Below are 57,671 nucleotides of genomic sequence, written 5' to 3' on the forward strand. Positions count from 1 at the left end.
GCGTTGTCGCTGGTTCTGAATAAGCTGACAGCCAATGACATTGCACTGGACGGGAAAGCCAGCGTAGTGCTTGCCGCAGTGCCTCAAGTGAACTTTGACTTACACAGCCCAAATATCGATTTGGATGCATTTTTGGGGCTAAACCAGAAAGCAGAAGCAGAAACCAGCCAAAGTACTGGTAGGGGAAGTGTGCCGACAGGAGAAGCACCAAAAGCCCCTGAGGTCGAGCCTGATTTAAGTGCACTGAAATTGGTGAATGCTAAAGGTAAGGTGGTGATTGACAAGTTCAAAGCCAACAATGCCAAACTGCAAAAAGTCACGACTCAATTTACTTTGAAAAATGGGGTCTTTGACCTTACTCGTTTTAGCGCAAACCTGTATCAGGGCAGTATCTCTACCAAAGCTAAGTTAGATGCTCGAAAAGCAACACCGACATACAGCGTCAATGGTTTGATCAAAGGTGTGAAAGTTCAGCCATTGTTGGTCGATGTTGCAGAAATCGACCTGCTGGAAGGTACGGGTAACATCGATTTGGCTCTGACGGGTAAAAGCCTAAAACCGACTGCACTTCAGGAAAACTTGAAAGGTACGGTTAAAATCAACTTTGCTGACGGTGCTGTATATGGAGTGAACTTACCTCACCTTATCCGCACTCACTACGCAAGGTTTAAAGGGCAGGATGTTTCGGCTGCAGATACGGTAGAGAAAACCGATTTCTCTGCAATGACAGCCACACTTAAACTGAATAGGGGTGTTGTAACTACAGACAATCTGAATATGCAGTCACCATTGCTTCGTATTACGGGTAAGGGTAATGCAAACTACATCAAACAAGATGTGGATATGGTTATCCGTACTTCGATTGTCGGCTCTTTGAAAGGTCAGGGTGGCGAAAGTATCGATGACCTGAAAGACGTGACCATTCCTGTTCAGGTTTCGGGTAAATGGACCGATCCTAAATACAAGCTAGTCTTTGATGATGTATTAAAGCAAAAAGCCAAGAAAGAGGCTGAGAAAGGTTTACAAAAACTGCTCGGTGATAAAGTGAAACCGGATCAGACTAAAGACATTGCAGATAAGTTGTTGAAAGGCTTGTTTAACTAAAAAATAGCCTCTAAACACGGTAGGCTAGCATACGGTTACTGAGTTTTTACATATTATTGCAGATACAAAAAGCGCGCTGTCTCGCAAGGCAGTGCGCTTTTTATTAAGGTGGTCTTTATATCCTTTATGTCGTGAATTGAGTCACAAGAAATATGAAATGAAATGTTTATTATCCCAATGTAATTGAGATAAGGATGTGTATTACATGGCAACAAAAATCATATTAGATACCGACCCAGGCATAGACGATTCCATGGCGTTACTGTATGCCGAAGCTCTTGAAGATATTGACCTTATTGGTATTACCACCATTTTTGGTAATGCGACAATCGAAAACAGCACACGCAATGCCATCTATCTTAAAGACAAATTCCAACTCACCTGTGATATTGCGCAGGGTACTGACAATCCTTTAGTCCGTGAACCCGTTGGAGCATCGTCTGCGGTACACGGAGAGAGTGGATTAGGTGATGTCGATGTATCGGGTGTTGAAGTGAATGGCATAAGCGACAAGCCTGCCCACCAGTACATCATTGATACTCTAAAGGCGCACCCAGGAGAGATTACGCTGGTGGCAGTGGGACCTCTTACCAATTTAGCGTTAGCGCTGGAGAAAGACGAAAGCATCACTTCTTTGGTGAAAGAGGTAATCATCATGGGGGGCGCGTTTGGTTTAAACAACCGTCGTGGAAATGTCACGCCTTATGCAGAAGCAAACGTTCATGATGACCCGCATGCCGCTCAGCAGGTGTTTTCTGCACCCTGGCCGATTTCGGTGATTGGTCTGGATGTGACTGAATCCAGCGTATTTGACGATCCGTACTTTGCGAATTTAAGGGAAAATGCTGGTTCTGTAGGTGATTTTATCTGGGACGTGAGTCGTTTCTACCTTAAATTTTACTCATCGATCATTGGGTACAACGGTTGCCATGTTCACGATCCTTCTGCCATTGCCTGTGTAGTCAAACCTGACCTGTTTGAATTTGAAGTCGGGGCAATTGAAGTAACGACTGAAGGAGAAAAGCAAGGCATGACGACTTTAGTGACAGGAGACGCTGCGATAGGAAAAGTGCAGCAGAAAGTGGCAGTCAGAGTGAATACAGAAGCTTTACTCAATGACTACAGAGACAACATTATCACTTACAGTAAGAGATTTTCGTAATCGCAGGATTTGTAAGAAGAGAAAAGGGCTGATTCTTCTATTCAGCCCTTTGAAGTTTAGTACTCAGAGATGAATGCGAGTAATTACCAGTCCACGCCTTTCAGTGCTTTTACACCGTTTTCAAATGCGTGTTTGACATTACGGACTTCAGAAACTGTATCGGCAAGCTCAGTCAGTTCACGGTGTGCGCCACGTCCAGTAATAACGACCGACTGCATGAACGGACGATTCTTGAGTGCTTCAAGAACTTCTTCTAACTCGATGTAGCCGTAGTTTACCATGTAGGTAATTTCGTCGAATAAGACAACGTCGATAGATTCATCTTGCAGCATGCGTTTGCATTCCTGCCAAATCTTCTGTGCAGCATCGGTGTCTTTTTGGCGATTCTGCGTTTCCCATGTGAATCCAGTGCCCATTACCTGGAACTCTACTCCAAGCTTTTCAAGCAGGTTACGCTCACCGTTGTCCCATGTTCCCTTGATAAACTGAGCCACTGAGCAGTTCAAGCCATGTCCGACTGCTCGGCAAATGGTACCAAAGCCCGATGTTGATTTTCCTTTACCGTTTCCGGTAATAACCAGCAATATTCCTTTTACATCTTGGGCGGCGGCAATGCGTTCATCAACTTGTTCTTTAACTCTTTGTTGACGTGCTTTGTATCTTTCATCTTTTCTTTCTTCTGCCGACATGGAGCATCCCTTTCTTACTGGTTCTGGTTGAAGCGACCTGAGTATAATAGCCTAACAAAGTCGGTGGAAAAACCATAAGGAAAACAGGTGAAAGCAAAGATTTCTAAAGTTCTGGTGGTGTGTCTAGGTAACATCTGCCGATCACCAACCGGAGAAGCGATTCTAAGAGCGAAAGCGAAGCAATCAGGGGTTGATGTACAGGTAGACTCCGCGGGTACAGCTGGATACCACATTGGTGAAAATCCAGACAGTCGTTCCATGCAAGCTGGAAAAAGAAGAGGCTATTCTTTTCAGGGGATCCGCTCAAGGAAAGTCGAACAAAGCGATTTTGAGGAATTCGACCTTATTCTCGCAGCGGATCATTCCAACTTATCGGATTTGGAAGACATCTGTCCTCAACAATACCGCCATAAGCTCAAGCTGTTCTTAAGCTATGGGCAGAGTGGCTATGATGAAATACCCGATCCTTACTACGGTGGTGAACAAGGGTTTGAACTTGTTATCGATTTGATTGAAGAAGCCAGTGACGTACTGTTGGAAGAGATTGCATCCTAGACCTATCAAGATGACGTCACTTTGATTTGCGGTCACTCTCATTTTACTTCTCGCTGGCACACAGCCTGAGGTGCTCGGGTTATGCTTGTGCATGAAATCACAACGACGGACTGGCAATGACAAGAATATTTAAGGCGGGCCTATTGGCGTGCTGCGCGGCGTTAAGTAGCGGAGCATACAGTGCTTCCCCAGATGAACTGGTTGACGCTGCTATGGAGCGTACAGAACATTTTGTTATCTACGACGGCAGCTACGTGAGTATTCCATATCCCAATGGGGATGTGGCTCCTAACAAAGGGGTGTGCACAGATGTCATTATTCGCAGCTATCGAACTTTAGATATCGATTTGCAAAAAAGGGTGCATGAAGATATCAAAGCCCATTTTGATCAGTACCCGTCTAAACGAATCTGGGGTTTAAGTCGTCCAGACAAAAACATAGACCATCGCCGTGTGCCTAATTTGCAGGCTTACTTTAAGCGTCATGGAGAGAGTTTAAGAGTGTCTCGGAAGGGCACCAATTACAAACCTGGCGACATTGTAACCTGGATGCTTCCCGGTAACTTGCCTCATATCGGCATTGTGGTTGATCAGCGTTCTGAAGATGGGGAGAGACCGTTAATCGTTCATAACATTGGCTTTGGTCCCAAGATGGATGACATGTTGTTTGATTATCAAATAACGGGTCACTACCGATACTTCCCTCAGAAATAAAAAAACCGACGCAATGACGTCGGTTTTTTTGTTCTGGGCTTGGATTAGCCAGCTAACACGTCTGTGGCAACTTTATAGCTTGGATCTTCTTTCACGTTGATCTCAACCAGGCTTCCTGCTTTGTCCAGTAGTGCTCTACAATCCTGACTCAAGTGACGAAGGTGCAGAGTTTTACCTGCTGCCGCATAACGCTCTGCCAGTGTTTCGATCGCTTCGATGGCGGAATGGTCTGCAACGCGAGAGTCAGCGAAGTCTACAATGACATCTTCGGGATCATTTTTAGCATCGAAAAGCTCAAGGAAATTCGCTGCTGAGCCAAAGAAGATAGGACCGTTGATGTGATATTCCTTTGAACCTTCTTCGTTGATTTTGCTTGTCGCGTAAATGTGTTTTGCGTGTTCCCATGCAAACATCAGCGCCGAAGCAATCACACCTACCGCAACCGCAACTGCGAGGTCAGTAAGAACCGTTACTACGGTCACCAACACAATGACAAAGAAGTCCTGTTTAGGAACACGGCGCGCAAGCTTGAACGTTGCCCATTCGAATGTACCAATAACCACCATGAACATTACACCAACCAGTGCTGCCAGCGGAATCATTTCGATAAGGTCAGATGCAAACAGGATGAAGAACAGAAGTGCCAGTGCAGCGACGATACCCGACAGACGACCACGACCGCCTGAGTTTACGTTGATCATAGACTGACCAATCATCGCACAGCCACCCATAGCACCAAACATAGAACAAGTAACGTTAGCCATGCCCTGACCGACACATTCACGGTTTGACTGACCACGAGTGTTCGTCATCTCATCCAGAACGGTCAGAGTCAGTAGTGATTCGATCAAGCCAATTGCTGCAAGAATAATGGCGTAAGGCAAGATAACCTGAAGTGTTTCCAGAGAAAGAGGCACGCTAGGCACGGAGAAGGTTGGCAGTGAGCCAGCCAGCGTTGCCGCTTCATCGCCAGACATAGTACGAAGGAAATCGACAACGGTGCGTGTTTCCAGATCCAAGCCAACAACCAAACCAGTCACCGTGACGATAGCGACCAGAGAAGAAGGCACTGCCGTGGTGAATTTTGGCAAGAAGTGGATGATAGCCATAGTAAGAGCAACAAGACCAAGCATGAGGAACATCTGGTCTGATGGCAGCCAGGTTAGCATTCCGTCGATGTCTGGTGCTTTGAACTGACCTAACTGTGCCAGAAAAATGACAATCGCCAAACCGTTTACAAAGCCAATCATTACCGGATGTGGCACCATGCGGATGAACTTACCTAACTTGAAGATACCCGCTGCGATCTGCAGGATACCCGCTAACAAGATAGCGGCAAATAAATACTGGATTCCGTGAGAAATAACCAGGCTGGTCATAACAACGGCCATTGCACCAGTTGCACCAGAGATCATGCCTGGACGACCGCCGAACACAGAGGTAATCAGACCAACAATGAATGCGGCGTAAAGACCGACCATAGGGTCGACACCAGCGACAAAAGCAAATGCAACCGCTTCTGGTACCAGTGCTAGCGCTACGGTCAAGCCAGAAAGCACGTCATTTTTTACGGAGTGCTTGGAAAATTGTGGAAATTCGAACATGTTAGCTCAGTCAATTAGCTTAAAAATACATACTTCCGACTATTGGGGCTGAGTAACAGGTTGTTTAAAAGAGCAGCTCAATAATCGACACTTGAGTCGGCGAATCCTACAGAAAAGCGTGATGAAGTTCAATATTGATACCAAACTAATCAATAGACTTCGTGAATAACACTCTCTATCGAGACACCTTATTTACTGGTTTAGGTGAACAGACACCAGAATCCTAGAATAGCCATTAAATATTGCAAAGAAAAAAACGGGTCGCGTTTGCGACCCGTTTTCGTTTCTGGTTCAGATTAGCTGAAATCAGGCTTTGCCATTTCAGCAGAAGCGCGGTTTTTCGCAGAAACGGCTCCGGCTCCAATTGGCTGGAAGCGTTCTGTACGGAAAGGCGCGGCAACGACCTGAATCTCGCGCATCTCAGTGCTACCCGGCGCACTTGCCATTGGCGCTGAAACGTGAGATTTCACCTGATGAGCGACTTTCACCTTAATCGGCTCTGCAGATTCTTCGGCTAAAGAAGCTTGTACTGGTTCTTTAACTTCAGTTACTGGCGCTGATTCAGTTTCCGCAACAGTATTCGTTTCCACAGGCGCATCTATCAGTGCTTCTGGCTCCGCTTTTGTTTCAACTGCTGGTGCTACAGTTTCAGTCGCTGATACTGCTTCTTGTTCAGGTTTATCTGCCGCTACAACAACATCATTCTGAACAGGAGCTGCTTCAACCACAGGTGCTTGAACAGCTGCTACTGGTTTTTCTTCAACTGCAACCTCTTCACGACGAATGATCACTTTGCCCATTGCCATTTCTGGGAATGCGTAACCACCATGTACTGGTGCTGCCAGTTCAACTTTCTTCCCAACCTTGTCGTCTTTACGACGTTTTGGCTTAGCAAGATCGTATCTAGGCATGACTTTACCCATCGCCATCTCAGGTGACGCTACACCACCTTTACGTAGACGGAACGGGTTCGGCTTGCGATCACGACCACGGCGACGACGCTGACCACTCGCACGTAAATGACGAGGTGAACGACGGTTACGACGTTGCTTGGTTTCCTCTTCTTCACCTGCTGTTTCCGGCTTCTTCGCTTCCACTTCAGCAGCCTGTTTTAGTTGCTGTTCGGTGTTAGCTTCTTCTGCCGCTTTCTGGTCTTTAACGCGAACTTGTTTCTTAAGGTTACGACGCTGACGACGTTCTTTAACCTGTTCCGCTTTCTTCTCTTTTCTCTCTGGTTTAGCGGTTGCTTGAGCATCAGCGGCTAGCTGCTGACCTTCTTTCGCTAGTTTAGAATTCTTGTTCTCGTCTTTGGTGCGTTTCTCATTACGAGGTTTGCGGTTTTGCTTACGAGAATCTGCAGCTTTCTTAGTATCGTTTTCAGATACCTCAGCTTCCTGATCTCGATCGCGGCGACGATTACGGTTTTTGTTATCACGAGAGTTACGACGGCGGTTTTCACGCTGGTCTTTGCGATCACGACGCTGGCGGTTGCCACGGCGATTATCCGTTCTTTCTTCTTTCTTCTCTTCTTGTTTCTGCTCTTCTTCATCAGAGCCAAACAGGAAGCTACCCAGAGCTTTGAAAATGCGACCAAACAATCCTGGTTGAGCATCTTCTTCTTTCTTCACTTCAGGCTTTTTAGCAGGTGCTGGTTTTGGTGCCGGAGCAGATTGCGCCGGTGCAGCAAACCCTTTCAGAGCAGGCTCTTCAATCTTCTTAGGCTTAAGAGAAGGCTCTTCAGATTCTTTCGCTTCTGCTTCTTTCATTGCTTCCAGTTTCTTTGGAACCAGGTAGGAAAGCAGATCTTGCTCTTCACCATCACGAACACGAATTACTTCGAAGTGCGGCGTTTCCATATCTGAGTTAGGAACAACCGTGATCTTCACTTCCTGGTGTTTCTCGATGTGGTTCACCGAGCGACGTTTTTCGTTCAGAAGGTAGGAAGCAATAGCAACAGGAACAACAGCCAGTACTTGGGATGTGTTGTCTTTTAGTGCTTCTTCTTCAATCAGACGAAGAACGGACAGAGCCAGTGATTCATTATCACGAACCACACCTGTACCAGAACAGCGAGGACAAATGTGATGGCTTGCTTCTGCCAGAGAAGGGCTCAAGCGCTGACGAGACATTTCCAGAAGACCAAAGCGAGAGATACGACCAATCTGAACGCGGGCACGGTCTAAACGAACGGCTTCACGCAGACGGTTCTCAACTTCACGCTGGTGGCGAACAGGCGTCATATCGATAAAGTCGATAACAACCAGACCACCCAGGTCGCGTAGACGAAGTTGACGGGCAATTTCATCAGCTGCTTCCAGGTTGGTGTTTAGCGCGGTCTCTTCGATGTCACCACCCTTAGTAGCACGCGCTGAGTTGATGTCGATAGACGTCAGTGCTTCTGTCGGGTCGATTACAATAGAACCACCAGACGGAAGGCGAACTTCACGCTGGAATGCTGATTCGATTTGGCTTTCGATTTGGTAGTGACTAAATAGCGGCACTTCACCGTCGTACTTCTTAACTCGATTAATGAAATCCGGGCGAACCAATTGGATGTGCTGTTTAGCACGCTCATAAATGGTGTTGCTATCAATCAGGATTTCACCAATGTCGCGACGCAAGTAGTCACGAATTGCACGTACGATGACGTTACTTTCCTGATGAATCAGGAAAGGGGCTGCATTGGCATCAGACGCTTCTTTAATTGCGCTCCAGTGATTAAGCAGAACATTTAAGTCCCACTCTAGCTCTTCAGCACTTTTGCCTACACCAGCTGTACGTACGATCAAGCCCATGCCCTGAGGCAATTCAAGAGTGCTTAACGCCGCTTTCAGTTGTGTACGCTCATCACCTTCGATACGGCGTGAAATACCGCCAGCACGAGGGTTGTTAGGCATAAGAACCAGGTAACTACCAGCAAGAGAAATGAAAGTAGTCAGCGCAGCGCCTTTGCTACCGCGTTCTTCTTTTTCTACTTGAACAATAACTTCTTGGCCTTCTTGTAGCACTTCTTTGATGCTAGGACGACCTTGGTAGGTATAACCTTCAGGAAAGTAATCTTTGGCAATTTCTTTAAGAGGGAGGAAACCGTGTCTCTCGGCACCGTAGTCTACAAATGCAGCTTCAAGGCTAGGTTCGATTCGAGTGATACGTCCTTTGTAGATATTCGCTTTTTTGGATTCGTGACCAGGACTCTCGATATCTAGATCAAAAAGTCGCTGTCCGTCGACCAAAGCGACACGCAACTCTTCTTTTTGAGTTGCGTTGATTAACATTCTTTTCATTGTAAAAAAATCTCGTTGTCTTTTTCTTTGTTTTCATTTTTCAGCTTGTCGTTTAGCACTTTGCTTGTGGTGTCTGATCCCATGGTTTTACGATGCAACCTCACGGCTGGAAGGGATGCTCTCGGACACTTCAGTTGCCACACCTAATTAAAAAGTGTGACCTGCCGAATTTGGCAGTCATAACTCAACACAAATAAAGAGAGTAGAACGACAAGTGACACTTCCATTTCTATGTCTGACGCCGACTGCTGCATAGAAGCTGAGAAGCGATCTACTCTTTATTGCTGATTGCTCATGGATTCTGCTACCAAGGAAACAGAGAATGGGTAAAGGTTGCGGTTTGAAAAGATCCAATAGCGGAAAAGTTGATCCCGGAATTGCCGGTAAAATGTAATTCACGCTTGTTTCTTGGAAAAGTTATCTGCGCAACTGACCTAACACAGCTCTGTTTATCGGTTTGAGTACAAAATGTAATCAATTCGACCATTGCAGCACTGAACTATAGCAGTGCAAAGAAAAGTGGGCAATCAGGATTCATAGAAAGCATCAAAAAAATGAGAGATGAATAGTTTAACTGTTCAGTAATTCACTGTTATTAATGGTTAAATTAGTAAAAATCAATGAATTGTATATTTATTCGCCCACCAGTTATTCACAACTTTTTTCACTGCACAATTTTCTAAGTTTTTGCTTTTTGCCCAAATGGTCGTTCGCTTCTCCGCTAGCACTCATTTTATCTAGCTTCAAAGATTGAAAATGTTAGAATGCGCGTCATGAACGAAATCAAAACTTCCGTACAGTTCGTCGATATCGACGACGACATGGCTGGGCAAAGAATTGATAACTTTTTGCGCAATCAGCTTAAAAATATCCCTAAAAGCATGATTTATCGCATTTTGCGTAAAGGCGAAGTGCGCGTGAATAAAAAAAGAATCAAAGCAGAATATAAGCTCCAGGCTGGTGATACTGTTCGAATTCCACCTGTTAAAACATCAGCAGAACCAGAAGCAGCCCCTGTGAGCACTAAGCTGAACAAAGTTGCGGAGCTAGAGCAGCACATCATTTTCGAAGATGATCATATGCTGATCCTGAATAAGCCGTCTGGTATTGCTGTGCATGGTGGCAGCGGTTTGAAATTTGGAGCGATTGAAGCTCTTCGGGCTTTGAGACCTGATGCTCGTTTTCTGGAGTTGGTTCACCGAATTGACCGCGATACATCGGGCATTCTACTGGTGGCGAAGAAGCGTTCGGCGCTGCGTCATCTGCAGGCTCAGTTTAGAGAGAAGACGGTTCAGAAGTATTACTTTGCGCTAGTGATGGGGCAGTGGAAAAGCAGTTGCCGAGTCGTGAATGCTCCGCTTCTGAAAAATGAAGTCAACAGCATTGTTCGGGTAAACCCGAAAGGCAAACCTTCGGAAACACGCTTCAAAGTGCTGGAAAAGTTTGAGCAAGCAACCCTGATTCAGGCAAGCCCGATTACGGGGCGAACCCACCAAATTCGAGTGCATACGCAATACACAGGGCATCCGATTGGCTGGGATGACAGGTATGGCGATCCTCGTTTCGATGCTTATACAGCAAAGGTAGGTTTAAACCGTCTGTTTTTGCATGCAGCAAACATTAAGTTTGAGCACCCTGGGAGTGGAGATAAGGTCGATATCTCTGCCCCGATGGGAGATAAGCTCGAAAAAGTGTTAACTGGGCTTCGAAAGCTCAAAAGCTAACTGTCCAATCGCACAGACATAAAACAGATATAAAGAAGACCGCATGAATCGCGGTCTTTTTTAGTTTGACGGCTAGATGACTTTAAAGCCTTGTTTCTCTAGCATTGAAATAAGCGTGATGAGCGGAAGACCAACTAATGTGTTTGGGTCTTTTCCTTCCAGGCGTTCAAACAGTGCAATTCCCAAACCTTCACTTTTAAAGCTGCCTGCACAATATAATGGCGCTTCCTTATCTACATAATTTTCTATCATTGATGCAGAAAGTTCGCGAAAGTGAACTTTAAAGGTATCTATCTCCACATCACACTGATCCGTTTGAGAATTATAAAGAGCAACTCCGGTGTAAAAAGTGATGGCTTTGCCGCTTTGTGAAGTCAGCTGCTTTATCGCATTTTCCCGGGAGTGAGGTTTACCGACGATCTTTCCGTCGATCACACAGATCTGATCCGAACCAATGACCAGAGCGTCCGATTCTACTGAACAAGAGCGTGCTTTCAGTTCGGCTAACCGTAGAACAAGATCTTCAGGCGATTCGTTCTCTAAAGGCGTTTCATCGCATTTGGGTGATGCGACTTCAAAGGGTACACAAAGCTTGTCTAAAATAGTGCGCCTGAAAGGGGAGGTGGATGCCAAAATCAAAGTGCGTGAAGTCATGGTTTTCGTCAGAATAATTACGGGTTTGTGGCAGAATAAACCAAGTTTTATTGCTTATCCTAATCGTAAGGAAAAAAACTCAAGTTTTTTACCTTTTTCTTTGACTCAAGAGGATTTGAACGATAATATTCGCGCCCTATGCAAAAGGTAAAAATACCGCGAACGGTTGACCCGGCGAAAGCGGCTCAGAAAAGATTAGATTACGATGGCATCATCCAAACTAGCCTTTTCAAACGCTTAACTGATACAGCCGAAGGCGTAAAACGTGACGCAGAAGTCTCATTGTCCTTTGGGCATGATGAACAGCGATTAGTCGTTATCTCTGGTAAAGCTAACGTCGAAATCGATTTAGAGTGTCAACGTTGTAATGAAGTTTTCGCACATGAGTGCGAAGTCCAATTTACTTATACTCCTTATTACAGTGAGAAAAGTGAAGAGGATGCACCGGAAGAGTACGATTTGGTAGATCTGAACGAGTACGGTGAAGTCGACCTCATACAACTGGTTGAAGACGAGTTCATCTTATCTTTGCCTCAAGTTCCAATGCACGATGAAGCGGATTGTAGCGTTAATTCAGACAATTTGGTGTTTGGCGAAATCCCCGAAGAAGTGGTGGAAGAGAAACCGAACCCATTTGATGTTTTAAAAGACTTAAAACGTTAATTTTTAAGTAATAACATAGGAGTAGGGTCAATGGCCGTACAAAAGAGCAAGAAATCACGTTCAATGCGTGGCATGCGTCGTTCACACGATGCGCTAACTTCTAGTGCACTATCTGTAGACGCAACTTCAGGTGAAACTCACCTACGTCACAACGTGACTGCTGACGGTTACTACCGTGGCAAAAAGGTTATCAACAAGTAAGGTTGACCTTTGCAAACTATTACCGTTGCACTTGATGCAATGGGCGGGGATTTCGGTCCCCGCGTAACAGTGCCTGCCGCCGTGCAGGCATTGTCGCATTTCCCAGAGCTAAAAGTGATCTTAATTGGTGATCGCGATCTGATCACATCTCAACTTTCCCGAATTGGGTATATCCCAAATTCACGCTTAAGTATCAAACACAGCGATCGTACCATCTCCAATACCGAGCGTCCGTCTCAGGCTTTGCGTAACAGTAATGGCAGTTCGATGAAACTGGCGATAGATTCTGTTGCCGATGAATCTGCGGATGCATGTGTAAGTGGCGGAAATACGGGAGCGTTGATGGCGTTGTCGCGTTTTCGCTTAAAACTGTTACCTGGAATAGAAAGGCCTGCGCTGGTCTCCGCATTACCCACAGCCAATGGCAACAAAACCTGGATGCTGGATTTGGGGGCGAATGTATCGTGCGATGCCGATACTTTATTCCAGTTTGCAGTTATGGGCAGTGCACTCGCTGAACAGCACTTGGCTCGTACACCCAAAGTCGCGATTTTGAACATCGGTGAAGAAGACATCAAAGGCAATGATCTGGTAAAACGCTGCTCCGAATTACTTTCAGAGACCGAAGCAGTGGACTACGTAGGTTACGTAGAAGGGGATCAGTTATTGCATGATTCAGCCGATGTGGTCGTATGCGATGGATTTGTCGGCAATGTTTGTCTCAAAACAACGGAAGGGGTTGCTCATCTTTTTATAGATAAGTTGAAAAGCCAGCTTGGAAGTTCGGGTATAAAAGCCTGGATTGCAAGAAAATTGTTCGGTGGGCTAATGGATGAGCTAAAAAAACTGAACCCCGACCAGTATAACGGCGCAAGTTTGTTAGGATTGCGCGGCATTGTCATTAAAAGTCATGGAAGTGCTGACGTATCTGCAGTCGTCAACGCGATTGGCGAAGCAGTACACGAGGTCAAACGACAGGTTCCCAGCCGGATTAGCGATCGTTTGGAAGCGGTTTTACTCGAGAGGCATTATTAGTCTTCATGTATAGCAAAATTTTAGGAACAGGCAGCTACCTGCCGTCTCAAGTGCGTACTAACGCCGATCTTGAAAAAATGGTAGATACAAGTGATGAGTGGATCGTAACTCGTACAGGCATTAAAGAGCGCCGTATCGCAGCAGAAAACGAAACGGTAGCGGACATGGCTTACCATGCTTCGGTAAATGCCATAGAAATGGCGGGTATTGATCGCAGAGACATCGACCTGATTATCGTTGCCACAACGAGCGGTAGTCATGCCTTCCCATCTGCAGCCTGCCAATTACAAGCTCAACTCGACATCAGCGGCTGCCCGGCATTCGACTTAGCGGCGGCTTGTTCGGGTTTCGTTTATGCTTTATCGGTTGCTGATCAACACATCAAAACAGGCATGTGTAAGAATGTTTTGGTTGTCGGTTCGGATACTCTATCCAAAACCTGTGACCCGACTGACCGCTCCACCATTATTTTGTTTGGTGACGGTGCGGGCGCCGTTGTGGTCGGTCAGAGCGAAGAACCTGGCATTCTATCGACCCACCTGCATTCCGATGGTCGTTTTGGTGATCTACTGAACTTACCTTTGGCAAGCCGTGAAGATGCAGAAGCGGATAAGTGGCTGCATATGGCAGGTAACGAAGTCTTTAAAGTGGCCGTTACTCAGCTTTCACGTCTGGTAAAAGACACGTTAGAAGCGAACCAAATGGAAAAAGCCGAATTGGATTGGCTGGTACCTCATCAGGCTAACCTAAGAATCATTTCGGCTACAGCGAAAAAACTGTCTATGCCTATGGAGCAAGTGGTGGTTACACTCGATCGCCATGGTAATACCTCTGCGGCAACCATCCCAACCGCCCTTGACGAAGCGGTACGAGATGGACGAATTCAACGTGGTCAGACGCTTCTTCTTGAAGCATTTGGCGGTGGCTTTACATGGGGATCGGCGCTCGTTCGATTCTAATCATTTCTGCCAGGCAGCCAGTTACGTGCTGTCTGGCATTTTCAATTTTATTGCATTGCTTTAAAGGAACTTTACGATGAGCAAGTTTGCTGTTGTATTCCCAGGTCAAGGCTCACAAGCTGTTGGCATGCTGGCTGAACTAGGCGAGCAACATGAAGTAGTAAAAAATACATTTGCAGAAGCTTCTGATGCTCTAGGCTACGATCTTTGGGCTCTGGTACAAAATGGTCCGGCTGAAGATCTGAATCAAACATTCCGCACTCAACCAGCATTACTGGCATCTTCTGTTGCCATCTGGCGTGTGTGGCAAGAGCAAGGCTTAGCAGCACCAGAAGTGCTAGCGGGTCACAGCTTGGGCGAATACTCTGCACTGGCTTGTGCGGGCGTTATCGATTTCAAAGAAGCCATTAAACTGGTTGAGCTACGCGGTCGCCTTATGCAAGAAGCGGTACCAGCAGGTACGGGTGCAATGTACGCTATCATCGGCTTAGCGGATGATGCGATTGCGAAAGCGTGTGAAGAGGCTGCTCAAGGTGAAGTTGTTTCACCTGTAAACTTTAACTCTCCTGGTCAGGTTGTTATTGCAGGTAACAAAGACGCAGTTGAACGTGCAGGTGCATTGTGTAAAGAAGCTGGCGCTAAGCGTGCCTTGCCGCTTCCTGTTTCCGTTCCTTCTCACTGTGCGCTAATGCAGCCAGCCGCTGATAAACTGGCTGAAGCATTGGAAGCGATCGAATTCAGCGCGCCAAGCATTCCTGTCATCAATAATGTTGACGTGGCGACTGAAACTGATCCTTCAAAAATTAAAGATGCACTGGTTCGTCAGCTTCACAGCCCGGTTCGCTGGACTGAAGGCGTTGAGAAGATGAGCGAGCAAGGCATTGAAAAATTATACGAATTGGGTCCAGGTAAAGTACTGACTGGTCTTACAAAACGAATCGTGAAAACGCTTAGCGGTGCAGCTGTAAATGACGCAGCAACGTTAGAAGCGGCTAAGTAGTTTTAAATTTAAGGAATAATCAACATGATGAATCTAGAAGGCAAAATTGCTCTGGTTACAGGTGCAAGCCGTGGTATTGGTCGTGCAATCGCTGAACTTTTGGTAGAACGTGGTGCCACAGTAATTGGTACTGCAACAAGCGAGAACGGTGCGGCAGCGATCAGTGAGTATCTTGGCGAGAACGGTAAAGGTCTTGCTCTGAACGTGACTGATGCGGAATCTATTGAATCTGTTCTTAAAACCATCAATGATGAGTTTGGTGCGCTGGACATCTTAGTAAACAACGCGGGTATCACACGTGATAACCTGCTGATGCGTATGAAAGATGATGAGTGGACAGACATCATGGATACTAACTTAACTTCGATCTTCCGCTTATCTAAAGCGGTACTTCGCGGTATGATGAAAAAACGTAACGGACGTATCATCAATGTTGGTTCGGTTGTTGGTACTATGGGCAACGCTGGTCAGACAAACTACGCGGCTGCTAAAGCGGGTGTAATCGGCTTTACTAAGTCGATGGCACGTGAAGTTGCGTCTCGTGGTGTGACAGTGAACACAGTTGCACCAGGTTTTATTGAAACTGATATGACAAAAGCGCTGAATGATGAGCAACGTGCTGCTACACTATCAGCGGTACCAGCCGGTCGTCTTGGTGACCCGCGTGAGATCGCATCTGCAGTGGCGTTTTTAGCATCACCAGAAGCGGCTTATATTACAGGTGAAACCCTGCATGTAAACGGCGGTATGTACATGGTTTAAGTCTTGCGTAATTGATTTATGCATGATTTAGGTCAAAAATGTACCGAATTTCGGGAAAAATCGCGCAAATTGTGGTTTGACCAGCAAGGACACCCTTGCAACTTTTAAAAGTTTGAATAAACTACGGAAAACATCGCATAAAGCGAAGTCTGTAAAGGAAAAGAAAAATGAGCAACATCGAAGAACGCGTAAAGAAAATCATTGTTGAACAGCTAGGTGTAGACGAAGCAGAAGTTAAGAATGAAGCTTCTTTCGTTGACGATCTAGGTGCTGATTCTCTGGACACTGTAGAGCTAGTTATGGCTCTAGAGGAAGAGTTCGACACTGAGATTCCAGACGAAGAAGCTGAGAAAATCACTACTGTTCAAGCTGCAATTGACTACGTGAACAGCGCTCAGTAATTTGCACTCCCAGGCGGTCATCCTTGACCGCCTGAGTTTTTATCGTCTATCTTCTATCCTTTCACTTTATCAATTTCAACTCCGGAGAGTTATATCGTGTCCAAGCGTCGTGTAGTTGTCACTGGCATGGGTATGTTGTCACCGGTAGGCAACACTGTAGAATCATCGTGGAAAGCCCTGCTAGCAGGTCAGAGTGGTATCGTCGATATCGATCACTTTGATACTTCCGAATTTTCAACTCGTTTTGCAGGTTTGGTCAAAGACTTCAACTGCGAAGAGTACATGTCTAAAAAAGACGCCCGTAAGATGGATTTGTTCATCCAGTATGGCATTGCTGCGGGTATTCAAGCGCTTGATGACTCAGGTCTGGCGGTTACCGAAGAAAATGGTCCCCGAGTAGGTGTTGCCATTGGTTCGGGTATCGGCGGTCTAGGCTTAATCGAAGCTGGTCACACTGCGCTATACGAAAAGGGTCCACGTAAAATCAGCCCATTCTTTGTACCTTCAACCATCGTTAACATGATTGCGGGTCACCTTTCTATTATGAAAGGTCTTCGTGGTCCTAACATTGCTATTTCAACCGCTTGTACAACAGGTTTGCACAATATCGGACATGCGGCACGTATGATTGCATACGGAGATGCAGATGCCATGGTAGCGGGTGGTGCAGAGAAAGCATCTACCAGGCTTGGTATTGGCGGTTTCGGTGCTGCAAAAGCCTTGTCCACGCGTAACGATGAACCTCAGAAAGCATCACGTCCGTGGGACAAAGATCGCGATGGTTTCGTTCTTGGTGACGGTGCTGGCATGATGGTACTCGAAGAGTATGAACATGCTAAAGCGCGCGGTGCGAAAATATACTGTGAGCTTGTCGGCTTTGGTATGAGCGGTGACGCTTTCCACATGACTTCTCCAAGTGAAGACGGGTCTGGTGGTGCATTGGCAATGGAAGCAGCAATGCGTGACGCAGGCGTAACTGGCGAACAAATCGGTTACGTGAATGCACACGGCACTTCAACACCAGCGGGTGACATTGCAGAAATCAAAGGCATCAAGCGTGCTCTAGGTGAAGCTGGTTCTGAAAAAGTGCTTGTGTCTTCTACCAAGTCTATGATTGGTCACCTGTTGGGTGCAGCTGGCTCTGTAGAAGCCATCATCACTGCTTTGGCTCTGGTCGATCAGAAAGTACCACCAACAATCAACCTGGACAACCCAGACGAAGGTACTGAAGGTATCGACCTGGTTCCACATACGGCGCGCGATGTGAATATCGAATACGCTTTGTGTAACTCGTTTGGTTTCGGTGGAACAAACGGCTGTCTGATCTTCAAAAAGATCTGATGCGATTCTAAAAGAATCGATAGAATAGTATAGTTAAGCTTGTTTTAAAGCGGCTTGATGCTTAGCATTGAGCCGCTTTTGTTTATATGGAGTAGCTATGATTCTCGTCAACGGACGACCACAAGAACTCTTTTCTGTTACCGATCGAAGCTTCCAATATGGAGATGGATGCTTTTCGACACTATTGACCTGTAAAAAGCAGATTCAATCCTGGAATTACCACAAAGAACGTTTGGCAGAATGCCTGACGGTGTTAAAAATCCCGGCTCCGAATTGGCAACAAGTTTATGAATGGTGCAACAAAGTCGCTTTAGACGATGAAAAAGCAGGCTTAAAAATTCATATCAGTCGCGGGACAGGGGGCAGAGGCTACGGAACCGAAGGTACTTCTGCACCAGCCGTTACAGTAACGGCTTTTGCGTTTCCTGCGCATTACAACAAATGGGTTCGTGAAGGCATTGAGCTAGGTGAGTGCAAAACTCAGCTTGGACATCAGCCTTTACTCGCTGGGCTGAAGCATAATAATCGACTGGAACAGGTTCTGGCTAAGTCTGAAGTCGAGAAAAATGGCTGGAAAGATGCGATCGTCTGCGATATTGATGGCAATGTCGTAGAAACTAGCGTTGCGAATCTGTTTTGGCTAGATGATGGATTCAGGCTCTGCACACCTAAGCTTCACCTGGCTGGTGTTGCAGGCATCATGCGAAAACAGGTGATTGAAGAAGCCATGAGTAGGCGTATGACGCTCGTTGAGCGCTCGTTTTCTATGGAAGAGGTCTTGGATGCAAAAGAAGTCTTCATCACCAATGCTCTTCTACAAATTTGCCCCGTGACAAAAATAAACGAGACTGAGTTTGAAATCGGTCCAATTACCAAAACATTTCAGGAGATATTTTTAACGTGATTAAAAAGATTGCGGTTGTTTTGGCTCTCGGCATCGCAGTACTGATCGCTGGTGGGCTTTACGTCAGTCAACAGGCTAAAAACTATGTTGGTCAAACTTTAGAAAATGCTCAGCCTACACTCATCACCATTAAATCTGGCACCAGCTTTCAGGGCGTATTGACTCAACTGGAACAGACAGAATTGATTGCTCCAAGCCCATTTTCTAAGTTAATCCGCCATTTGTACCCAGAATTAGTTAGTGTTAAAGCGGGAACGTTTATGTTACCTGCGTCGCTTTCATTAAGTGATGCGCTGAAATTTTTAGGTGAAGGAAAAGAGCACCAGTTTTCCATCACCTTTGTTGAAGGAACGACGTTTAAAGAGTGGCGAGCGGTCTTGGACGGTTCTGAACATCTTCGTCATTTAACGAAAGACAAAACGGAAGCAGAAATTGCACAAGCGCTCAAGATTGGTGGTGAAAAGCTAGAAGGTCTTTTCCTCGCGGAGACATACCACTATACAGCTGGCACCTCTGATCTGGATATTCTTAAGCGTGCGAACAGAGATTTAAATCGCGTATTGAGCAGTGCCTGGGATGGGAAGCAAGAAAAGCTTCCGCTTAAATCCAGTTATGAAGCGCTGATTCTGGCTTCTATCATAGAGAAAGAGACGGCCATAGATGAAGAGCGTGAGCGTGTGTCTTCGGTTTTTATTAATCGACTAAATAAAGGGATGAGGCTACAAACAGATCCTACCGTAATCTATGGCATGGGTGACAGTTACGATGGCAACATACGTAAGAAAGATTTAAGAACGCCGACCCCGTATAATACTTATGTGATTAAAGGGCTGCCACCGACTCCAATTGCCATGGCGGGACCCGCGTCCATCTATGCGGCGGTCAATCCGGAAGAAAGTAGTTACTTGTATTTTGTGGCCAGTGGTCACGGTGGTCACGTATTCAGTAAAAACCTTGCTGCTCATAACCGAGCGGTTCGCGAATATTTAAAAGTATTAAGAAGTAAGAAATGATCCCAGCGAAATTTATCGTCATTGAAGGGCTTGAAGGGGCAGGTAAAAGTACTGCTATTCAAGCGGTAAAAGAAAAGCTTGAACAGATCGGTGTTGAAAACATCGTGAATACGCGGGAACCTGGCGGAACAGCGTTAGCCGAAAAAATGCGCGCTCTGGTAAAAGAAGAGCACGAGGGTGAAGCGTTACAGGACATTTCTGAGCTTCTGCTCATGTATGCCGCTCGCGTTCAGCTGGTCGAGACGGTGATTAAACCTGCTCTGGAAAGTGGTTCTTGGGTAGTAGGAGACAGGCACGACATGTCGTCTCAAGCTTATCAGGGTGGTGGTCGCCAAATCGAACGCGACACCATGAGCGCATTAAAGCGAGTCTCGCTTGGTGAATTCAAGCCAGATCTGACGATTTACCTCGATATCGACCCGAAAGTCGGATTGGAACGCGCGCGTGGTCGTGGTGAACTTGATCGTATTGAAAAGATGGACATCAGCTTCTTCGAACGAACTCGTGATCGTTACCTGGAAATGGCCCATGCAGATTCAAGCGTTGTTATTGTTGACGCACAACAATCCATCGATCAGGTGGCAGACAGCATTCGAAACGCATTACAAACCTGGTTTGAAAACCTGGAGCACTAATGGACGCGTTATACCCCTGGCTACAGACAACTTGGGAACACTGGCAAGCTTTGCTACGCAATGATCGAGTAACAGGTGCTTTGCTTTGTCATGCCCATTCAGGTCTTGGTGCAGAGCAGTTAGCGTCAAAATTTGGAGAAGCGTTGGTCTGCGTAAACTCAGATGATGATGCGTGTGGGTTTTGCCATAGTTGCGATTTATCTAAGTCAGGCAGCCATCCCGACATCCATCAGATTTCCCCTGAGAAAGAAGGCAAAACCATCTCGGTTGACCAGATTCGACAGGCAAATCGTTGGGCGCTGGAATCGTCTCAGCTGGGTGGGAAGCGCCTAATTGTTATAGCACCTGCTGAAGCCATGAACGAATCTGCCTCTAATGCGTTACTAAAAACGCTGGAGTCTCCAGCTGAAAACTGTGTCTTCCTGTTACTGACAGGTGATAAGCATCAACTGTTGCCAACAATAGTGAGCCGCTGTCAGCAATGGGACATTGTTCAGCCAGACCAGCAGCAGGCGATGAGCTGGCTAAACCAAAATAGCGATAAACCAGTCAGTGAACTAGCGCTAAAGCTTACTCACGGTGCTCCGCTATCAGCTCAGGCGTTTGTTGAAAGTGGTTCGGAAAAGGTATTTTTAGAGATGAACCACGTTCTGGTGGAGCAGCTCTCTGAACCGATACCGTCATTCGGTCAAGTCTGGAAGAGCTTAAAAGATGCGCCTGTTGAACGTTTGGGCTGGCTCAGTATTCTCCTGACCGATATCCAGAAAAGTCACTTCGTTCAAAATAAAGAAAAGCAGGTGGAGCCACTAGCCAAACTGGTGAGTTATGATCTTGCTTATAAAAAAACACGAGAATTAAACCAGCTTATTCACCAGTTAAAAACATTTCCCGGCTTAAACGCGGAATTACTGACTGCAGAGTGGTTTTTAGATTTACACGAGAAGAAAAATGTTTGTTGATTCACATTGCCACTTAGATAAGTTGAATTATGAAGATTTGCACACCGATGTGGCAGATGTTGTAGAGAAAGCAGAACAAGCTAAAGTTGAGCACTTATTATCGGTGGGCGTGACGTTAAACAGCTTTCCGAAAATGATAGATATGATTCGACCATTTGAAAACGTGTTCGCATCGTGCGGCATTCATCCTTTAGATGTAGAAAGCGATTTTACACTCGAAACGTTGCATGAATATGCTAAGCACCCTCGTGTTGTTGCGGTTGGTGAAACGGGTCTTGACTACCATTACAAACCGGAAACTAAAGCCCTTCAAATCGAGCGATTCGAGCAACAAGTCGAGCTTGCTGTTGAAATCAATAAGCCGCTGATCATTCACACGCGAGAAGCCAGAGAAGATACTCTTAGTATATTAAGAAATGGTCAGGCTCAGAAATGTGGTGGTGTCATCCACTGTTTCACAGAGGATTTACCCTTCGCAGAGGCGGCAATGGAACTGGGTTTCTATATCTCTGTTTCCGGCATCGTGACATTCAGGGCGGCAACAGAGCTTAAAGAAGTGGTGAAAGCGCTGCCGATGGACAGGCTTCTGATTGAAACCGATTCACCTTATCTGGCACCGGTTCCTCATCGTGGAAAAGAGAATCAACCAGCTTACGTTGTAGAAGTCGCTCAGTATATTGCGCAGCTAAAAGAAGTGTCTTTAGGGGAGGTTGCTCAAACAACCACCAGAAATTTCCAAAATCTTTTTTTGAGATAAAAAGTTCAAATTCGATAAAAAGGGAGCGAAAGCTCCCTTTTTTTATTCCAAATCAAACTTTGTGAGACGTTCACTATATGTGTTGGCGAATAAAGTAGCAAAAATAAGAACTTGTAAATTTGTTACGTAAAATAACAAGTGTTTATTTTTTGTTTACCTTATGTCAAGTGTGGGTGTGATATTTATCTTTATTAAAAACAATGAATTAGATATTTGAAAAGCATTACATCGTAAAATTTGAACTGTGATCCCGGTACTGTTTTGGAACTAAATTTCACAATCCAATTTAAAGGGTGAGATAGGTCACGAAATATTTAGAGGCTAAAAATATAATTCTCAACAGGAATTCGTTCCTTTGAAACCTGACATGTTTACTAGTGTGATTGGTATCGAGATACAGGTACTGATCGTGGATGGTACAAGGCTACGGGGGTGTGCCGTCAGTGTTCAAAATATAATAATCAATCAGGAGCATAAACATGTTTAAAAATCTTTTCGCTAACCTGCAAAAAGTAGGTAAGGCGCTGATGCTTCCCGTCTCTGTGCTGCCAGTCGCGGGTATTCTATTAGGTGTCGGTGCCGCCGATCTCAGTTTTATCCCAGAAGTCGTATCAAGTTTAATGGAAAAAGCAGGGGGCTCTGTCTTTGGTCAGATGCCACTACTTTTTGCTGTAGGTGTTGCTTTAGGCTTCACAAATAATGACGGTGTATCCGGTCTTGCTGCTATTGTCGGCTACGGCATTATGGCGGCAACTTTGGGTGTGCTTGCTCAAATGGATGTTGAATCTGCTCAGGCTGCTGCACAGGCGGCAGGTCAGGTTCTGGATGACAGATCTATCGATTTGATCACCAAGCAATACGAGACCGGTGTACTAGGTGGCATTTTGGTCGGTGGTATTGCGGCTTGGTCATTTAACCGTTTCTTCAAGATTCAGTTGCCTGAATACCTTGGCTTCTTTGCGGGCAAGCGTGCAGTTCCAATTATTACTGGCTTCTTAGCCATCGCATTGGCACTTGTTCTTTCAATCGTATGGCCTCCAGTCGCAGTGGTTATGCAGACGTTCTCCGATTGGGCTGCTCATCAGAACCCAACCGTTGCTTTCGGTATCTACGGTATTATTGAACGTTCACTAATCCCATTTGGTTTGCACCACGTTTGGAACGTGCCTTTCTTCTTCGAAGCGGGTTCATGTCTGAATGCAGCGGGTGAAGCTCAAAACGGCGTACTTACTTGCTACCTTGTTGCAGATGAAGCGTCTCGTGCTGCGGGTAACGGTTTTGGTCAGCTTGCGGGCGGCTACATGTTCAAGATGTTTGGTCTGCCAGCAGCAGCAATCGCTATTGCTCACTGTGCGAAGCCAGAAAATCGCGCAAAAGTAATGGGTATCATGGCATCTGCTGCTCTGACTTCATTCCTGACCGGTATTACGGAACCAATTGAGTTCTCATTCCTGTTTGTGGCGCCTGTACTATACGGAATCCACGCATTGCTAGCAGGTTCTGCGTATGTTGTGTCTAACATGCTAGGTTTTGTACACGGCACGTCTTTCTCACACGGTCTGATCGACTTTATTGTTCTGTCTGGCAATGCTCAGAAACAAGTACTGATGATCGCTGTAGGTCTTGGTTATGCAGCAATTTACTACTTTGTTTTCCGCGCAGTGATCACTGCACTGGATCTGAAAACACCAGGTCGTGAAGAGGAATCAGAGGAAGAAGCGACAGTGTCAACAGGTACTGAACTGGCTGGTGACCTTGTTTCTGCGTTTGGCGGTAAAGGAAACATTACTGGTTTGGATGCGTGTATCACTCGCTTGCGTGTTTCAGTCGCAGACACTGAACAGGTTGACCAGGATCAGCTGAAGAAGCTTGGTGCAGCAGGTGTTGTTGTGGTTTCTGGTGGTGTTCAGGCAATCTTTGGTACTCGCTCAGACAACCTGAAAACGGATATGGATGAGTGGATTCGCAATAACGCGTAATACTTAGTAATCATTAAAAAAACCAGCCGAACTTCGGCTGGTTTTTTTGTTTTATTAATCTGGGTAGACGACGGGATATTGATGTTTAGGATGTTTTTCGATGAAGGTTTTGAATCCGTACACATCTTCGATCAACTGGGAGTTCAGAGCTTCCCAAGGTGAGTCATCTTCAACAATCTTTCCGTTATTCAGGAAAATCATTCTGTCTGAATATTGTGCCGCCAAATTTAGGTCGTGCAATACAACGATAACTGCCGCTCCTTCTGCTGCCAACTCTCTTGCCAATGCTAACGTGCTGTGTTGGTGAGCAAGATCCAGAGCCGAAGTAGGCTCATCCAGCATCAGGATTTTATTATCACTACTGGAAATCTGCAGCAATACTCGCGCTAAGTGAACCCGCTGCTTTTCTCCGCCAGAAAGAGAAGGGTACAGGCGGTTAGCCAAGTCTGAAACGTCCACTTTACGCATCATCTCTGATGCCAGTGGTTTTATTTCTGAGTTAGGAAGAGCCAATGGCATGGCACCAAGTTCAACCACTTCCTGAGCAAGAAATGGGAAACTCAAAGTACTTTGCTGAGGAAGCATGCCTACGTACTTCGCTAATTCGGTTTTATCCCATTCAGTACGTGACTTATTCAGATAGTAAACGTCGCTTTCACTTGGGATTTCGCCATTTAAAATTTTCAGCAGGCTGCTTTTACCTGCGCCATTTGACCCCATCAGCGCAGTCACTTGACCTGCGTAAATGTCGATAGAAAGATCATCGATGATTTTTCGATTGCCAAAGCTCAAATTAAGGTTTTTAGCCGAGATAACTGGAGTGGTCATATCATTTTCCCTCTCTGTTGGATCAAAATAAGAAGGAAGAAAGGTGTACCAATCAGAGCCGTCACAATACCCACCGGGAGTTCGGCAGGTGCCACTGCTACTCGAGCAATCATATCTGAGCCAGTTAATATCAGCGCGCCAAATAAAGCGGAGAGAGGAAGTAAACCTCTATGATCCGGACCAACCAGCATTCTTATCAGGTGAGGGACGATAAGACCGATGAATCCAATCACTCCAGTCAGGCTGACCGCAACGCCCACACCTATGGCAGACAACACAATCAAACGACGCTTAAAGGACTGAACGTTGACACCCATATGCGCGGCTTCAGATTCTCCGAGCAACATGGCGTTTAAAGGCATCGCCTCACGACGGAAAGTGATGTACAGCAAAAGTAAGGTGATGCTGCCTAAGCCAATTCCTGACCACGTAGCACCCGCTAATGAACCCATAGACCACAAAGACAGGTCACGTAGTGCCTGATCGTCTGCTGCGAAATTCAGATATCCGATTCCAGCACCGCTAAGTGCACTAATGGCAATACCTGCCAGCAGCATGATGGTTACAGATGTCCCAAATTTGCTGGTGCCCAGACGATAAACAATCATGGTTGCGATTAAGCCACCGATAAACGCAAAAATCGGAACAGCAAACAGGCTAATTATGGTTGCTGCTTCTTCGAGCCAACTGGCAAAAAGCACCATTGCAATAGCTGCTCCGAGCATTGCCCCTGCAGAGACGCCAATAATGCCTGGTTCAGCCAGTGGGTTGCGGAACAACCCCTGCATTACCGCACCACAAAGCGCGAGAATCGCACCAATAATTATGCACATAAGTGTGCGAGGTAGGCGGATTTCGTTGATAACAATTTTGATGTGATCCGGCAGCGTAAAAGCCGATGGAAACAAGCTTTTGAAGCTGTCGGCAATGGTGATGTTTATTGGACCGACAGCGATAGAGCTTGCAGAGGTAAACACCAATAACGCGACAAACAGCATTACTAACGCTGAAATTGGAATTTTTCTGAGCATAGATAGCGTTTTCTTATGGGTAAAGGATTTGGTTAACTCGTTGAGCTTCTTCTAGGGTTCTCAACCCAAGACCGCCAACTAGTGCTTTTCCATCAATAGTGACAAACGCTTTGTTTTTGCCTGCAGGAGTGGCGGCAAGCAAAGGCATGGTTTTCAGAATGGCATCGGCACCACCCAGTTTTTCCCAACTGCGACCACTTACCAGAATGACGTCTGGTTGCATCTCTACAAGAGATTCAGTCGAAAGAGGCTTATAGGATTTTACCGAAGCCGCTACCGGATTAAATGCACCAGCAAGAGAAATCAGTGCATCTGGTGTTGTTTCGCTACCGGCAACATTGGCTGGGCGACCTTCATGAATCAGCAAGAAAAGGACGCGCTTCTGCTTGGCTTTATCAGGATGGTTTTTTGTGATGGTGTCGATTTGAGTCTGAACTTTATCTTTTAAAGCAGGTGCTTGCTGCTGAGAACCCGTAATTGAAGCCACTTCGTCAATTCGAGACAGCAGACCTTCAACAGTAGGAGACGTGTTCACCACTTCTACCTTTACTCCAGCGTTTTTTAGCTGGCTTAGTGCCGTTGCTGGTCCCATTTCCTCAGAACCGATCAAAGTGTTAGGCGCCAGAGCCAGAAGCCCTTCTGCCGAAATTCTTCTGTGATAACCGATCACAGGAAGCTCTTTGCCCTCAGGCTGGTTGCTTGTTACGTCGATCGCGACAAGCTGAGAGGAAGCCCCCAGAGCGTCGACCAATTCTGTGACTGCTGCTCCGGCGCTGATCACGCGTTCTTGAGCAAAAAGGGACGTACTAATGAGCAAAGTTGCCATTGCAATGGTAATGGACTTAAAAGTAGATAGGATCTTTTCCATGATTGAAATGTTCTTAATTTGGATGAGGTTTCAGTTAATCACATTGCATATTGGCGCATTTAGAAATAAAAATACTATTGTGACAGACTGATACGAATGACACTAATTATCAATTGCATTATCATAATCTGAAAATTACTATATTGCGAGCTTAGTTATATATACCCAAGTGACCTTAGGATTCGGCGCTCAGAGTTTCATATTCTGTCTGATGCTATAAGAGTAATTGGCTGGGATTCGTCGTTTATTTTGATGGTAATCGCAGAGACCGAGCACAGCTGAATACCAAGAGATTACTTCGGTATAAGCGTTATGAGGCACATTGTGTGTAAACTAAGATGACTATAAACCTTCAAGTGCTGGACGAATCTGTATTGGGAACATCCACCCCGGATCCGTTGAGATTTGCCTTCGAAAAAAAGCGCTCAGCGCATGCTGGAGGTCGTTCACAGCCTCCACTTTCTCAAGAGCAATTATCTGAACAGCTAAAACTCGCATTGTCTGGGTCGGAGTTAAACCCAAACAAGAAAAGATGCCTTTATGTTCATATTCCCTTCTGTCGGGTTCGTTGTACGTTTTGCAATTTCTTTCAGAATGCAGCAAGTCGCAAGCTGGTAGATGAATATTTTTCTGCATTGCTTGTAGAACTGGAACATAAAGCGAAACAACCCTGGACTCAGTCCGGTGCGTTTCACGCTGTGTATATTGGTGGCGGTACTCCTACGGACCTGTCATCAGAACAAATTAGGATCCTGGGAACAAGAATAAGGACTCTGTTTCCATTGACCACGGATTGTGAAATTACACTTGAAGGTCGAATTAATCGCTTTAGCGATGAAATGTTTGAAAATGCGTTGGAAGGAGGATTTAACCGATTCTCCTTTGGTGTGCAAAGCTTTAACACGCTCGTTCGTCGAACCGCAAAACGTTTGGACGACAGAGAAGTGGTGCTTAATCGCCTTTCTGAACTGAGTCGACAAGATGAAGCGCCGATTGTGATCGATCTGCTTTACGGGTTGCCACACCAAGACAGGCAAGTCTTTGAACAAGATTTGAATGACTATCTTGAAACAGGCGCTCACGGTATTGATTTGTACCAGCTTATGGTTGGTGGTTCAGCGCCGATGATCAATCTGGTCGAGAAAGGAAAAATGCCTCCGCCAGCAACAACACCTGAAAAAGCGGAGTTGTTTGCTGCTGGGGTGAGTTTTATGGATAAGCACCACATGCGTCGCTTAAGTGTGAATCACTGGGCGCTCGATAACCGCGAACGCAGCTTGTACAACAGCATCGCGAAAACGTCGGCAGAAGTACTGCCCGTTGGCTGTGGGGCTGGTGGTCATTTATCAGGTTACTCCCTGATGAATGTCCGAATGCTGGATCAGTATTTGAAGCGAGTGAAATCTGGTGAGCCAACTGCGGCAATGATGATGCCCAGAAGCAAAGACGCCGATTTACATGACGAGATTAAAGCAGGCTTTGATGCCGGAGTTCTCGCCGCGAGAAACCTGGAAAAACTGGGTTACTCAGGAGTGTTTGAGTGGCTTGAACCGCTATTCAAACACTGGGAATCAAACGGTTTAGTTGAGCGGGATGGGCGTTATCTGCAATTGACACTTGCTGGAGCATTCTGGTCTGTCACCCTTGCACAAGGCGTGATTCAAGCACTTCAAACTTACGAAAATGCTGCGAGTGTTGCGTAGCTGTTAACTGGAAATATTATGGATAAAGAACAATTAAAACAAAATGTTGCTGAACTGCTAGAGCAAGATGAAACGTTACTTCCTTCGACCATCGCAGAGCAATTAAATGTATCAGAACTGGAAGTGGTTCGTTCACTTCCAGGTGGCATGGCGACGATGATTGCGGGTGAATCTGCTCAGGAAATTCTGGAAGGTTTAGTCGATTGGGGACCGGTAACAACGATTGTTCACTCAATGGGCTCAATTTTTGAAGTGAAAGCCCCATTCCCTAAAGGCAAGGTAGCACACGGTTATTACAACCTGATGGGTAAACAGGGCGAAATGCACGGTCACCTTAAGCTGGATCTGGTTAAAGCCGTTGCTCTGGTCAGTAAGCCTTTCCGTGGTAAAGAAAGCCATTACTTCGGTTTCTTTACAGAGCAGGGAGACAGCATTTTCAAAATTTACCTGGGTCGAGATGAGAAGAGAGTGCTCATTCCAGAGCAGGTAGAAAAGTTTAACGCGCTAAAGAAGCAATACGCGTAGTTCAACTGACGTGCAGCGAAAGAAAAATGAGATCGACTCATGGCTGCATGTTAGATTAAATATAAGTGTTAGGAGAGAACAATATGGATCAAGCTGCAAAACAAGAGCGCTTGCAGACTCGTTTAGGACCTGAAATCAAAGAGTTCCGTGAAGAGCGTAAGACATTACAACTGGCAACAGTAGACGAAGAAAACCGTCCAAACGTGAGCTACGCACCGTTTGTTCAAAACGAAAATGGTTACTTTGTACTGATCTCTGAAATTGCTCGTCACGCAAGAAACCTTGCAACAAACCCTCAAGTTTCGATCATGATGATCGAAGATGAGGACACATCAAAGCAGTTATTTGCACGTAAGCGTCTAACGTTTGATGCAACGGCTTCAGTGATTGATCGTGAAGCGGCACAATGGGGTGAAGTTATTGACCAGATGCGTGACCGCTTTGGCGATATCATTGATGGTCTTAGCCAGCTTCAGGATTTCAAACTGTTTAAGCTTACGCCTATCAAAGGGTTGTTTGTAAAAGGTTTTGGACAGGCATTCCAGGTGTCTGGCGATGATTTGGTTGATGTTGTACATCTTGATGAAGGTCATAAGAAGATCGAACAAGACTAAAACCATCACACCGTATACATCATTAAAGGTCAGCAGTGCTGACCTTTTTTCTATCTCTAACCTTCTTTAGCAGTACAAGCCACACGTATTCATCAATAAATTGACACAACTTTAACTTCTTTTCTATTTACCCCAACCATAGGTTTACGGAAAATCCGCACAACGAAATTGTGTAAGGGTTAAAAATGAAAGCTGTTTCTCGTTCAGTAGCTGGTGTAGCAATGCTGCTAACAGTGGTTGCTCAGCCTGTATTCGCAGAGTCTAATCAGAAAGGTGAATGGAAGTTGGGTATGGGCTTAGACCAAGGTTTGAGTGTTGTGGCTCAATACAAAGATACCTACAACTTTGCGATAGGTAATCACGGCATTTCGGCTGATTATCTACTCAAAAAAGGCCAGTTCGAATCTTCAGAAGTGCCTTTTACTTGGTACTTTGGAGCTGGTGCCTGGATTGGCTGGGAGGAAAGCTTTGGACCAAGAATGCCATTGGGGCTGGATTGGGATTTCGCCAAAGGCTGGGATGCATATGCGCAAGTTGCTCCGGGTCTGAACATCCATAAAGGTATTAACTTGGGATTGGATGCTTCGGTTGGTGTCCGATATTCATTCTAAAAAAATGCCGGCAACTGCCGGCATTTTTTAATTAAGCGACTGATTAGTCTTGTTTGTCCATCGCTCGCTTGATGCAGAATGCTGCGCCGCCCCAAGTGATACCCAAACCTAAAACCATCATGATGATTGCACCTGTTGTCATGCGTTGATCTCCTTACGGCTAGTTGCGTTAATGATAAGACCGAATGCAAACAGGGCAGCAATCAGAACCCAACCAAGAGTCAGATCGTAACCACCGTAGCCATCGGTGAACAAAGCGCTAAGCTTGTTGATTAAAATGTAAATCAGAATCGCTGGGGTAATAAAGCGCAGACAGATATCAAACCACTGACCGATAGCGAAATCTGAAGAACCGTTAACGTATTCACGAACTTCGCCTACTTTACTCACAATCCAAGCCATCAATACGATTTCGATCAGACCGCCTAGCATGATGCCCACGTTGTTTGCGAAGTGGTCTACAAGATCCAGCAGTAACAAACCACCGTTAGTTGCAAACGCCATAGAAACCACAAGCCCGATACCTACCACAATGTTTGCGGCTTTCTTACGGCTCCACTTCAGCTTGTCCATGATGGCAGACGTTACCGCTTCCATGATGGAAATATGCGAACTAAGACCTGCTACGACAAGTGCAAAGAACAGCAGTGGACCAAGGATATATGGTGCAGGAAGCAAGTTGATTGCTGCTGGCAGAGTAACAAATGCCAGCCCTACGCCCGCAGACACAACTTCTGTCAGAGGTTTACCCTGTTCCTGAGCCATGTAACCCAATACAGAGAAGATCATGATACCCGCCAGAATCGAGAAACCACAGTTAATCAATACTGTCATGAACGCGTTGTTCGTGATGTCTGATTTCTCAGGTAGGTAGCTTGAGTAAGCTAGCATGATTGCGAAGCCGATACTTAAGGAGAAGAAAATCTGACCGTAAGCAGCTGCCCACACCTTAACATCCCATATCTTGCTGAAATCAGGCTCGAACATGTAGTTAACACCGTCAAGTGCGCCTGGCAGGAAGATCATTCGACCAATCAGAACAATAACCATGATGAACAGAACAGGCATCATGATCTTAGACGCACGTTCAATACCAGATTTCACGCCACCAACGATTGCTGCGTAGGTAATCCCCCAAGCTATCAGCATAGCAATGGCAATTTTCCACTGAATGCTACCAAGGTTTGTTGGTGAGTTATTACCCAGTTGCAGGTATTCGCTGAAGAAGAATGCGTTTGTATCTTCGCCCCATCCTTGAGTAAAGGACATGCCAAAGTAAGAAATTGCCCAGCCGATAACTGCTACATAGTAAACAGCGATAACGGCGGCAACGCCTACCTGGAACCAGCCAAGCCACTCAAATTTAGGATGGATCTTAGATAACGTTTTTGGTGCTGAACCACGGTATTTCTGACCCATACTGAATTCGAGGATCATAAATGGAATACCTGCGGTAATCATGGCGAAAAGGTATGGAATAAAAAATGCGCCGCCACCATTCTCGTAGGCCATATAAGGGAAACGCCATATGTTTCCAAGCCCGATTGCTGATCCTACTGCTGCCAATATAAAACCGGCGCGGGATCCCCATTGTTCTCGCTTCATTAATTAACTCCTTTACGACTTACTGAGCCTGTCTATTCACACTTACGCTTCCCATATTTGAATTTGTTTTTTGCTCACAATGCATGAATTTGAAATTAACAATCAATGCTAAGGCAATTTATTAGGGAATTATTTTGGTTTTAAGTGTGAAACTCAGTGATTAGTTCTATTTGTTACGATGTGTGTATGCATATTCTGGAACTTTCCGCTATGCGTAGAGTTGAGACTACCCATTAAGATTCTGTATGGCAATAGTTTCTATTGTGTAATTTGTTTTGGTGAAATGGGTTTCGATATCTTTAAATCATAATAATTAAGAATAATATTCTGCTAATTTGCAACTTATGTTCAGTAAAGGTCTGTTTGTGGTTTTGATCGCAGATATGAATGACTTAATGGAAAAAAAGTTCATTTGACGGAAAAAACATCAAATGTGGATATTTGTGTACTGCACTTAACACGATCAGTGAACATTTTTGCAAATGTGATACTGGCAGCATACTTGTTTGTAAGTTGATAAGAAGTCTTGAATGAAAATCTTTCTGCTGTTATTAATTTGTTAATAACCGGAGGTGAAGTATGGACTTTGATTTGAAATTTGCAGTCGGCACAACCGTCATCGTATTTTCTGTATTGGTGGCATTTGCTGTAATCGCGATTACAACCGCTTAAGAAGCGGCTGTTGTTAGAAGCCGGATATGACAAATGCCGGAATAGTCACGGAGTCTGCCACCGCAATTGATACCGCTCGTTTACACAGTTATTTTGGTGGCAACACGTCTTTGGTCGCACAAGGTGGCGGTCAAAGAGGCATTTTTACGGCCGGTGTTTTAGACGCTTTTCTTTATTCTGATTTTGACCCCTTCGATACCTACTATGGCACCTCTGCTGGTGCATTAAACCTTTGCGCTTATCTGTGCCGTCAGGCTGGGTTGGGGCGTTCTTTTCTTCTTGACCTTACCACTCAACCTGAATTTTTCAGCCTGTTTGGCTATATACGCAATCAGCAAACGCTTGATATCGACTGGGCTCTGGACAAAGTTTGCCAGTATCCCTATAAACTCGACGTTGATTTGGGCAGACAGCAACTACAGGGTAAGCAAGCCTTTGCTTCAGTAACCGATGCCGTTCATCTGCAAGATCACTATTTACCTATGTTGAGAGATAACTGGGTGGATGTGTTGAAAGCGACTTGCGCCATTCCGAGGCTGTATAAGGGAGAAGTGGTTATTGATGGTGTGCGCTACCTTGATGGGGGTGTATCTGCTTCTGTGCCTGTCCAACAAGCCTGGCGAATGGGTGGGCGAATGATTGTTGTGATTCGTACTGAACCGTTTGAACAACAATCTGCGGTAGAAGATGTACCTGACTCAGAAAACGCCATGCCAGTTTGGTTAAGGCAATCGGTAGATGCGCTGCAAAATCAGTGGGACACAAAAGTATTGGAGTGGAAAAGTGACTGGGCAGATTTTCTATTGGAAAAATTTAATCAGTCTGGTCTGAATCGCACTCATAAAGCTCAACCAAGGTTACTTAACGGTGGGCGTTGGTTATTTGGTGCAGGGGATGTATACCGCCTCAGTCATATGCTAGGAGAAACGTTTGATTCTGGTTTAGCGGATATGTTGATGGTGCATTACCAGACTTATTCTCTGACCCAGCAATTTCTGACGTCACCTCCTGATGATTGTTTTGTTGTACAAATTCATCCGGAAGCTCCTCTGGAATCCACTTCTCTTCTGAGTGATAGGGAAGCGCTTCTGTCCGATTACGAATTGGGTTTGAAAGCCGGAAGCAGGTTTATTGAAACCTACTTGGAGGCAGAAGCGAGTCAAAACCCTCGCTCTGCCTGATTCCCAAACAGGTTCAAACCTATCTTACTTCGATAATTCGCATGCAGTTGGTCGAACCAATAACATCCATCACATCACCTTGAGTAATAATGACGACGTCTCCGGCATCGAGAAAACCTTGTTCTTTCAGTGTCTCCAGTGCTGAATAAGTAGTATCTAAACCTGAACCACCTTCAGTTCCAAAGTACACAGGCGTAACGCCGCGATATAGGGTACAACGATTAAGTGTCGCTTCATTTCTCGATAGAGCAAAAATAGGCAGACCAGAGCTCAAACGCGACATAGTCAGTACGGTTTTTCCTGATTCCGTCAGGCTGACCATCGCTTTTACGCCTTCTAAGTGGTTAGCTGCGTACATGGTTGCCATGGAAATAGTTTCTGAAGCTGACTCAAATTGCCTTGTCAGGCGGTGACCAGATACATTTACAGACGGCATTTTCTCTGCCCCTATACAAACTTCTGCCATTGATCTGACGGTCTCTACAGGGTAATTACCCGCTGCAGTTTCTCCAGAAAGCATGACGGCATCCGTACCATCTAACACGGCATTCGCTACATCCATCACTTCTGCACGTGTTGGCATTGGGTTTTCGATCATGGATTCCATCATCTGTGTTGCTGTAATCACGGTTCTGTTGTGCTTGCGAGCACGTCGAATCAGTTGCTTCTGTACGCCAACCAGCTCAGGGTCACCGATTTCAACCCCCAAGTCACCACGTGCCACCATGACAGCATCTGAAGCCAGAATGATGTCGTCCATGCTGTCGTCATCAATAACCGTTTCCGCACGCTCAACCTTCGCCACCATTCGAGCCTCTAGTCCTGCGTCTGTTGCAAGGCGACGGGCGTATTTCATATCTTCCCCGTTTCTAGGGAAAGAGACGGCGAGGTAATCGACTTTGATTTTTGCAGCCGTCAGGATGTCGGCTTTGTCTTTTTCAGTGAGTGCTTCAGCAGAAAGTCCACCGCCTTTTTTGTTGATCCCTTTGTTGTTAGAAAGGTCGCCACCAATGAGGACTGAGGTATGCACTTTAGCGTTTTCTACCGACAGGACTTTCAACTGTACACGTCCGTCATCGAGCAGCAAGATATCTCCATTACTCACATCCCGAGGCAGTTCTTTGTAGTCTACGCCAACAGCCGTCTCTGTTCCTTCACCTGCAGGAAGTTCTGCATCTAAAACAAACTTAGCGCCGACATTGAGCTCTACTTTTCCCTCTTTGAACGTAGACACGCGGATCTTTGGTCCTTGCAAGTCGCCCAAAATCGCCACGTGAGTACCTAATCTTGCAGCAATTTGTCTTACTTTCTGAGCTCGTTGAATGTGGTCTTCTGCGCTACCATGCGAGAAGTTCATTCGCACCACGTTTGCTCCAGCTTCTATGATCCCTTCCAGATTGTTGTCTTTGTCAGTCGAAGGACCCAGAGTAGCAACAATTTTTGTTCGTCTGATGAGTTTAGACATATGAATCTCCGTTAGATCGCCTTAATTCCATGTATTCTTGCTTTTGTATAAACAAGTGTAGCGAGTAGGAGATATTTTCGTTCGCAAAAAAACATCGAGTGGATCACTATTCTCAGGTTTAAAAAATGTCTAAATTCAAACTTGTATAAAAAGAATTGAGAGATACGTGATGGGAGTCACGACGATGGATTAAGCTGCTTCACAATTAGTTTTCAAAGTAAAAAAATTAGTAGGTTTACAATCTTCGGAGTTTCCTATGTACATGGCTCAACCAGGCCATATTGATCATATCAAGCAGGTCAACGCTGGCCGTGTATATAAGTTGATAGACTTAAAAGGTCCTATTTCTCGTATAGACTTATCGAAAACCAGCGAGCTGGCACCCGCCAGTATTACCAAAATTACCCGAGAGCTCATCGATGCTCACTTAATTCATGAAACGACGGTTCAGGAAGCGACGAGCCGTGGACGTCCTGCGGTTGGTCTTCAAACAGATAACGAAGGTTGGCAATTTCTGTCGATGCGTCTTGGTCGAGGCTACCTGACTATTGCTCTGCATGAACATGGCGGTTCCGTATTGGTAGATACGAAAATCACCATTGATGAAATCGAACAGGACGAAGTGCTGGAAAGGCTACTTCATGAGATTGAAGAGTTTTTTCAGGTGTATTCAGACAAACTGGATCGCGTAACCAGTATCGCTCTTACTCTTCCCGGGCTGGTGGATTCCGACAAAGGCATTGTTTTGCAAATGCCTCATTACAATGTGAATAACCTGCCGTTAGGACCAGAAATTTACAAAGCGACTGGTCTGCCTGTTTTCATTGCGAACGATACCCGAGCCTGGGCACTTGCAGAGAAGTTATTCGGGAATTCTCAGGGTGTAGAAAATTCTGTTCTGATTTCAATTCATCATGGCTTAGGTGCCGGTATCATTCTTGATGGTCGCGTATTGCAAGGTCGACACGGCAATATTGGTGAGTTAGGGCATATTCAGATTACACCTGAAGGGAAGCAATGCCACTGTGGCAATACAGGATGTCTGGAAACCTTAGCGAGCTCAAAGGCATTAAGGGAAGTGATCACTGCCCGCATAGCTGACGGTGAAGAAACTTCGATTCCTCACGACGACATTACTATTGAGTCTATTTGTGCAGCTGCGGAAGCAGGGGATGCATTAGCCATAGAAGAAATTCAAAGACTCGGCAGATACCTCGGGGCGGCAATTGCCATTGTGATTAACTTATTTAACCCGGAAAAAGTGCTGATCGGTGGTGTGATAAATCAGGCTAAGTCTATTTTATACCCGTCGATTCAAGAATGTATCGAAACACAGACCTTGCCAGTTTACCATCAAGATCTACAATTGGAGGAGAGTCGTTTCTATACTGAAGCAACGATGCCGGGAGCTGCTTTGATAAAACAAGCGATGTACGATGGTCAGCTACTCATGAAAGTGGTTGAAGGTTAATCCATTCCTGTACAGATTGAGCCGGATTAGTTGGTTCGTAATATGGCGCAGATGCAATTGATGCTGTACTCTGTAATTATTGATTAATTAGTGAGAAACCGTATGTCTGGAGTATTAAGCAGCGTTGACCAAAGAACAAAGCTAGTCGGTGAAAACCGTTTAGAGTTGTTATTGTTCCAGCTCAATAGCTCGCAAATTTTTGCCGTAAACGTATTTAAGGTTCGGGAAGTCTTAAAACTTCCGCAACTCACTAAACTACCAGGTGCGCATCATTATATTACTGGTGTTGCATCGCTTCGTGGTGAATCTGTCCCTGTTATTGATCTTCGCGCTGCAATTGGCTTTCGACCTATGCAGGATAGCGAAGAACAGAATCTCATTATTACTGAATACAACCGTACTATTCAGGGCTTCTTGGTCGGTCAGGTTCGCAACATCATCAATACCGCATGGACAGAAATCCAGCCACCGCCAAAAACAGCTGGTCGTGCTAACTATCTGACCGCCATTACCAACATCATGGAAAACGAGCAAAAGCGCATCGTTGAAATAATTGATGTTGAGAAAGTTTTGGCAGAAATAGTCGATTATGACGTTTCAATTTCTGACGGCGTTTTAGATGAAGATTTAAGTCACGAGATGGCAGGTCGTAAGATCCTGATTGTCGATGATTCTTCAACGGCTCGAAATCAGGTTCGAGGCACGTTGAGCCAGTTAGGGCTTGAAATCATGGAATGTAATGATGGTCTTGAGGCTCTTAATCTTCTCAAGTCATGGTGTGATGAAGGGAAAGATGTGGCTAATGAACTGCTCCTCATGATCACCGATGCAGAGATGCCTGAAATGGACGGCTACAAACTGACGCACGAAGTGCGCAGCGATCCTCGTATGAAAGATCTCTACATTACATTGAATACATCTCTCAGCGGTAGCTTTAACGAGGCGATGGTTGAAAAGGTAGGCTGTAACAAGTTTATATCTAAGTTCCAACCTGATTTGTTGGTAAAAGTGACTCAGGATCGGTTAAGAGACATTATCTAACAAAACGCCCGGCACTGAGCCGGGCGTTTTTCTTTCGTGCGAAACTCATCTACTTTTTGGGTTGAGCGTCGATACACTCTCCATGTACGCTTTTACCCTCTGGAGCCATTAGGTAAAGATAAAGTGGCATGATATCCAATGGAGTCTTCAATAATTCTGCATCTTCTGCCGGGTAGGCTTTTGCACGCATTCCCGTTCTTGTGCCACCAGGGTTGATCGCGCTAACTCTAACGCTTGTGTCTTCCAGTTCATCTGCCAGTACCTGCATCATGCCTTCAGTTGCAAACTTAGACATGGCATAAGTTCCCCAGAATGCTCGCCCATCGTGCCCAACGGTTGAAGAGGTAAATACCAGACGACCGTCTTCAGATTTTTTCAGAAGCGGTAACACAGCCTGAGTCATCAGAAACTGCGCTTTTACGTTGATTTGCATGACATCGTCGTAGGTGTCTTCACCAATTTGGTCAAAAGGACTGATCACACCAAGAATACTGGCGTTATGAAGTACACCGTCTAAACGACCAAACTGACCTTCGATGGTCTCTACCATATCTTGGTAATGTTGTTTGGTTGCTCCTTTCATATCAAGTGGAATTATCGCAGGCTGTGGTGCGCCGATTGCTTCAATTTCGTCGTAGGTTTCTTCAAGTTTGGCAACGGTTCTTCCCAAGAGTATTACGGTAGCTCCGTGTTCGGCATAACTGATAGCCGCCTGCTTACCAATACCTGCTCCTGCACCCGTGACCAATATGACTCTGCCTGCTAAGGCTTTATCTGAGACTGAATAATCCACTTTTCTCACCTTGTAATATGAATTGGCGACCACCATTAATGTCCTATAAGTGATTGATACATCACTATCGAAAATCGGCATTTACTATTGGTAATCGTGACAAGATGGTTACAATACACCAATTCATTCTCTTGGGGATATCACATTGGAATTTTTATTAGATTACGGATTATTTTTAGCCAAGATCGTCACAATACTGGCAGCCGTTGTAGTGCTACTCGTGGTGGTAAAGTCTGTGGGTGGAAAGCAAGGCGGTGCAAAAGGTGAGTTGGAAGTAACCAATCTTACTGAGCGATACGAACACAGCGTAGAGCAGCTTGAGAATCACCTTCACGATGAGGCGTTTTTAAAAGCCAAACACAAGGCTGATAAAAAAGCGCAGAAAGAAAAAGACAAAGAACGTGAAAAAGAAGTGAAGAAAGCGGCAAAGGATGGCGAGTTAGAAGCGAATAGAAAGCCACATCTTTTCGTATTGGACTTCAATGGATCCATTGATGCAAAAGAAGTGACAGCACTACGCGAAGAAGTCAGTGCTATTGTAGCTGTTGCGAAAGAAGGAGATGAGGTTCTTGTAAAACTCGAGTCCGGTGGTGGAATGGTTCACGCTTATGGTTTAGCGTCTTCTCAGTTAGATCGTATCAAAGCGGCTAATCTGCCCCTTACCATTTCTGTCGACAAAGTCGCTGCCAGTGGTGGTTACATGATGGCGTGTGTTGCCGATAAAATTGTCTCTGCACCTTTTGCAGTAGTAGGTTCTATTGGTGTTATTGCTCAGTTGCCAAACTTCAATAAACTTCTGAAAAAACACGATATCGAGTACGAGCAACTCACTGCGGGTGAGTACAAGCGTACCCTGACTATGTTTGGTGAAAACACCGACAAAGCACGTGATAAATTCAAAGAAGAGCTAGAAGAAACACATGGTCTGTTTAAAAACTTTATCAATGAGCGCAGACCGACACTTGATCTGGATAAGGTAGCGACTGGTGAACACTGGTTCGGTACTCAGGCAAAAGATCTGGGGCTGGTTGATGAGATCTCAACCTCAGACGATTTGGTGATGAAAGCCTGCCAAGACAAGACGGTTCTGTCTATTCATTATGTTCAAAAGAAAAAATTGTCTGACAAGCTTACAGGTGTAGGTGCAAACATTATTGATAATGTGATCATGAAGTGGGTGTCTAAAGGTCAAAGACCGATTCTATAGACTATTATTTAGTAAGGTCTGATATTTCAAACAAAAGTCCGTTTTGTGTAAGTGGTGTTACATTTTCTTGTATAAACAGAAACTTGTATCACATGTATACAAAATATAACGGACTTTTTTGTTTTTTATTCATCATAGCTTTCGGTATAATAGCGCGCCGATAAAAGTGGGTGGCATAAGAACGCTCACTACAAACGAAAACGGAGAAAAACATGTCCCTTCAACCTCCAGTTATTACTGTAGACGGTCCTAGCGGTGCAGGGAAAGGTACCCTTTGTATGTTGTTGGCGGAAAAACTTGGCTTTCATTTGCTCGATTCGGGCGCGATTTATCGTGTTCTTGCACTTGCTGCGATCCATCATGGAATAGACACGGAATCTGAAGATGCTTTGGTTCCGATTGCCACGCACCTGGATGTTCAGTTTATCGCTGAAGGTGACCTGGTGAAGGTTATTCTGGAAGGCGAAGATGTATCTAAAGAACTTCGCAAAGAAACCACTGGCGAAGCAGCGTCAAAAATTGCAGCGTTGCCGCGTGTTCGCGAAGCACTTTTACGTCGTCAGCGCTCATTTGCTTCCGAACCTGGCTTAGTAGGTGATGGTCGTGATTTGGGCACGGTAGTTTTTCCATCCGCTGTAGCGAAAATCTTCTTGGACGCCAGCGCGGAAGAAAGAGCGAATAGACGCTACAAGCAGTTGCAAGAAAAGGGGCATGATGTTAAATTTGATGACCTTTTGCGCGAGATCCAGGACAGAGACGACCGTGACCGAAACAGAACGGTAGCGCCTTTACGTCCAGCGGAAGACGCGTTAGTGCTTGATTCTACATCACTTTCTATTGATGAAGTGGTACAGCAAGCGCTTGAATTTATTGAATCTAAACTGTCTCAATAGTGTCTATTGGGGCAGTCGGACTGTTGGTCGCAAGGAAGATGACTGGCAATTTTATCAACCCCACGAGGTAGGACACCCGTGGACGTTTAAATATTGAAGATCAAATAATGACTGAATCTTTTGCTCAACTCTTTGAAGAGTTTCTAAACGAGACTGAATTCCAACAAGGTACTATCGTTAAAGGTACTGTAGTAGCTATCGAGAACGGTTTCGTTCTTGTTGACGCTGGTCTTAAGTCTGAGTCTGCTATCCCAGCTGAACAATTCAAGAACGCTGCTGGCGAACTTGAAGTTGAAGTAGGTACTGAAGTAGACGTAGCGCTAGACGCTGTTGAAGACGGTTTCGGTGAAACTCAACTTTCTCGTGAGAAAGCGAAGCGTCACGAAGCTTGGATCGTACTTGAGAAAGCTTACGAAGAAGCTGAAACTGTTGTTGGTGTTATCAACGGTAAAGTTAAAGGCGGTTTCACTGTTGAACTAAACGGTATCCGTGCTTTCCTTCCAGGTTCTCTAGTAGACGTGCGTCCAATCCGCGACACTGCTCACCTAGAAAACAAAGAGCTAGAGTTCAAAGTAATCAAGCTAGACCAGAAGCGTAACAACGTTGTTGTTTCTCGTCGTGCTGTTATCGAATCTGAAAACAGCGTTGAGCGTGACGAGCTTCTTGAAACTCTACAAGAAGGTACTGAAGTTAAAGGTATCGTTAAGAACCTTACTGACTACGGTGCGTTTGTTGACCTTGGCGGTGTAGACGGTCTTCTACACATCACTGACATGGCTTGGAAGCGTGTTAAGCACCCATCTGAGATCGTTAACGTTGGTGACGAGATCCTAGTTAAAGTTCTTAAGTTCGACCGTGACCGCACTCGCGTATCTCTAGGTCTTAAGCAGCTAGGCGAAGATCCATGGGTAGCAATCGCTAAGCGTTACCCAGAAGGTCACAAGCTTTCTGGTCGTGTTACTAACCTAACTGACTACGGTTGCTTCGTTGAAATCGAAGAAGGCGTTGAAGGTCTGGTACACGTATCTGAAATGGACTGGACTAACAAGAACATCCACCCATCTAAAGTTGTGAACGTAGGCGACGAAGTTGAGGTTATGGTTCTTGAGATCGACGAAGAGCGTCGTCGTATTTCTCTAGGTCTTAAGCAGTGTAAAGCTAACCCATGGCAGTCATTCGCTGAAGCTCAAGCTAAAGGCGATAAAGTAACTGGTAAGATCAAGTCTATCACTGACTTTGGTATCTTCATCGGTCTTGAAGGCGGCATCGACGGTCTTGTACACCTATCTGACATCTCTTGGAACGTTCCAGGTGAAGAAGCAGTACGTGAGTACAAGAAAGGCGACGAAATCTCTGCAGTTGTACTTGCAGTAGACGCAGAGCGCGAGCGTATCTCTCTAGGCGTTAAGCAAATGGAGAACGACCCGTTCAACGCATACGTTGCTGACAACAAGAAAGGTGCTCTAGTAAACGGTACTGTAACTGCAGTTGACGCAAAAGGTGCTACAATTGAACTTGTAGAGGGCGTTGAAGGTTACATCCGTGCTTCTGAAGTATCTCGTGACCGTGTTGAAGATGCGTCTCTAATCCTAAGCGTTGGTGACAGCGTTGAAGCGAAGTTCACAGGTGTTGACCGTAAGAACCGCGTAATCAACCTATCTATCAAAGCTAAAGATGAAGCTGAAGAGCAAGAAGCAATGGCTTCACTGAACAAGTCTGAAGAAGGCGCGTTCGGTAATGCTATGGCTGATGCATTCAAGGCTGCTAAAGGCGAATAATAAATCGCTAAAGGGGAGCCATTAGGCTCCCTTTTTTTCGATAAGTGCCTTTTTGATTCCATTGAAATGAGGGGAACTATGACTAAGTCTGAACTAATAGAAAGACTCTGCGCGCAGCAAACACACCTTTCTGCAAAAGAAGTAGAAGATGCCGTCAAGGATATTCTTGAACATATGGCGTCAACCCTGGAAAGCGGTGATCGTATTGAGATCCGTGGTTTCGGTAGTTTCTCATTGCACTATCGTGAGCCAAGAATGGGTCGTAACCCAAAAACTGGTGAAAAAGTTGAGCTAGACGGCAAGTACGTACCTCACTTCAAGCCGGGTAAGGAGTTGCGCGAACGCGTTAACATCCACGGCTAATCACCAATTGGTGTTATAGAAAAGCGGCATGCATCTCGTATGCCGCTTTTTTATAACTAAAATACTTAGATTCATCAGATTCTTGATGGTTTGATCGTATAAATTCCTGCATAATCTAATCCCTAAGCTTATTCCGGAGTAGTGATTTATGAAAATTATAAAAATAATCTTGGTAATTGCTCTTGTGCTGATCGCCCTGGCTTTAGGCGCGCAAAATCAGCAGGTGGTTTCATTCAACTATCTGTTAGCAAAAGGTGATTTCCACTTGTCATTACTGTTGGGTTTGGTGTTTGTTGTTGGCTTTGGGATAGCGGCTCTTGTATTTGGTAGTGTTCAGTTCAAGCAAAAGCTCACCATCCGTAAGCTCAGAAAACAACTCAATAACCAGCCAGCAATAGAGAAGCAACAGAGTAACGCCTAAGGCAAATTGAATGCTTGAACTTCTCTTCTTGTTGTTACCAATTGCTGCAGCCTATGGATGGTACATGGGTAACCGCAGTGCAAACTTCGACAAGCAGAAACAATCAAATCAGATATCCCGCCAGTACGTTACTGGTCTAAACCTACTTCTTTCCGATCAGTCAGATAAAGCGGTCGACCACTTTATCGAGTTGCTTCAAGTCGATGATGAAACCATCGATACTCATTTAGCCCTAGGTAACTTATTTCGATCTCGCGGTGAAGTAGACCGTGCGATCCGAATTCACCAAAACCTCATTTCCCGTTCAGGGCTTACCATTGAGCAAAAGAACATTGCGCTTCAGCAGCTTGCTAAAGATTTTATGGTATCTGGTCTGTTAGACCGCGCAGAGAAAATATTCCTTCAGCTACTGGATGAACCAGATCACCGGGAAGCTGCGCTGACACAGTTAGTCATCATTTTTCAGCAAACTCGGGAATGGAGTAAAGCCATCGAGTACGCTTCCGCGCTGGTGAAGTTAGGTAAAATCCGAATTAAGAAAGATATCGCACACTACTACTGCGAACTTGCAATGCAGGAGCAAGGTGACGGGAACATTAAGAAATCAGTAGCGCTACTGAAAAAGGCGCTCACCGAAGACCCAAATTGTGTTCGTGCCAGCATTGCATTAGGGAAGATTTATCAGGCTCAAGACGATTACAGCAACACCGTCCGCTACCTTGAGCAAGTGCTGGATCAAGACGTAGACTTTTTGGGGCAGGTTTTGCCGACTATTGCTGAGTGCTATCAAAAACTGAGCAAAGAAGGGGAGCTACTTGAGTTTCTGCATCGGTGTATCGAGAAAAAAGCAGGTGTATCTGCAGAGCTTATGTTAGCTCAGTTAGTTGCAGAGCATGAGGGCGTTGCGGCAGCACAGACGTTACTCACAAGGCAGCTGGTTAAGAACCCGACCATGAAAGGCTTCTATCGCCTTATGGATTACCATCTTGAAGAAGCAGAAGAAGGTCGTGCTAAAGAAAGTCTGACTACACTTCAGGGCATGGTAGGTGAACAACTCAAGGTGAAACCCCATCACCGTTGCCGAAAATGCGGCTTTTCAACTCGCTCTCTGTATTGGCATTGCCCGTCTTGTAAAGGGTGGGGTACCATTAAGCCGATTCGCGGGCTTGATGGTGAATAGAATTTGCAGATCATGGTTTAACCGTGATCTTTTGCTTAGATAATAGGCTCATTTAAAGTAGGAGATAAAAGTGATCGATCAGAAAGTCATCGTGGCACTTGATTACGACAAGCAAGAAGATGCACTAGCGTTTGTCGATAGAATTGACCCAAGTACTTGCCGCCTGAAGGTGGGCAAAGAGATGTTTACTCTGTTTGGTCCTGAATTTGTACGTGAGCTGCATAAACGAGGCTTCTCAGTGTTCCTTGACCTGAAGTTCCACGATATTCCTAACACCTGTTCAAAAGCAGTAAGAGCGGCAGCAGAACTAGGAGTATGGATGGTTAACGTACATGCTGGTGGCGGTGAACGAATGATGAGTGCTTCTCGCGAAATCCTGGAGCCTTACGGTAAAGACCGCCCACTGCTTATTGGTGTGACCGTATTGACCAGCATGGAGCAGAATGACCTTGCGGGTATCGGTTTGGATGTCGCTCCTCAAGAGCAAGTGATGCGTCTAGCCAATCTGACTAAGCATTCAGGTCTTGACGGGGTCGTGTGCTCTGCTCAGGAAGCTTCTCTGCTTAAGTCTGAGCTAGGTCGCGAGTTTAAGCTGGTCACGCCGGGAATACGACCAGCAGGTGCTGCTGTGGGCGACCAGAAGCGTATCATGACTCCAGTTGATGCCATTAAAGCGGGTTCAGACTACTTGGTGATTGGTCGTCCAATCACGCAAGCTGCCGATCCTGCTAAAGTTCTCGCTGAGATCAATGCGACTCTCGCATAAACATTTTGGAATAAATACAAAAACGCCCACTTCAAAAGTGGGCGTTTTTTTAGGCGGGTTTACCGCTGTGGAATTTGAAATCTCTATCTGGGGATGAAATTAAATCCGCTTCTAGCTGGCCGAAAAATGCCACTCTTTCAGAAATGTCTTCTCCTGCAATTTGTTCAGCTAAGGTCAGGTAGTCTTGATAATGTCTAGCTTCCGAGCGCAGAAGAGAGATATAGAATTTGCAGATGTCCTCTTCCATATGAGGAGCAAGCTTTGCAAATCGTTCGCAAGATCGAGCTTCGATATAAGCACCGATGATGAGTTTGTCGATCAGTGTTTGTGGCTCGTGAGTTTTCATTTCTGAGAGTAAGCCTTTCGCATATCGGCTGGCTGAAATGTTTTCATATGGAATGCCTCGCGACTCCATTATCTCGAGTACTTGATAGAAATGATGCAGTTCTTCTTTGATCAAGAGGACCATTTTATCGATAAGATCCTGGCTATAGGGAGAGTCGCCTCTCGCCATGATGGACTTGGAAATATTACTCTTCCCTTTTAATTTCTCGATGGTGCCGATTTTTCTATAGGCAAAATCTTCGTAGGGTTTAAACCAATCGAGTAAGGTATGCGCGCTGTCTTTATCGACCGCGTATTTGCGGATGAGGTACATGGCTGATTGACCTGCTTTAAGCTCACATAACAAATGATCCAGCAAAACGACTGGCAGGTTTTCGGGTTTTTTGGCTTCTTCAATCCATTCTTCGGGAGTATCGCATTGAAGGAAAGATTTGATTGGCTGGAGCAGTTCTTGAATAGTTTCGTTATCAATCATGGTAAATAGCTAACATAAAAAAGGTCGCTGAAAGCGACCTTTGGTTGATTTGAGTCTGGTGGTAGTTTACCACTTTTTCTTTTCGCCGAAGAGTGCATCCATATCGTCGTTACGTTCTTTTTCGTCACGATCTTTTGCATGCTCGGCTTCTTTGTCCTGTCTCTTCTGATTCAGGTCATCAAGCATCGCCTGAAGCTTCTCTTTTGCTTTATTTGAGTAGGAATCATTTTTTGAAGCCAGAGCATCTAAGCCCTTCTTCAGAAGCTGTTTTGCTGTACCTGCTTGACCACGAAGCACAGAATCATTGGCACGCTTGATTACGTTTTCTATGTTGATTCGAACTTGAATCTGCTCCAAGCGAGCATTTTCAGCAACATAGCTTTGTGTATCGAAGCGCCCTTTGTTGTGCTCGCTTCGAATGGTTTCTCTAAGTCTTTTTACCAGCTTAAGCATAATAATAGCTTGCTTGTCGCTACTTGGGACTTTAAAAGACGCTGTTTCACCGCCTTGATAGTTGTCTTTTAGTTGCTGAATCTGCGATTGCATGTTTGCAATGCGAGCTTTGAGTTGTTTATTTTTAGGATCAAGCTCGAACATAGATTCTAATGCATCAAGAATTCGTGTATTCAGACACACCAACAACTCTTTACTGTAAGGCAAGTGGTGTGCGTTACCGATGAGGTCTTCTGTTGCGTCGATAACGGCTAAATGACGAGTGGATTCTTGTTTCTTTGCAGTCTCTACTTTCACGCGGTACTGGAGCATTATGTTGTAACCGATAACGAGAACCAACAAAATGGCAACAAGCGCAATTATTAAACCAATATTCATAAACTTAAGTCTGCATTCCGTACAAAAAAGCTAACCCCCGAGGATACACGATAATGTATTGTTTCTGTACCCAAGATAAGAACAAAGTTCATTATTATCCTTACTTAGAGGAAAAATTAATGAAAAAATTAAATTTGCCCCGATTTATGCGGGGTCTATAGCAAAACCTACCTAATACTATAGTTGATAGTCAAACTCCTCACATAAGTATCTGCGTTTTTACTGTCTTTTTTTAGCTGAAGGCGTTATAACTAATACTTATATACCCAAGTAACTTCAATATGAAAAAGTCGTCGAGGCTACTTCGGTATATAAATTGAGAGTAACGGAATACGGGGTCGCGATGAAATTACAGCAATTGAAGTACATTGTTGAAGTTGTGAATCATAACTTGAACGTGTCGGCAACAGCGGAAAGCCTGTTTACCTCTCAGCCAGGCATCAGTAAACAGGTGCGATTACTGGAAGATGAGCTCGGTATACAAATCTTCGAGCGCAGCGGAAAGCACCTTACTCAGGTCACCAGTGCAGGTGAAGATATTGTTCGTATCTCGAGTGAAATTCTGGCGAGAGTGGAAAGCATTAAAGCCGTTGCAGGGGAGCATACCCATCCAGAAATGGGAACGTTGAATATCTCTACAACGCACACACAGGCTCGCTATGCATTACCAGATGTCATTAAAGGGTTTACTGCACGTTACCCGAAGGTGTCACTTCACATGCATCAGGGCACGCCTTCGCAAATGTCTGAAGCTGTAGCGAAAGGTACGGCAAACTTTGCTATTGCGACAGAGGCTTTGCACCTATACCAGGATGCGATCATGCTGCCTTGTTACCACTGGAACCGCTCTATTGTAGTGACCAAAGACCACCCATTGGCTAAGAAAGACCACGTGACAATCGAAGATTTGTCGACTTATTCACTGGTGACATACGTCTTTGGTTTTACTGGTCGTTCTGAGTTGGACACCGCATTTAACAATGCTGGGTTGACACCACGTATCGTATTTACTGCAACCGATGCCGATGTGATTAAAACTTACGTTCGCATGGGAATTGGCGTTGGAGTGATTGCTTCTATGGCTGTCGACAAAGAGCTGGATTCTGATTTGGTGGCGATAGATGCCAGTCATATCTTCGGTGCGAGTACGACAAGTATCGGCTTCCGACGAGGTACCTTCTTGCGTTCTTATATGTACGATTTTATGGAGCGTTTCGCGCCTCACCTGACTCGACCGGTAGTTGAACAGGCGATCTCTTTAAAAAGTAACGCAGAAATTGAAGAGATGTTTAAAGACATCGAATTACCTGTCCGATAAAGCACTTCCCCTTACCTTTGATTCCCCCTACAATCGCCGCATTCGGGGGAATCATGAACCATACCTTTTTAGACATAACATCCATTCTTAAACGATACGACTCTTTATGGCGTATTCAGCCATTTCATTTGAGTCTTCAGTCTGAGTGCCCTTGGGATTCAAGTCATCCCGAACTTAACACCTGGTTATTGGATCTGACTGAGGGCGAAATAATCGAGCTAAAATCAGATCCTGATGGATTAATTCGTAGAATCTCAGAGATTCTCCCTGACGCTTTAAGGCTAAAAGAATTAACCTCTTTGCCAAGCAGAGGCTTAAGTAATATTGCTTTGTCAAAAGGCGCTGAAACAGGTATACCCGGCAAGAAGCTGAGCCAGATTCTTTCCATGGGAGAAGCGTGTATTGAATCTCATCATGGTTCTGAGTGGTTAGAGTGGTGCTCCGGAAAGGGTTTTTTAGGTCAGGTATTGTCATCAAAGTCTCAAGAGCATGTAACCAGTTTTGAGTGGCAACACAGCTTGTGTGAGAGCGGGCAAACGCTTGCTGATAAAAAGAAGCTGCCGATGACCTTTATTCAGGGAGATGCTCTTTCAGATAGCTCCAAAGTCATATTCAAGCCCGAAATGCATGCTGTCGCGCTACACGCATGTGGCGATTTACACATTAGCCTGATTCGACACGGTAGCGACGCAAATTTGTCGGCTTTTTCAATAGCCCCTTGCTGTTATCACCTAATCCAAGCTGAACATTACACTCCGCTTTCGAGTGAAGGTAAGCGCTTGGATCTCTCACTTTCCAGAGCAGAGCTTCGTATTCCACTACAGGCAACGGTAACTGGTGGAGAAAGAGTTCATAGGCATCGAAGGGAAGAGATGATATTTCGCCTCGGTCTCGATAGCTATTTGAGACAAAAACAGCAAAGTGACTATACGCCAATACCAAGTATTAAAAAGTCCATGCTTTCGGAAGGTTTTGAGCATTTTTGTCATTGGGCAGCAGAGAAAAAAGAGCTGAATCTCGGTGATATGGATTTCGAATACTGGCAAGAAATTGGCGAACAGCGTTTTTGGATCATGGAGCGTTTGAGCCTGGTTCAGCAGATTTTTCAAAGACCATTAGAGCTCTGGTTGATCTTGGATAGAGCCCTTTATCTGCAAGAAAAAGGTTATGAAGTGACGCTTTGCGAATTTTGCGAACGGAATGATACTCCAAGGAATATTTTAATTCAGGCGAAAAAAAGACCTGCATAGAACAGGTCTTTTAAAACCAAAACTGAATTTAGTTGAACATCGCGATAGCTTGTTTCGCGTCAACGTATTCAAGGTCAAAGCTCTCTGCAACTTCTTTACAGGTTACTTTACCGTGAATTACGTTAAGACCTTCAAGTAGACCTTCATCCGCAAGAAGTGCTTTCTCGTAACCGTTGTTTGCCAGCTTGATAATGTAAGGCAATGTTGCATTGTTAAGTGCAAACGTTGAAGTACGAGCAACCGCACCCGGCATGTTAGCAACACAGTAGTGAACCACATCATCTACGATGTATGTTGGCTCTGCGTGTGTTGTTGCTTTTGATGTTTCAAAGCAACCGCCCTGGTCGATAGCTACGTCTACAACAGCAGCGCCTGGCTTCATGCGCTTGATGTGTTCTTTTGTAATTAGCTTAGGCGCGGCCGCACCTGGGATTAGTACCGCACCAATCACTAGGTCAGCTTCAAGTACATGTTTTTCAAGCGCGTCTTCAGTGGAGTAAACCACTTTTGCACGACCTTGGAACTCTTCATCAAGGGCTCTTAGTGTGTCGATATTACGGTCTAAGATAGTCACGTCTGCACGTAAACCAACCGCCATACGAGCTGCATTTGAACCAACAACACCGCCGCCGACAACGACAACTTTTGCAGGTTCAACACCCGGAACACCGCCCAGAAGAAGACCGCGACCACCATGAGATTTTTCCAAAGTTTGTGCGCCAGCTTGGATAGACATGCGACCCGCAACCTCAGACATTGGTGCTAATAGTGGCAGACGACCCATATTATCTGTTACAGTCTCATATGCTATGCAGACAGCTTTACTCTTGATAAGCTCTTCAGTTTGTGGAAAATCTGGTGCTAGGTGTAAATATGTGAACAATATTTGCCCTTCGCGCAGCATAGCGCGCTCGACAGCTTGAGGTTCTTTAACCTTAACAATCATGTCTGCTTTCGCGAAAACGTCAGCAGCAGTAGGAAGAATGGATGCACCTACGGCAATATAGTCTTGATCGGAAAAGCCGATGCCACTACCGGCGTTCGTTTCGACAATGACTTGGTGACCGTGAGAGACAAGTTCTCTCACACTGGATGGAATCATCCCCACTCGGTATTCGTGGTTTTTGATTTCCTTCGGTACGCCAATAATCATCCTGACTCCTCAATATTTCTGGTTGTATTATCTATGTGTAGGGTAATTCTGTCGAATTAATATCTAGTATAGAGTTGTGTTTGAAAAATTTGATACTGAATATTAAAAAGTTGTAGTATATTTTTTTGCAAGGAAGTAATAAGGTGGGATAAAAAATGGTGGATAACTATAAGAAGCCGTCCAAGGAACTTGATCGTATTGATAGAAACATTCTTAACGAGCTTCAGAAAGATGGTCGTATTTCGAATGTAGAGTTATCTAAGAGAGTGGGGTTGTCTCCTACGCCATGTCTAGAACGTGTGCGTCGTTTAGAGAGACAAGGGTACATTACGGGATACACAGCGTTGCTGAATCCTCAGTACCTGGATGCGTCGCTATTGGTGTTTGTTGAGATTACATTGAATCGAGGCGCGCCAGACGTATTCGAACAGTTTAACCATGCCGTGCAGAAACTGGATGACATTCAAGAATGTCACCTGGTATCAGGCGACTTCGACTATCTTCTTAAAACACGTGTATCTGATATGAGTGCATACCGTAAGCTGCTGGGTGACACACTTCTGCGTCTACCAGGTGTGAACGATACCCGCACATACGTTGTGATGGAAGAAGTCAAACAAACCAACCAGCTGGTTATTAAAACCCGATAAAGCAATCGAAAACGAATACAGATGAGTATGTATTCTGAACTCCTTTGAGATCTGGATTCAGCTTCAGAAGATTCGTTTGTTTCATTGCCCTTATTTTGTTCAGTCGCTAGCCTTTTTCTCAGGTTTGTATACAGAACAATGATTGGGTTTTACTGCTTGATGTGGTTAAATCATCAGACAAACCGAGCGGCTATTGCCGCTCGGTGCGTTTTGGAAAATGATAAATATAAAGTTGGTATATGTTCAGAGAGAACAAAGAAAAGGTTGAAACCATCATTAAATCCCAGGAAGAGGTATCTTCGCCTCGCTTAAATGGGATTCAAAGGCTACGTGATTGCTGCTTCATTCTCGGTTGCTTAACAGCAATTCTTATCTCTATTGCTCTGCTTTCTTTTGACCCAGCAGACCCTTCCTGGTCGCAGACGGCATGGGATGGGGATGTTAAAAATCTTGGCGGTCAATTTGGTGCCTGGGTTGCAGACAGTCTTTTCTTTGTTTTTGGCTCTATTGCCTATCCTCTCCCTATCGCTATTTCCGTTATGACCTGGGTCTTTTTCCGTAAACGCACGGAAGAAGAGCCGATCGATTTCGTACTGTGGGGAACTCGCCTGCTTGGTCTAGTGATTGTTACGATCACTAGCTGTGGTCTTGCAGACATTAATTTTGATGATATTTGGTATTTCTCGTCAGGAGGAGTGATTGGTGATGTGATCACAAATCTTGCTCTGCCGATGTTTAACCTGCTTGGTACCACATTGGTATTGCTTTTCCTATGGGGAGCAGGATTTACCTTACTGACAGGAATTTCCTGGCTTTCTATTGTTGAGTGGTTAGGTCAGTCTGCTATAGCTGCTGTTGCATGGTTTATTAATCTTTTACGTGGCTCAAAAGAAGAGCACATCAAACCAGAACTTCACGAACCAGTTTCAGATCTAAAAGGTGAAGCGGAAGAGTCAGAACCTCATTTCTCGGCTCTTGATGAATCAAAAGAAGAACCCGAGTCCAGATTCAATATCCATATTCCTCATTCGGCTCAACAACCTGAGCCAGAACCTTTGGTACATGACACAGATACCCCTGACTCTCAACCGTCGGTTCAATCTGACTGGGATGCTGAAGAAAGACAACTTTCACCTGATGCGACAATAGAAGAATTGACGCAGCAAGCTGAACAGGCGAACGACTACGCGGAAAATGCCGGAAAAGTAGCAGCTAGTGAACAGGTTTCTGAGCACAGCTCTGGTGACCTACCATGGGAGAGTTTGCCTTCTGATGCTAATCCAGAAGAAGAGGTAGAAGAATTATCTCGAGAAATCGCTCATGAAACTATTAACTTTGATGCGGTGGATGTGGAAGAAACTCACCCAACTATTTCTGAGTTTGAGTCACAACCAGTAGAGAGTGAGATTGAACCTGAGCCTATTGAAGTTTCTCAATCAGAAGAGATGGCGTCAGAGCCTGTCGAAGCACAGCAGCCAGAACAGCCTGCTGAAGAGAAAGATGAAGACGTGGCTGCATTTCAGTCTATGGTGGCTGATGCTCAGAAAAATATGGCAGCCAGCCAGAATCCTTTCTTGATTCAAAAGGATCAAACGCTGCCTGTTCCTACGTCACCCATGCCAACACTAGAGCTGCTTTATCACCCAGAGAAACGTGAAAACCATATTGATCGAGCTGCTCTAGAAGATATTGCACGACTGGTAGAAGCGAAGCTGGCAGACTATAAGATAACAGCGAAAGTTGTCGATATTTTCCCAGGTCCCGTCATTACCCGTTTTGAGCTGGACTTGGCTCCAGGTGTTAAAGTTAGCCGAATCTCAGGTTTATCTATGGACTTGGCGCGTTCACTTTCTGCCATGGCAGTTCGAGTAGTTGAAGTGATTCCAGGTAAACCGTACGTCGGGCTTGAACTACCGAACATGAGCCGTCAAACCGTTTTCTTATCTGATGTGATAAATAGCCCTCAGTTTGAGAGTGCAACATCACCAACAACCGTTGTGTTGGGTCAGGATATTGCGGGTGAGGCAGTCGTCGCCGATCTGGCAAAAATGCCTCACGTACTGGTGGCCGGTACCACAGGTTCTGGTAAGTCGGTCGGTGTGAACGTCATGATCCTCAGTATGCTTTACAAAGCGAAACCTGAAGATGTTCGCTTTATCATGATTGACCCGAAAATGCTGGAGCTTTCGGTTTACGAAGGTATCCCACACCTGCTTTCTGAAGTTGTGACCGACATGAAAGATGCGTCGAATGCGCTTCGCTGGTGTGTGGGTGAGATGGAACGTCGATACAAGCTTATGTCGGCACTTGGTGTACGTAACATCAAAGGTTTCAATGAAAAGCTGAAAATGGCAGCCGATGCGGGGCATCCAATCCACGACCCGCTGTGGCAACCTGGCGACAGCATGGATGAAATGCCACCTTTACTTGAAAAACTGCCTTACATCGTTGTTATTGTCGATGAGTTCGCCGATTTGATGATGGTAGTGGGTAAGAAAGTGGAAGAGCTGATCGCCCGCTTGGCCCAAAAAGCTCGTGCAGCAGGTATTCACTTAATTCTTGCCACGCAGCGTCCATCGGTAGACGTAATTACCGGTCTGATTAAAGCGAATATACCAACCCGTGTTGCCTTTACTGTATCAACCAAAACGGACTCCCGAACTATTCTGGATCAGGGCGGTGCGGAATCCTTGCTGGGTATGGGCGATATGCTTTATCTACCTCCAGGTTCAAGCCACACAGTACGTGTTCATGGTGCTTTTGCTTCAGACGATGATGTTCACTCCGTGGTAAACGACTGGAAAGCACGTGGTAAACCAACCTACATTGACGAAATTACCAATGGTGAGCAGACCGCAGATACTCTGCTTCCGGGTGAATCAATGGAAGCCGATGAGGATGTAGATCCACTGTTTGATCAAGTGGTAGAGCACGTAGTGGAAAGTCGCCGTGGTTCTGTGTCTGGTGTGCAGCGTCGATTTAAGATTGGTTATAACCGCGCCGCTCGTATTGTCGAGCAGTTAGAAGCTCAGGGAATTGTGAGTGCTCCTGGTCACAATGGTAACCGAGAGGTACTGGCTCCACCGCCAATCAAAGATTAGTTAAGGCAATGAAACAGAGGAAAGTATTCGTTGTCCAATCGGTATCAAGAGAAAACCGAGTAGTAATAGAGAATTAAAATGAGTAGATGGTTAATAATCTGTGCCTTAGGCATCTCGAGTGCCGTATTTGCGTCCCCCAAGTCAGAATTGAGCGGAAGGCTGAGCAAGAACGAAGGCTTTAGCGCTGAATTCTCCCAAACTGTTACAGCGCCCGATGGTGAGGTTATTCAAGAAGCCAAAGGAACAGCAGAAATCGCTCGTCCGAACATGTTTCGCTGGTCTACTGATTTTCCAGATGAAAGCGAGTTAGTCTCTGATGGCAGTAGCGTATGGTTTTACGAGCCCTTCATGGATCAAGTTAGCATTTACAGCCAGGAGCAAGCGACTGGGCAGACTCCATTCGTACTTTTAACTCGTGACCGAAAAAGCGACTGGGATAATTATGAAGTGGAGCAGAAAGACAACCGCTTTGTGCTTAAGCCAGTAGATAAAAATACTACGCAAGGTCAGTTTGTCATCGAAGTGACGGGTAAAGGGAAGATAGAAAGCTTTTCCGTTATTGAGCAGGACGGTCAGACAAGTGAGTTTACATTTACCTCAATGAACTTATCAGCGCCATCTGAGGATACCTTCACCTTTACTCCGCCAGAAGGAGTTGAAGTGTACGATGAACGCGATGGGTTAAGTAATGAGTAACCTTAACCATGAGTAATTACACGCTGGATTTTGCTGGTGGCGATGATTTTCGACCTCTAGCCGCGAGAATGCGTCCAGAGACTGTTGAACAATACATTGGTCAGCAACATGTCCTTGGTGAAGGTAAACCTCTGAGACGTGCCCTAGAAGCAGGGCATTTGCATTCCATGATTCTATGGGGACCGCCGGGTACGGGAAAGACAACGTTGGCAGAGGTTGCTGCGAACTATGCCAATGCCGAGGTTGAGCGAGTATCAGCAGTCACATCTGGCGTGAAAGACATTCGAGTAGCCATTGAGAAGGCCAGAGACAATAAGTCGACAGGTCGTAAAACTATTTTGTTTGTTGACGAGGTGCATCGTTTCAACAAAAGCCAGCAAGATGCCTTTCTTCCACACATCGAAGATGGCACGGTCACTTTCATTGGTGCTACCACAGAAAACCCTTCTTTCGAGCTAAATAACGCTCTACTTTCCCGGGCTCGGGTATACAAACTTTCTTCTTTGAATAACGAAGACATTCTTCAGGTACTCAATCAGGCTTTGAATGACAAAGAGCGCGGATTAGGTAACGAAAAAGCCAACTTTGAAGAAGGAGTGTTGGATCGTTTAGCTGAACTTGTTAATGGTGATGCCAGAATGTCACTCAATTACCTTGAGTTGCTGTTCGATATGGCGATCGAAGAAGAGGGCGCGAAATACATTCCTTTAACGCTATTAGCCGAAGTTGCTGGTGAGAAAGTCGCACGCTTCGATAATAAAGGGGACGTTTGGTACGACCTTATTTCCGCTGTACACAAATCAATTCGAGGTTCAGATCCGGACGCAGCCCTGTACTGGTCTGCCAGAATGATTTCTGCCGGATGTGATCCGCTTTATATTGCTCGCCGACTGCTTGCCATTGCCTCCGAAGATATTGGTAATGCTGATCCTCGCGCAATGCAAGTTGCCCTGTCTGCTTGGGACTGTTTCGCTCGCGTTGGTCCGGCGGAAGGAGAGCGAGCTATTGCTCAGGCGATAGTTTACTTAGCATGTGCTCCAAAAAGTAATGCTGTATATAACGCTTGGAAACAAGCGCTGAGAGATGCCCAGAATCATCCCGAATACGAGGTACCACCTCATCTTAGGAACGCGCCGACCAGTTTGATGAAAGATTTGGGCTACGGTGAAGAGTACCGATACGCGCATAACGAACCCGGAGCCTACGCTGCTGGGGAAGTTTATTTTCCTCCTGAAATGGCAGAAACCCGCTACTATTTCCCCACAAATCGGGGCTTAGAAACCAAAATCGGCGAAAAGTTAGATTATCTCGCCTCTTTGGACACAAAAAGCCCACAAAAGCGCTATGAAAAGTAGCGCTTTTTGGATATCTTTACCTAGATAAATTTCTTAGTAGCAGGGGAGCCTGCTACGTCTTCAAAACAAACCAAAAGGCATAGGATTAGCAATGCTGGATTCTAAATTACTTCGAACTGAGCTGGATGAAACAGCTGCAAAATTAGCACGTCGCGGCTTTAAGCTAGACGTAGAGACAATTCGTCAACTTGAAGAACAACGTAAGTCCATTCAAGTAGAAGTTGAAAATTTACAATCCTCACGCAACTCCATCTCCAAGCAAATTGGTCAGAAAATGGCTGCTGGCGACAAAGAAGGCGCGGAAAAGATTAAAAAACAAATCGGCAACCTTGGCAGTGAGCTGGATGCGAAGAAAGTGCAGCTGGCTGAAATTCAGTCTCAGCTAGAAGACGTAACCCTGTCTGTACCAAACTTGCCAGATGACTCTGTGCCAGACGGTAAAGACGAAAGCGAAAATGTTGAGATCTCTCGCTGGGGTGAACCGAAATCTTACGACTTTGAAGTGAAAGATCATGTCGACCTTGGTGAGCTTAGCGGCGGCTTGGACTTCGCAAGCGCGACCAAAATTACGGGTGCACGTTTCATCGTAATGAAAGGTCAATTTGCTCGTCTGCATCGTGCAATTGCACAGTTTATGCTGGATCTTCACACCGATGAGCATGGTTACACTGAAATGTACGTGCCGTACCTCGTGAATGCAGATAGCCTCTACGGTACAGGTCAGCTTCCTAAATTTGGTGAAGATCTGTTCCACACTGAGCCACTGACTGAAAAAGTCAGCGATGAAGAACCTCGTAAACTATCGCTGATTCCAACCGCGGAAGTGCCAGTAACGAATATGGTTCGTGACACTATCTCTGAAGAAGCTGATTTACCGCTTAAGATGACAGCACACACACCTTGTTTCCGTTCTGAAGCGGGGTCTTATGGTCGTGATACACGTGGTCTTATCCGCATGCACCAGTTCGACAAAGTAGAGCTGGTTCAAATCACTAAACCAGAAGATTCAATGGATGCACTTGAAGAGTTGACTGGTCACGCTGAAAAAGTACTTCAGCTTCTGGATCTTCCTTACCGTAAAGTCGTACTTTGTACAGGTGATATGGGCTTCGGTGCTCGTAAAACTTACGATTTGGAAGTCTGGGTTCCGGCTCAGGAGACATACCGCGAGATTTCGTCTTGTTCAAACATGTGGGACTTCCAGGCACGTCGTATGCAAGCTCGTTTCCGCCGTAAAGGTGAAAAGAAACCAGAGCTTGTACATACATTGAATGGCTCTGGTCTGGCAGTAGGTCGTACCATGGTAGCTATCTTGGAAAACAACCAGGAAGCGGATGGTCGTATCGCCATTCCAACCGCACTTCAGAAGTACATGAATGGTGC

Annotated in this window: 55 protein-coding genes (2 of these 55 running past the window's edge); 41 read left to right on the plus strand and 14 right to left on the minus strand. The window is 45.3% G+C overall.

Annotated elements, in window-relative coordinates; genetic code table 11:
- On the plus strand, positions 1–1,104 hold the 3' portion of the coding sequence (locus tag QMG91_RS05500) for an AsmA family protein (protein ID WP_281829429.1). Its footprint begins 1,230 nt before the window's first position; 1,104 of the gene's 2,334 nt are visible here — the last part of the coding sequence; its start codon lies off the left edge, out of view; it ends in the stop codon at positions 1,102–1,104.
- 205 nt (positions 1,105–1,309) lie between these two features.
- The gene (locus QMG91_RS05505; RefSeq protein WP_281829431.1) at positions 1,310–2,266 is read left to right on the plus strand and encodes a nucleoside hydrolase; all 957 of its coding nucleotides are present in this window, start codon (positions 1,310–1,312) and stop codon (positions 2,264–2,266) included.
- Positions 2,267–2,349: 83 nt separating this feature from the next.
- Here QMG91_RS05505 and cobO read toward each other — a convergent pair whose 3' ends face one another.
- On the minus strand, positions 2,350–2,955 hold the full coding sequence (cobO, locus tag QMG91_RS05510; protein WP_281829433.1) for a cob(I)yrinic acid a,c-diamide adenosyltransferase: 606 nt from the start codon (positions 2,953–2,955) through the stop codon (positions 2,350–2,352).
- Positions 2,956–3,054: 99 nt separating this feature from the next.
- Here cobO and QMG91_RS05515 point away from each other — a divergent pair, with 99 nt between their 5' ends.
- Both QMG91_RS05515 and QMG91_RS05520 read left to right on the plus strand, forming a co-directional pair.
- A complete protein-coding gene (locus tag QMG91_RS05515) occupies positions 3,055–3,510 on the plus strand; it encodes a low molecular weight protein-tyrosine-phosphatase (RefSeq protein ID WP_281830442.1) in 456 nt (151 codons plus the stop codon).
- 116 nt (positions 3,511–3,626) lie between these two features.
- Positions 3,627–4,223, plus strand: a complete 597-nt coding sequence (locus QMG91_RS05520) for a DUF1287 domain-containing protein (RefSeq protein ID WP_281829435.1) — start codon at positions 3,627–3,629, stop codon at positions 4,221–4,223.
- 44 nt (positions 4,224–4,267) lie between these two features.
- Here QMG91_RS05520 and QMG91_RS05525 read toward each other — a convergent pair whose 3' ends face one another.
- Positions 4,268–5,827, minus strand: coding sequence for a SulP family inorganic anion transporter (locus QMG91_RS05525; RefSeq protein WP_004406133.1), 1,560 nt, complete (start codon positions 5,825–5,827; stop codon positions 4,268–4,270).
- 296 nt (positions 5,828–6,123) lie between these two features.
- Positions 6,124–9,111, minus strand: a complete 2,988-nt coding sequence (gene rne / locus QMG91_RS05530) for a ribonuclease E (RefSeq protein WP_281829438.1) — start codon at positions 9,109–9,111, stop codon at positions 6,124–6,126.
- 773 nt (positions 9,112–9,884) lie between these two features.
- Between rne and rluC the strand changes: the two genes are divergently transcribed.
- The gene (rluC, locus tag QMG91_RS05535; protein WP_022551194.1) at positions 9,885–10,835 is read left to right on the plus strand and encodes a 23S rRNA pseudouridine(955/2504/2580) synthase RluC; all 951 of its coding nucleotides are present in this window, start codon (positions 9,885–9,887) and stop codon (positions 10,833–10,835) included.
- Between the two features lie 72 nt (positions 10,836–10,907).
- Here the strand turns inward: rluC and QMG91_RS05540 are convergent, their stop codons facing one another.
- On the minus strand, positions 10,908–11,489 hold the full coding sequence (locus QMG91_RS05540; protein ID WP_281829440.1) for a Maf family protein: 582 nt from the start codon (positions 11,487–11,489) through the stop codon (positions 10,908–10,910).
- A 138-nt stretch (positions 11,490–11,627) separates the two neighbouring features.
- Here QMG91_RS05540 and yceD point away from each other — a divergent pair, with 138 nt between their 5' ends.
- The 14 genes from yceD (at position 11,628) to ptsG (ending at position 24,098) form a co-directional block, all read left to right on the plus strand.
- A complete protein-coding gene (yceD, locus tag QMG91_RS05545; RefSeq protein WP_004406121.1) occupies positions 11,628–12,152 on the plus strand; it encodes a 23S rRNA accumulation protein YceD in 525 nt (174 codons plus the stop codon).
- Positions 12,153–12,182: 30 nt separating this feature from the next.
- On the plus strand, positions 12,183–12,353 hold the full coding sequence (gene rpmF, locus QMG91_RS05550) for a 50S ribosomal protein L32 (RefSeq protein WP_004406120.1): 171 nt from the start codon (positions 12,183–12,185) through the stop codon (positions 12,351–12,353).
- 9 nt (positions 12,354–12,362) lie between these two features.
- A complete protein-coding gene (gene plsX / locus QMG91_RS05555; RefSeq protein ID WP_004406118.1) occupies positions 12,363–13,388 on the plus strand; it encodes a phosphate acyltransferase PlsX in 1,026 nt (341 codons plus the stop codon).
- Between the two features lie 5 nt (positions 13,389–13,393).
- Positions 13,394–14,347, plus strand: coding sequence for a beta-ketoacyl-ACP synthase III (locus QMG91_RS05560; RefSeq protein WP_004406117.1), 954 nt, complete (start codon positions 13,394–13,396; stop codon positions 14,345–14,347).
- A 76-nt stretch (positions 14,348–14,423) separates the two neighbouring features.
- On the plus strand, positions 14,424–15,347 hold the full coding sequence (gene fabD / locus QMG91_RS05565; RefSeq protein ID WP_281829445.1) for an ACP S-malonyltransferase: 924 nt from the start codon (positions 14,424–14,426) through the stop codon (positions 15,345–15,347).
- Positions 15,348–15,374: 27 nt separating this feature from the next.
- Positions 15,375–16,109 carry a 3-oxoacyl-ACP reductase FabG gene (gene fabG, locus QMG91_RS05570; protein ID WP_004406113.1) on the plus strand — a complete coding sequence of 245 codons (735 nt, stop codon included), beginning with the start codon at positions 15,375–15,377 and terminating at the stop codon, positions 16,107–16,109.
- Between the two features lie 167 nt (positions 16,110–16,276).
- Positions 16,277–16,510 (plus strand): acyl carrier protein, encoded by a 234-nt coding sequence (gene acpP, locus QMG91_RS05575; protein WP_004406112.1) that lies wholly within the window; start codon positions 16,277–16,279, stop codon positions 16,508–16,510.
- 96 nt (positions 16,511–16,606) lie between these two features.
- A complete protein-coding gene (gene fabF / locus QMG91_RS05580; RefSeq protein ID WP_004406090.1) occupies positions 16,607–17,851 on the plus strand; it encodes a beta-ketoacyl-ACP synthase II in 1,245 nt (414 codons plus the stop codon).
- Between the two features lie 97 nt (positions 17,852–17,948).
- Positions 17,949–18,755, plus strand: coding sequence for an aminodeoxychorismate lyase (gene pabC / locus QMG91_RS05585; protein ID WP_004406089.1), 807 nt, complete (start codon positions 17,949–17,951; stop codon positions 18,753–18,755).
- Complete coding sequence (gene mltG / locus QMG91_RS05590) at positions 18,752–19,768, plus strand: endolytic transglycosylase MltG (protein WP_281870191.1); 1,017 nt, start codon at positions 18,752–18,754, stop codon at positions 19,766–19,768. The genes pabC and mltG overlap by 4 nt, the downstream gene beginning before the upstream one ends.
- Positions 19,765–20,403 carry a dTMP kinase gene (gene tmk, locus QMG91_RS05595; RefSeq protein ID WP_022590073.1) on the plus strand — a complete coding sequence of 213 codons (639 nt, stop codon included), beginning with the start codon at positions 19,765–19,767 and terminating at the stop codon, positions 20,401–20,403. Before mltG ends, tmk begins: the two co-directional genes overlap by 4 nt.
- Positions 20,403–21,362 (plus strand): DNA polymerase III subunit delta', encoded by a 960-nt coding sequence (holB, locus tag QMG91_RS05600; protein WP_281829488.1) that lies wholly within the window; start codon positions 20,403–20,405, stop codon positions 21,360–21,362. The genes tmk and holB overlap by 1 nt, the downstream gene beginning before the upstream one ends.
- Entirely contained in the window at positions 21,352–22,119 is a 768-nt protein-coding gene (locus tag QMG91_RS05605; protein WP_281829490.1) for a TatD family hydrolase, read from the plus strand. The genes holB and QMG91_RS05605 overlap by 11 nt, the downstream gene beginning before the upstream one ends.
- Before the next feature lie 479 nt (positions 22,120–22,598).
- Positions 22,599–24,098: a PTS glucose transporter subunit IIBC gene (gene ptsG, locus QMG91_RS05610; protein WP_004406081.1), complete on the plus strand. Its 1,500-nt coding sequence runs from the start codon at positions 22,599–22,601 to the stop codon at positions 24,096–24,098.
- A gap of 54 nt (positions 24,099–24,152) precedes the next feature.
- Here the strand turns inward: ptsG and QMG91_RS05615 are convergent, their stop codons facing one another.
- Genes QMG91_RS05615 through QMG91_RS05625 form a run of 3 tightly spaced genes read right to left on the minus strand, consistent with a single transcriptional unit; the run spans position 24,153 to position 26,825 of the window.
- On the minus strand, positions 24,153–24,926 hold the full coding sequence (locus QMG91_RS05615) for a heme ABC transporter ATP-binding protein (RefSeq protein ID WP_281829492.1): 774 nt from the start codon (positions 24,924–24,926) through the stop codon (positions 24,153–24,155).
- Positions 24,923–25,957, minus strand: a complete 1,035-nt coding sequence (locus tag QMG91_RS05620; RefSeq protein WP_281829494.1) for a FecCD family ABC transporter permease — start codon at positions 25,955–25,957, stop codon at positions 24,923–24,925. Before QMG91_RS05620 ends, QMG91_RS05615 begins: the two co-directional genes overlap by 4 nt.
- Positions 25,958–25,970: 13 nt before the next feature.
- Positions 25,971–26,825, minus strand: coding sequence for a heme/hemin ABC transporter substrate-binding protein (locus QMG91_RS05625; RefSeq protein ID WP_022590077.1), 855 nt, complete (start codon positions 26,823–26,825; stop codon positions 25,971–25,973).
- A gap of 338 nt (positions 26,826–27,163) precedes the next feature.
- Here QMG91_RS05625 and hutW point away from each other — a divergent pair, with 338 nt between their 5' ends.
- The 4 genes from hutW to QMG91_RS05645 all read left to right on the plus strand — a co-directional run bounded on the left by hutW (position 27,164) and on the right by QMG91_RS05645 (position 30,278).
- A complete protein-coding gene (gene hutW / locus QMG91_RS05630; RefSeq protein WP_022613144.1) occupies positions 27,164–28,528 on the plus strand; it encodes a heme anaerobic degradation radical SAM methyltransferase ChuW/HutW in 1,365 nt (454 codons plus the stop codon).
- 18 nt (positions 28,529–28,546) lie between these two features.
- Positions 28,547–29,053 carry a heme utilization cystosolic carrier protein HutX gene (hutX, locus tag QMG91_RS05635; protein ID WP_281829497.1) on the plus strand — a complete coding sequence of 169 codons (507 nt, stop codon included), beginning with the start codon at positions 28,547–28,549 and terminating at the stop codon, positions 29,051–29,053.
- Between the two features lie 83 nt (positions 29,054–29,136).
- Positions 29,137–29,667 (plus strand): heme utilization protein HutZ, encoded by a 531-nt coding sequence (gene hutZ / locus QMG91_RS05640; protein ID WP_281829499.1) that lies wholly within the window; start codon positions 29,137–29,139, stop codon positions 29,665–29,667.
- A 185-nt stretch (positions 29,668–29,852) separates the two neighbouring features.
- A complete protein-coding gene (locus QMG91_RS05645) occupies positions 29,853–30,278 on the plus strand; it encodes a hypothetical protein (RefSeq protein WP_004406071.1) in 426 nt (141 codons plus the stop codon).
- Positions 30,279–30,321: 43 nt separating this feature from the next.
- Here QMG91_RS05645 and QMG91_RS05650 read toward each other — a convergent pair whose 3' ends face one another.
- Together QMG91_RS05650 and QMG91_RS05655 are read right to left on the minus strand one after the other, a co-directional pair.
- Positions 30,322–30,420: a MetS family NSS transporter small subunit gene (locus QMG91_RS05650; protein ID WP_004406069.1), complete on the minus strand. Its 99-nt coding sequence runs from the start codon at positions 30,418–30,420 to the stop codon at positions 30,322–30,324.
- On the minus strand, positions 30,417–31,883 hold the full coding sequence (locus QMG91_RS05655; protein ID WP_004406068.1) for a sodium-dependent transporter: 1,467 nt from the start codon (positions 31,881–31,883) through the stop codon (positions 30,417–30,419). The genes QMG91_RS05650 and QMG91_RS05655 overlap by 4 nt, the downstream gene beginning before the upstream one ends.
- A 579-nt stretch (positions 31,884–32,462) precedes the next feature.
- Here QMG91_RS05655 and cydH point away from each other — a divergent pair.
- Positions 32,463–32,555, plus strand: coding sequence for a cytochrome bd-I oxidase subunit CydH (gene cydH, locus QMG91_RS05660; protein ID WP_004406067.1), 93 nt, complete (start codon positions 32,463–32,465; stop codon positions 32,553–32,555).
- A gap of 26 nt (positions 32,556–32,581) precedes the next feature.
- Positions 32,582–33,736, plus strand: a complete 1,155-nt coding sequence (locus QMG91_RS05665; RefSeq protein WP_022551178.1) for a patatin-like phospholipase family protein — start codon at positions 32,582–32,584, stop codon at positions 33,734–33,736.
- A gap of 19 nt (positions 33,737–33,755) precedes the next feature.
- Here QMG91_RS05665 and pyk read toward each other — a convergent pair whose 3' ends face one another.
- Positions 33,756–35,201 carry a pyruvate kinase gene (gene pyk, locus QMG91_RS05670; protein ID WP_004406064.1) on the minus strand — a complete coding sequence of 482 codons (1,446 nt, stop codon included), beginning with the start codon at positions 35,199–35,201 and terminating at the stop codon, positions 33,756–33,758.
- A gap of 256 nt (positions 35,202–35,457) precedes the next feature.
- On the opposite strand from pyk, the gene mlc reads away from it, so the two are divergent.
- Both mlc and QMG91_RS05680 read left to right on the plus strand, forming a co-directional pair.
- Complete coding sequence (gene mlc, locus QMG91_RS05675) at positions 35,458–36,672, plus strand: sugar metabolism global transcriptional regulator Mlc (protein WP_281870193.1); 1,215 nt, start codon at positions 35,458–35,460, stop codon at positions 36,670–36,672.
- 102 nt (positions 36,673–36,774) lie between these two features.
- Positions 36,775–37,713 (plus strand): chemotaxis protein CheV, encoded by a 939-nt coding sequence (locus QMG91_RS05680; RefSeq protein ID WP_004406062.1) that lies wholly within the window; start codon positions 36,775–36,777, stop codon positions 37,711–37,713.
- A 49-nt stretch (positions 37,714–37,762) separates the two neighbouring features.
- Here the strand turns inward: QMG91_RS05680 and QMG91_RS05685 are convergent, their stop codons facing one another.
- Complete coding sequence (locus QMG91_RS05685) at positions 37,763–38,506, minus strand: YciK family oxidoreductase (protein ID WP_004406061.1); 744 nt, start codon at positions 38,504–38,506, stop codon at positions 37,763–37,765.
- A 145-nt stretch (positions 38,507–38,651) separates the two neighbouring features.
- Here QMG91_RS05685 and sohB point away from each other — a divergent pair, with 145 nt between their 5' ends.
- The 7 genes from sohB to pyrF all read left to right on the plus strand — a co-directional run bounded on the left by sohB (position 38,652) and on the right by pyrF (position 45,114).
- Positions 38,652–39,713: a protease SohB gene (sohB, locus tag QMG91_RS05690; RefSeq protein WP_022590081.1), complete on the plus strand. Its 1,062-nt coding sequence runs from the start codon at positions 38,652–38,654 to the stop codon at positions 39,711–39,713.
- Between the two features lie 212 nt (positions 39,714–39,925).
- Complete coding sequence (gene cmk, locus QMG91_RS05695) at positions 39,926–40,606, plus strand: (d)CMP kinase (RefSeq protein ID WP_022595253.1); 681 nt, start codon at positions 39,926–39,928, stop codon at positions 40,604–40,606.
- A 107-nt stretch (positions 40,607–40,713) separates the two neighbouring features.
- Positions 40,714–42,384 carry a 30S ribosomal protein S1 gene (rpsA, locus tag QMG91_RS05700; RefSeq protein WP_004406055.1) on the plus strand — a complete coding sequence of 557 codons (1,671 nt, stop codon included), beginning with the start codon at positions 40,714–40,716 and terminating at the stop codon, positions 42,382–42,384.
- Positions 42,385–42,450: 66 nt separating this feature from the next.
- On the plus strand, positions 42,451–42,747 hold the full coding sequence (gene ihfB / locus QMG91_RS05705) for an integration host factor subunit beta (protein ID WP_158091126.1): 297 nt from the start codon (positions 42,451–42,453) through the stop codon (positions 42,745–42,747).
- Positions 42,748–42,895: 148 nt separating this feature from the next.
- A complete protein-coding gene (locus QMG91_RS05710; protein WP_004406053.1) occupies positions 42,896–43,168 on the plus strand; it encodes a LapA family protein in 273 nt (90 codons plus the stop codon).
- Positions 43,169–43,178: 10 nt separating this feature from the next.
- Positions 43,179–44,348 (plus strand): lipopolysaccharide assembly protein LapB, encoded by a 1,170-nt coding sequence (lapB, locus tag QMG91_RS05715; RefSeq protein WP_022551172.1) that lies wholly within the window; start codon positions 43,179–43,181, stop codon positions 44,346–44,348.
- 70 nt (positions 44,349–44,418) lie between these two features.
- On the plus strand, positions 44,419–45,114 hold the full coding sequence (pyrF, locus tag QMG91_RS05720; protein ID WP_281829510.1) for an orotidine-5'-phosphate decarboxylase: 696 nt from the start codon (positions 44,419–44,421) through the stop codon (positions 45,112–45,114).
- A gap of 49 nt (positions 45,115–45,163) precedes the next feature.
- On the opposite strand, the gene miaE is transcribed toward pyrF, so the two are convergent.
- Together miaE and QMG91_RS05730 are read right to left on the minus strand one after the other, a co-directional pair.
- Entirely contained in the window at positions 45,164–45,934 is a 771-nt protein-coding gene (gene miaE / locus QMG91_RS05725; protein ID WP_281829512.1) for a tRNA isopentenyl-2-thiomethyl-A-37 hydroxylase MiaE, read from the minus strand.
- 66 nt (positions 45,935–46,000) lie between these two features.
- Positions 46,001–46,765: a hypothetical protein gene (locus tag QMG91_RS05730; RefSeq protein ID WP_022551169.1), complete on the minus strand. Its 765-nt coding sequence runs from the start codon at positions 46,763–46,765 to the stop codon at positions 46,001–46,003.
- Positions 46,766–47,108: 343 nt separating this feature from the next.
- On the opposite strand from QMG91_RS05730, the gene cysB reads away from it, so the two are divergent.
- Both cysB and QMG91_RS05740 read left to right on the plus strand, forming a co-directional pair.
- Positions 47,109–48,083, plus strand: a complete 975-nt coding sequence (gene cysB, locus QMG91_RS05735) for an HTH-type transcriptional regulator CysB (protein WP_004406048.1) — start codon at positions 47,109–47,111, stop codon at positions 48,081–48,083.
- A gap of 53 nt (positions 48,084–48,136) precedes the next feature.
- Positions 48,137–49,333, plus strand: coding sequence for a methyltransferase (locus tag QMG91_RS05740; protein ID WP_281829515.1), 1,197 nt, complete (start codon positions 48,137–48,139; stop codon positions 49,331–49,333).
- Between the two features lie 28 nt (positions 49,334–49,361).
- Here the strand turns inward: QMG91_RS05740 and ald are convergent, their stop codons facing one another.
- The gene (gene ald / locus QMG91_RS05745; protein WP_022551167.1) at positions 49,362–50,486 is read right to left on the minus strand and encodes an alanine dehydrogenase; all 1,125 of its coding nucleotides are present in this window, start codon (positions 50,484–50,486) and stop codon (positions 49,362–49,364) included.
- A 155-nt stretch (positions 50,487–50,641) separates the two neighbouring features.
- Between ald and lrp the strand changes: the two genes are divergently transcribed.
- From lrp to serS, 5 genes are all read left to right on the plus strand, one after another.
- Positions 50,642–51,136, plus strand: a complete 495-nt coding sequence (lrp, locus tag QMG91_RS05750) for a leucine-responsive transcriptional regulator Lrp (protein ID WP_004406045.1) — start codon at positions 50,642–50,644, stop codon at positions 51,134–51,136.
- A gap of 239 nt (positions 51,137–51,375) precedes the next feature.
- The gene (locus QMG91_RS05755; RefSeq protein WP_281829521.1) at positions 51,376–54,237 is read left to right on the plus strand and encodes a DNA translocase FtsK; all 2,862 of its coding nucleotides are present in this window, start codon (positions 51,376–51,378) and stop codon (positions 54,235–54,237) included.
- A gap of 78 nt (positions 54,238–54,315) precedes the next feature.
- Positions 54,316–54,933: an outer membrane lipoprotein chaperone LolA gene (lolA, locus tag QMG91_RS05760; protein WP_281829523.1), complete on the plus strand. Its 618-nt coding sequence runs from the start codon at positions 54,316–54,318 to the stop codon at positions 54,931–54,933.
- Between the two features lie 8 nt (positions 54,934–54,941).
- A complete protein-coding gene (locus tag QMG91_RS05765; RefSeq protein ID WP_281829525.1) occupies positions 54,942–56,288 on the plus strand; it encodes a replication-associated recombination protein A in 1,347 nt (448 codons plus the stop codon).
- 91 nt (positions 56,289–56,379) lie between these two features.
- Positions 56,380–57,671, plus strand: partial view of a serine--tRNA ligase gene (gene serS, locus QMG91_RS05770; RefSeq protein WP_281829527.1) — the 5' portion only. Its footprint extends 16 nt past the window's final position; the window shows 1,292 of its 1,308 coding nt (coding positions 1–1,292); it begins with the start codon at positions 56,380–56,382; the stop codon falls past the right edge of the window.

Origin of the sequence: Vibrio nigripulchritudo (genome assembly GCF_027924785.1) — a bacterium.
Lineage (GTDB): Bacteria > Pseudomonadota > Gammaproteobacteria > Enterobacterales > Vibrionaceae > Vibrio > Vibrio nigripulchritudo.

Excerpts from the sequence above, each read along its gene's own strand:
- QMG91_RS05505 (WP_281829431.1), top strand. The coding sequence starts at position 1,310 with ATGGCAACAAAAATCATATTAGATACCGACCCAGGCATAGACGATTCC.
- cobO (WP_281829433.1), bottom strand. The coding sequence starts at position 2,955 with ATGTCGGCAGAAGAAAGAAAAGATGAAAGATACAAAGCACGTCAACAA.
- QMG91_RS05520 (WP_281829435.1), top strand. The coding sequence starts at position 3,627 with ATGACAAGAATATTTAAGGCGGGCCTATTGGCGTGCTGCGCGGCGTTA.
- QMG91_RS05525 (WP_004406133.1), bottom strand. The coding sequence starts at position 5,827 with ATGTTCGAATTTCCACAATTTTCCAAGCACTCCGTAAAAAATGACGTG.
- rne (WP_281829438.1), bottom strand. The coding sequence starts at position 9,111 with ATGAAAAGAATGTTAATCAACGCAACTCAAAAAGAAGAGTTGCGTGTC.
- rluC (WP_022551194.1), top strand. The coding sequence starts at position 9,885 with ATGAACGAAATCAAAACTTCCGTACAGTTCGTCGATATCGACGACGAC.
- QMG91_RS05540 (WP_281829440.1), bottom strand. The coding sequence starts at position 11,489 with ATGACTTCACGCACTTTGATTTTGGCATCCACCTCCCCTTTCAGGCGC.
- yceD (WP_004406121.1), top strand. The coding sequence starts at position 11,628 with ATGCAAAAGGTAAAAATACCGCGAACGGTTGACCCGGCGAAAGCGGCT.
- rpmF (WP_004406120.1), top strand. The coding sequence starts at position 12,183 with ATGGCCGTACAAAAGAGCAAGAAATCACGTTCAATGCGTGGCATGCGT.
- QMG91_RS05560 (WP_004406117.1), top strand. The coding sequence starts at position 13,394 with ATGTATAGCAAAATTTTAGGAACAGGCAGCTACCTGCCGTCTCAAGTG.
- fabD (WP_281829445.1), top strand. The coding sequence starts at position 14,424 with ATGAGCAAGTTTGCTGTTGTATTCCCAGGTCAAGGCTCACAAGCTGTT.
- fabG (WP_004406113.1), top strand. The coding sequence starts at position 15,375 with ATGAATCTAGAAGGCAAAATTGCTCTGGTTACAGGTGCAAGCCGTGGT.
- acpP (WP_004406112.1), top strand. The coding sequence starts at position 16,277 with ATGAGCAACATCGAAGAACGCGTAAAGAAAATCATTGTTGAACAGCTA.
- pabC (WP_004406089.1), top strand. The coding sequence starts at position 17,949 with ATGATTCTCGTCAACGGACGACCACAAGAACTCTTTTCTGTTACCGAT.
- tmk (WP_022590073.1), top strand. The coding sequence starts at position 19,765 with ATGATCCCAGCGAAATTTATCGTCATTGAAGGGCTTGAAGGGGCAGGT.
- holB (WP_281829488.1), top strand. The coding sequence starts at position 20,403 with ATGGACGCGTTATACCCCTGGCTACAGACAACTTGGGAACACTGGCAA.
- QMG91_RS05605 (WP_281829490.1), top strand. The coding sequence starts at position 21,352 with ATGTTTGTTGATTCACATTGCCACTTAGATAAGTTGAATTATGAAGAT.
- ptsG (WP_004406081.1), top strand. The coding sequence starts at position 22,599 with ATGTTTAAAAATCTTTTCGCTAACCTGCAAAAAGTAGGTAAGGCGCTG.
- QMG91_RS05615 (WP_281829492.1), bottom strand. The coding sequence starts at position 24,926 with ATGACCACTCCAGTTATCTCGGCTAAAAACCTTAATTTGAGCTTTGGC.
- QMG91_RS05620 (WP_281829494.1), bottom strand. The coding sequence starts at position 25,957 with ATGCTCAGAAAAATTCCAATTTCAGCGTTAGTAATGCTGTTTGTCGCG.
- QMG91_RS05625 (WP_022590077.1), bottom strand. The coding sequence starts at position 26,825 with ATGGAAAAGATCCTATCTACTTTTAAGTCCATTACCATTGCAATGGCA.
- hutW (WP_022613144.1), top strand. The coding sequence starts at position 27,164 with ATGACTATAAACCTTCAAGTGCTGGACGAATCTGTATTGGGAACATCC.
- hutX (WP_281829497.1), top strand. The coding sequence starts at position 28,547 with ATGGATAAAGAACAATTAAAACAAAATGTTGCTGAACTGCTAGAGCAA.
- hutZ (WP_281829499.1), top strand. The coding sequence starts at position 29,137 with ATGGATCAAGCTGCAAAACAAGAGCGCTTGCAGACTCGTTTAGGACCT.
- QMG91_RS05645 (WP_004406071.1), top strand. The coding sequence starts at position 29,853 with ATGAAAGCTGTTTCTCGTTCAGTAGCTGGTGTAGCAATGCTGCTAACA.
- QMG91_RS05650 (WP_004406069.1), bottom strand. The coding sequence starts at position 30,420 with ATGACAACAGGTGCAATCATCATGATGGTTTTAGGTTTGGGTATCACT.
- QMG91_RS05655 (WP_004406068.1), bottom strand. The coding sequence starts at position 31,883 with ATGAAGCGAGAACAATGGGGATCCCGCGCCGGTTTTATATTGGCAGCA.
- cydH (WP_004406067.1), top strand. The coding sequence starts at position 32,463 with ATGGACTTTGATTTGAAATTTGCAGTCGGCACAACCGTCATCGTATTT.
- QMG91_RS05665 (WP_022551178.1), top strand. The coding sequence starts at position 32,582 with ATGACAAATGCCGGAATAGTCACGGAGTCTGCCACCGCAATTGATACC.
- pyk (WP_004406064.1), bottom strand. The coding sequence starts at position 35,201 with ATGTCTAAACTCATCAGACGAACAAAAATTGTTGCTACTCTGGGTCCT.
- mlc (WP_281870193.1), top strand. The coding sequence starts at position 35,458 with ATGTACATGGCTCAACCAGGCCATATTGATCATATCAAGCAGGTCAAC.
- QMG91_RS05680 (WP_004406062.1), top strand. The coding sequence starts at position 36,775 with ATGTCTGGAGTATTAAGCAGCGTTGACCAAAGAACAAAGCTAGTCGGT.
- cmk (WP_022595253.1), top strand. The coding sequence starts at position 39,926 with ATGTCCCTTCAACCTCCAGTTATTACTGTAGACGGTCCTAGCGGTGCA.
- rpsA (WP_004406055.1), top strand. The coding sequence starts at position 40,714 with ATGACTGAATCTTTTGCTCAACTCTTTGAAGAGTTTCTAAACGAGACT.
- ihfB (WP_158091126.1), top strand. The coding sequence starts at position 42,451 with ATGAGGGGAACTATGACTAAGTCTGAACTAATAGAAAGACTCTGCGCG.
- QMG91_RS05710 (WP_004406053.1), top strand. The coding sequence starts at position 42,896 with ATGAAAATTATAAAAATAATCTTGGTAATTGCTCTTGTGCTGATCGCC.
- lapB (WP_022551172.1), top strand. The coding sequence starts at position 43,179 with ATGCTTGAACTTCTCTTCTTGTTGTTACCAATTGCTGCAGCCTATGGA.
- miaE (WP_281829512.1), bottom strand. The coding sequence starts at position 45,934 with ATGATTGATAACGAAACTATTCAAGAACTGCTCCAGCCAATCAAATCT.
- QMG91_RS05730 (WP_022551169.1), bottom strand. The coding sequence starts at position 46,765 with ATGAATATTGGTTTAATAATTGCGCTTGTTGCCATTTTGTTGGTTCTC.
- cysB (WP_004406048.1), top strand. The coding sequence starts at position 47,109 with ATGAAATTACAGCAATTGAAGTACATTGTTGAAGTTGTGAATCATAAC.
- QMG91_RS05740 (WP_281829515.1), top strand. The coding sequence starts at position 48,137 with ATGAACCATACCTTTTTAGACATAACATCCATTCTTAAACGATACGAC.
- ald (WP_022551167.1), bottom strand. The coding sequence starts at position 50,486 with ATGATTATTGGCGTACCGAAGGAAATCAAAAACCACGAATACCGAGTG.
- lrp (WP_004406045.1), top strand. The coding sequence starts at position 50,642 with ATGGTGGATAACTATAAGAAGCCGTCCAAGGAACTTGATCGTATTGAT.
- QMG91_RS05755 (WP_281829521.1), top strand. The coding sequence starts at position 51,376 with ATGTTCAGAGAGAACAAAGAAAAGGTTGAAACCATCATTAAATCCCAG.
- lolA (WP_281829523.1), top strand. The coding sequence starts at position 54,316 with ATGAGTAGATGGTTAATAATCTGTGCCTTAGGCATCTCGAGTGCCGTA.
- QMG91_RS05765 (WP_281829525.1), top strand. The coding sequence starts at position 54,942 with ATGAGTAATTACACGCTGGATTTTGCTGGTGGCGATGATTTTCGACCT.